At 56.0% G+C, this 55,101-nt stretch carries 58 protein-coding genes and 1 other RNA gene (1 of these 59 only partly in view); 38 read left to right on the top strand and 21 right to left on the bottom strand.

The features are described 5' to 3' along the window. The first annotated feature begins 170 nt into the window (after positions 1-170). Positions 171-827, top strand: a complete 657-nt coding sequence (locus AC13CN_RS08850) for a LysE family translocator (protein WP_044629929.1) — start codon at positions 171-173, stop codon at positions 825-827. A gap of 29 nt (positions 828-856) precedes the next feature. Here AC13CN_RS08850 and AC13CN_RS08855 read toward each other — a convergent pair whose 3' ends face one another. After that, positions 857-2,806: a transglycosylase SLT domain-containing protein gene (locus AC13CN_RS08855; RefSeq protein WP_137093097.1), complete on the bottom strand. Its 1,950-nt coding sequence runs from the start codon at positions 2,804-2,806 to the stop codon at positions 857-859. A gap of 117 nt (positions 2,807-2,923) precedes the next feature. On the opposite strand from AC13CN_RS08855, the gene AC13CN_RS08860 reads away from it, so the two are divergent. The 4 genes from AC13CN_RS08860 (at position 2,924) to sixA (ending at position 6,965) form a co-directional block, all read left to right on the top strand. Beyond that, on the top strand, positions 2,924-3,271 hold the full coding sequence (locus tag AC13CN_RS08860; protein ID WP_044629931.1) for a YkvA family protein: 348 nt from the start codon (positions 2,924-2,926) through the stop codon (positions 3,269-3,271). 98 nt (positions 3,272-3,369) lie between these two features. After that, on the top strand, positions 3,370-5,274 hold the full coding sequence (gene htpG, locus AC13CN_RS08865) for a molecular chaperone HtpG (RefSeq protein ID WP_483053120.1): 1,905 nt from the start codon (positions 3,370-3,372) through the stop codon (positions 5,272-5,274). Positions 5,275-5,398: 124 nt separating this feature from the next. Next, on the top strand, positions 5,399-6,490 hold the full coding sequence (locus AC13CN_RS08870) for an NAD(P)H-dependent glycerol-3-phosphate dehydrogenase (RefSeq protein ID WP_074211603.1): 1,092 nt from the start codon (positions 5,399-5,401) through the stop codon (positions 6,488-6,490). Beyond that, entirely contained in the window at positions 6,483-6,965 is a 483-nt protein-coding gene (gene sixA, locus AC13CN_RS08875) for a phosphohistidine phosphatase SixA (protein ID WP_483053121.1), read from the top strand. Before AC13CN_RS08870 ends, sixA begins: the two co-directional genes overlap by 8 nt. Before the next feature lie 88 nt (positions 6,966-7,053). Here the strand turns inward: sixA and gatB are convergent, their stop codons facing one another. Genes gatB through gatC form a run of 3 tightly spaced genes read right to left on the bottom strand, consistent with a single transcriptional unit; the run spans position 7,054 to position 10,315 of the window. Further along, the gene (gene gatB, locus AC13CN_RS08880) at positions 7,054-8,508 is read right to left on the bottom strand and encodes an Asp-tRNA(Asn)/Glu-tRNA(Gln) amidotransferase subunit GatB (RefSeq protein WP_058577869.1); all 1,455 of its coding nucleotides are present in this window, start codon (positions 8,506-8,508) and stop codon (positions 7,054-7,056) included. Then, complete coding sequence (gatA, locus tag AC13CN_RS08885; RefSeq protein ID WP_062360018.1) at positions 8,508-9,968, bottom strand: Asp-tRNA(Asn)/Glu-tRNA(Gln) amidotransferase subunit GatA; 1,461 nt, start codon at positions 9,966-9,968, stop codon at positions 8,508-8,510. The genes gatB and gatA overlap by 1 nt, the downstream gene beginning before the upstream one ends. 59 nt (positions 9,969-10,027) lie before the next feature. Then, positions 10,028-10,315 (bottom strand): Asp-tRNA(Asn)/Glu-tRNA(Gln) amidotransferase subunit GatC, encoded by a 288-nt coding sequence (gatC, locus tag AC13CN_RS08890; RefSeq protein WP_054641298.1) that lies wholly within the window; start codon positions 10,313-10,315, stop codon positions 10,028-10,030. A gap of 229 nt (positions 10,316-10,544) precedes the next feature. On the opposite strand from gatC, the gene AC13CN_RS08895 reads away from it, so the two are divergent. Genes AC13CN_RS08895 through tldD form a run of 7 tightly spaced genes read left to right on the top strand, consistent with a single transcriptional unit; the run spans position 10,545 to position 20,458 of the window. Further along, positions 10,545-11,582, top strand: coding sequence for a rod shape-determining protein (locus tag AC13CN_RS08895; protein ID WP_016913467.1), 1,038 nt, complete (start codon positions 10,545-10,547; stop codon positions 11,580-11,582). 23 nt (positions 11,583-11,605) lie between these two features. Continuing rightward, a complete protein-coding gene (gene mreC, locus AC13CN_RS08900; protein WP_044629935.1) occupies positions 11,606-12,547 on the top strand; it encodes a rod shape-determining protein MreC in 942 nt (313 codons plus the stop codon). Next, entirely contained in the window at positions 12,547-13,035 is a 489-nt protein-coding gene (mreD, locus tag AC13CN_RS08905) for a rod shape-determining protein MreD (protein ID WP_044629936.1), read from the top strand. The genes mreC and mreD overlap by 1 nt, the downstream gene beginning before the upstream one ends. Continuing rightward, the gene (locus tag AC13CN_RS08910; protein WP_044629937.1) at positions 13,028-13,630 is read left to right on the top strand and encodes a Maf family protein; all 603 of its coding nucleotides are present in this window, start codon (positions 13,028-13,030) and stop codon (positions 13,628-13,630) included. The genes mreD and AC13CN_RS08910 overlap by 8 nt, the downstream gene beginning before the upstream one ends. Positions 13,631-13,689: 59 nt before the next feature. Further along, entirely contained in the window at positions 13,690-15,153 is a 1,464-nt protein-coding gene (gene rng / locus AC13CN_RS08915; protein WP_044629938.1) for a ribonuclease G, read from the top strand. A gap of 2 nt (positions 15,154-15,155) precedes the next feature. Continuing rightward, complete coding sequence (locus AC13CN_RS08920; RefSeq protein WP_323133900.1) at positions 15,156-19,007, top strand: YhdP family phospholipid transporter; 3,852 nt, start codon at positions 15,156-15,158, stop codon at positions 19,005-19,007. Continuing rightward, a complete protein-coding gene (gene tldD / locus AC13CN_RS08925) occupies positions 19,004-20,458 on the top strand; it encodes a metalloprotease TldD (protein WP_062373372.1) in 1,455 nt (484 codons plus the stop codon). The genes AC13CN_RS08920 and tldD overlap by 4 nt, the downstream gene beginning before the upstream one ends. Before the next feature lie 9 nt (positions 20,459-20,467). On the opposite strand, the gene yjgA is transcribed toward tldD, so the two are convergent. Next, a complete protein-coding gene (gene yjgA, locus AC13CN_RS08930; RefSeq protein WP_044629941.1) occupies positions 20,468-20,989 on the bottom strand; it encodes a ribosome biogenesis factor YjgA in 522 nt (173 codons plus the stop codon). A 95-nt stretch (positions 20,990-21,084) separates the two neighbouring features. On the opposite strand from yjgA, the gene pmbA reads away from it, so the two are divergent. Beyond that, positions 21,085-22,425 carry a metalloprotease PmbA gene (gene pmbA, locus AC13CN_RS08935; RefSeq protein WP_058577873.1) on the top strand — a complete coding sequence of 447 codons (1,341 nt, stop codon included), beginning with the start codon at positions 21,085-21,087 and terminating at the stop codon, positions 22,423-22,425. A gap of 27 nt (positions 22,426-22,452) precedes the next feature. Here pmbA and AC13CN_RS08940 read toward each other — a convergent pair whose 3' ends face one another. The 10 genes from AC13CN_RS08940 to AC13CN_RS08985 all read right to left on the bottom strand — a co-directional run bounded on the left by AC13CN_RS08940 (position 22,453) and on the right by AC13CN_RS08985 (position 29,613). Beyond that, a complete protein-coding gene (locus tag AC13CN_RS08940; protein WP_054641294.1) occupies positions 22,453-22,722 on the bottom strand; it encodes an HPr family phosphocarrier protein in 270 nt (89 codons plus the stop codon). Positions 22,723-22,799: 77 nt separating this feature from the next. Then, entirely contained in the window at positions 22,800-23,723 is a 924-nt protein-coding gene (gene rapZ / locus AC13CN_RS08945; RefSeq protein ID WP_228219222.1) for an RNase adapter RapZ, read from the bottom strand. Between the two features lie 65 nt (positions 23,724-23,788). Next, on the bottom strand, positions 23,789-24,256 hold the full coding sequence (gene ptsN, locus AC13CN_RS08950) for a PTS IIA-like nitrogen regulatory protein PtsN (protein ID WP_044629945.1): 468 nt from the start codon (positions 24,254-24,256) through the stop codon (positions 23,789-23,791). Positions 24,257-24,260: 4 nt separating this feature from the next. Next, entirely contained in the window at positions 24,261-24,569 is a 309-nt protein-coding gene (gene hpf / locus AC13CN_RS08955; protein WP_027335376.1) for a ribosome hibernation-promoting factor, HPF/YfiA family, read from the bottom strand. A gap of 97 nt (positions 24,570-24,666) precedes the next feature. Continuing rightward, a complete protein-coding gene (locus AC13CN_RS08960; RefSeq protein ID WP_044629947.1) occupies positions 24,667-26,082 on the bottom strand; it encodes an RNA polymerase factor sigma-54 in 1,416 nt (471 codons plus the stop codon). A 105-nt stretch (positions 26,083-26,187) separates the two neighbouring features. Further along, positions 26,188-26,946: an LPS export ABC transporter ATP-binding protein gene (lptB, locus tag AC13CN_RS08965; RefSeq protein WP_058577875.1), complete on the bottom strand. Its 759-nt coding sequence runs from the start codon at positions 26,944-26,946 to the stop codon at positions 26,188-26,190. Between the two features lie 11 nt (positions 26,947-26,957). Further along, positions 26,958-27,461 carry a lipopolysaccharide transport periplasmic protein LptA gene (gene lptA / locus AC13CN_RS08970; RefSeq protein ID WP_044629949.1) on the bottom strand — a complete coding sequence of 168 codons (504 nt, stop codon included), beginning with the start codon at positions 27,459-27,461 and terminating at the stop codon, positions 26,958-26,960. An 8-nt stretch (positions 27,462-27,469) separates the two neighbouring features. Then, positions 27,470-28,042: an LPS export ABC transporter periplasmic protein LptC gene (lptC, locus tag AC13CN_RS08975; protein WP_044629950.1), complete on the bottom strand. Its 573-nt coding sequence runs from the start codon at positions 28,040-28,042 to the stop codon at positions 27,470-27,472. Next, positions 28,042-28,584, bottom strand: a complete 543-nt coding sequence (locus tag AC13CN_RS08980; protein ID WP_044629951.1) for a KdsC family phosphatase — start codon at positions 28,582-28,584, stop codon at positions 28,042-28,044. Before AC13CN_RS08980 ends, lptC begins: the two co-directional genes overlap by 1 nt. 42 nt (positions 28,585-28,626) lie before the next feature. Further along, positions 28,627-29,613 carry a KpsF/GutQ family sugar-phosphate isomerase gene (locus tag AC13CN_RS08985; protein ID WP_044629952.1) on the bottom strand — a complete coding sequence of 329 codons (987 nt, stop codon included), beginning with the start codon at positions 29,611-29,613 and terminating at the stop codon, positions 28,627-28,629. Between the two features lie 270 nt (positions 29,614-29,883). Here AC13CN_RS08985 and AC13CN_RS08990 point away from each other — a divergent pair, with 270 nt between their 5' ends. The 9 genes from AC13CN_RS08990 to hisD all read left to right on the top strand — a co-directional run bounded on the left by AC13CN_RS08990 (position 29,884) and on the right by hisD (position 36,677). Beyond that, positions 29,884-30,705: an ATP-binding cassette domain-containing protein gene (locus AC13CN_RS08990; RefSeq protein WP_044629973.1), complete on the top strand. Its 822-nt coding sequence runs from the start codon at positions 29,884-29,886 to the stop codon at positions 30,703-30,705. Further along, on the top strand, positions 30,706-31,506 hold the full coding sequence (gene mlaE, locus AC13CN_RS08995) for a lipid asymmetry maintenance ABC transporter permease subunit MlaE (protein ID WP_044629953.1): 801 nt from the start codon (positions 30,706-30,708) through the stop codon (positions 31,504-31,506). It abuts the gene before it with no gap. A gap of 15 nt (positions 31,507-31,521) precedes the next feature. Continuing rightward, positions 31,522-31,986, top strand: a complete 465-nt coding sequence (gene mlaD, locus AC13CN_RS09000; protein ID WP_062373384.1) for an outer membrane lipid asymmetry maintenance protein MlaD — start codon at positions 31,522-31,524, stop codon at positions 31,984-31,986. A 33-nt stretch (positions 31,987-32,019) separates the two neighbouring features. Next, positions 32,020-32,676, top strand: coding sequence for an MlaC/ttg2D family ABC transporter substrate-binding protein (locus tag AC13CN_RS09005; RefSeq protein WP_474787110.1), 657 nt, complete (start codon positions 32,020-32,022; stop codon positions 32,674-32,676). A 53-nt stretch (positions 32,677-32,729) separates the two neighbouring features. Continuing rightward, entirely contained in the window at positions 32,730-33,002 is a 273-nt protein-coding gene (locus AC13CN_RS09010) for an STAS domain-containing protein (RefSeq protein WP_266100077.1), read from the top strand. A gap of 138 nt (positions 33,003-33,140) precedes the next feature. Then, positions 33,141-33,392 carry a BolA family protein gene (locus AC13CN_RS09015; RefSeq protein WP_044629957.1) on the top strand — a complete coding sequence of 84 codons (252 nt, stop codon included), beginning with the start codon at positions 33,141-33,143 and terminating at the stop codon, positions 33,390-33,392. Positions 33,393-33,402: 10 nt separating this feature from the next. Then, a complete protein-coding gene (gene murA, locus AC13CN_RS09020) occupies positions 33,403-34,665 on the top strand; it encodes a UDP-N-acetylglucosamine 1-carboxyvinyltransferase (protein ID WP_289110598.1) in 1,263 nt (420 codons plus the stop codon). A gap of 28 nt (positions 34,666-34,693) precedes the next feature. Then, the gene (gene hisG / locus AC13CN_RS09025; protein WP_054641296.1) at positions 34,694-35,347 is read left to right on the top strand and encodes an ATP phosphoribosyltransferase; all 654 of its coding nucleotides are present in this window, start codon (positions 34,694-34,696) and stop codon (positions 35,345-35,347) included. A 13-nt stretch (positions 35,348-35,360) separates the two neighbouring features. After that, positions 35,361-36,677: a histidinol dehydrogenase gene (hisD, locus tag AC13CN_RS09030; RefSeq protein WP_172514592.1), complete on the top strand. Its 1,317-nt coding sequence runs from the start codon at positions 35,361-35,363 to the stop codon at positions 36,675-36,677. A gap of 31 nt (positions 36,678-36,708) precedes the next feature. Here the strand turns inward: hisD and AC13CN_RS09035 are convergent, their stop codons facing one another. Then, the gene (locus AC13CN_RS09035; protein WP_044629961.1) at positions 36,709-37,956 is read right to left on the bottom strand and encodes a Do family serine endopeptidase; all 1,248 of its coding nucleotides are present in this window, start codon (positions 37,954-37,956) and stop codon (positions 36,709-36,711) included. A 138-nt stretch (positions 37,957-38,094) separates the two neighbouring features. Here AC13CN_RS09035 and AC13CN_RS09040 point away from each other — a divergent pair, with 138 nt between their 5' ends. Then, on the top strand, positions 38,095-38,859 hold the full coding sequence (locus tag AC13CN_RS09040) for a Nif3-like dinuclear metal center hexameric protein (RefSeq protein WP_089675508.1): 765 nt from the start codon (positions 38,095-38,097) through the stop codon (positions 38,857-38,859). Between the two features lie 78 nt (positions 38,860-38,937). Here the strand turns inward: AC13CN_RS09040 and AC13CN_RS09045 are convergent, their stop codons facing one another. Further along, a complete protein-coding gene (locus AC13CN_RS09045; protein ID WP_054641297.1) occupies positions 38,938-39,381 on the bottom strand; it encodes a ZapG family protein in 444 nt (147 codons plus the stop codon). 215 nt (positions 39,382-39,596) lie between these two features. Between AC13CN_RS09045 and zapE the strand changes: the two genes are divergently transcribed. The 8 genes from zapE to AC13CN_RS09085 all read left to right on the top strand — a co-directional run bounded on the left by zapE (position 39,597) and on the right by AC13CN_RS09085 (position 45,952). After that, positions 39,597-40,778 carry a cell division protein ZapE gene (gene zapE, locus AC13CN_RS09050; protein WP_044629964.1) on the top strand — a complete coding sequence of 394 codons (1,182 nt, stop codon included), beginning with the start codon at positions 39,597-39,599 and terminating at the stop codon, positions 40,776-40,778. A gap of 176 nt (positions 40,779-40,954) precedes the next feature. Beyond that, positions 40,955-41,383, top strand: coding sequence for a 50S ribosomal protein L13 (gene rplM, locus AC13CN_RS09055; RefSeq protein WP_044629965.1), 429 nt, complete (start codon positions 40,955-40,957; stop codon positions 41,381-41,383). 13 nt (positions 41,384-41,396) lie between these two features. Continuing rightward, a complete protein-coding gene (gene rpsI / locus AC13CN_RS09060) occupies positions 41,397-41,786 on the top strand; it encodes a 30S ribosomal protein S9 (RefSeq protein WP_483053122.1) in 390 nt (129 codons plus the stop codon). A 208-nt stretch (positions 41,787-41,994) separates the two neighbouring features. Next, entirely contained in the window at positions 41,995-42,594 is a 600-nt protein-coding gene (gene petA, locus AC13CN_RS09065; protein ID WP_044629967.1) for a ubiquinol-cytochrome c reductase iron-sulfur subunit, read from the top strand. Continuing rightward, positions 42,594-43,853 (top strand): cytochrome b, encoded by a 1,260-nt coding sequence (locus AC13CN_RS09070; RefSeq protein ID WP_044629968.1) that lies wholly within the window; start codon positions 42,594-42,596, stop codon positions 43,851-43,853. Before petA ends, AC13CN_RS09070 begins: the two co-directional genes overlap by 1 nt. After that, the gene (locus tag AC13CN_RS09075) at positions 43,853-44,620 is read left to right on the top strand and encodes a cytochrome c1 (RefSeq protein WP_044629969.1); all 768 of its coding nucleotides are present in this window, start codon (positions 43,853-43,855) and stop codon (positions 44,618-44,620) included. The genes AC13CN_RS09070 and AC13CN_RS09075 overlap by 1 nt, the downstream gene beginning before the upstream one ends. Positions 44,621-44,766: 146 nt before the next feature. Continuing rightward, entirely contained in the window at positions 44,767-45,393 is a 627-nt protein-coding gene (gene sspA, locus AC13CN_RS09080; RefSeq protein ID WP_044629174.1) for a stringent starvation protein SspA, read from the top strand. A gap of 61 nt (positions 45,394-45,454) precedes the next feature. Then, on the top strand, positions 45,455-45,952 hold the full coding sequence (locus AC13CN_RS09085) for a ClpXP protease specificity-enhancing factor (protein WP_044629175.1): 498 nt from the start codon (positions 45,455-45,457) through the stop codon (positions 45,950-45,952). Between the two features lie 82 nt (positions 45,953-46,034). On the opposite strand, the gene AC13CN_RS09090 is transcribed toward AC13CN_RS09085, so the two are convergent. The 4 genes from AC13CN_RS09090 to AC13CN_RS09105 are packed head-to-tail and all read right to left on the bottom strand — an operon-like array spanning position 46,035 to position 49,137. After that, positions 46,035-46,607, bottom strand: coding sequence for a BON domain-containing protein (locus AC13CN_RS09090; RefSeq protein ID WP_044629176.1), 573 nt, complete (start codon positions 46,605-46,607; stop codon positions 46,035-46,037). 44 nt (positions 46,608-46,651) lie between these two features. Next, positions 46,652-47,245, bottom strand: a complete 594-nt coding sequence (locus tag AC13CN_RS09095; RefSeq protein ID WP_054641051.1) for a phosphoheptose isomerase — start codon at positions 47,243-47,245, stop codon at positions 46,652-46,654. Positions 47,246-47,267: 22 nt separating this feature from the next. Then, positions 47,268-47,639 (bottom strand): YraN family protein, encoded by a 372-nt coding sequence (locus AC13CN_RS09100; protein WP_044629178.1) that lies wholly within the window; start codon positions 47,637-47,639, stop codon positions 47,268-47,270. Then, positions 47,629-49,137, bottom strand: a complete 1,509-nt coding sequence (locus AC13CN_RS09105; protein WP_483053123.1) for a penicillin-binding protein activator — start codon at positions 49,135-49,137, stop codon at positions 47,629-47,631. Before AC13CN_RS09105 ends, AC13CN_RS09100 begins: the two co-directional genes overlap by 11 nt. 112 nt (positions 49,138-49,249) lie before the next feature. Here AC13CN_RS09105 and rsmI point away from each other — a divergent pair, with 112 nt between their 5' ends. From rsmI to AC13CN_RS09140, 7 genes are all read left to right on the top strand, one after another. After that, positions 49,250-50,107 (top strand): 16S rRNA (cytidine(1402)-2'-O)-methyltransferase, encoded by an 858-nt coding sequence (gene rsmI, locus AC13CN_RS09110; RefSeq protein ID WP_044629180.1) that lies wholly within the window; start codon positions 49,250-49,252, stop codon positions 50,105-50,107. Positions 50,108-50,139: 32 nt separating this feature from the next. After that, an RNA gene (gene rnpB, locus AC13CN_RS09115) (RNase P RNA component class A) lies at positions 50,140-50,511 on the top strand. Positions 50,512-50,563: 52 nt separating this feature from the next. After that, entirely contained in the window at positions 50,564-51,517 is a 954-nt protein-coding gene (gene rsmH, locus AC13CN_RS09120) for a 16S rRNA (cytosine(1402)-N(4))-methyltransferase RsmH (protein WP_044629181.1), read from the top strand. A 2-nt stretch (positions 51,518-51,519) separates the two neighbouring features. Then, a complete protein-coding gene (gene ftsL, locus AC13CN_RS09125) occupies positions 51,520-51,855 on the top strand; it encodes a cell division protein FtsL (protein ID WP_044629182.1) in 336 nt (111 codons plus the stop codon). Next, complete coding sequence (locus AC13CN_RS09130) at positions 51,852-53,558, top strand: peptidoglycan D,D-transpeptidase FtsI family protein (protein ID WP_044629183.1); 1,707 nt, start codon at positions 51,852-51,854, stop codon at positions 53,556-53,558. The genes ftsL and AC13CN_RS09130 overlap by 4 nt, the downstream gene beginning before the upstream one ends. 16 nt (positions 53,559-53,574) lie before the next feature. Continuing rightward, positions 53,575-55,065 (top strand): UDP-N-acetylmuramoyl-L-alanyl-D-glutamate--2,6-diaminopimelate ligase, encoded by a 1,491-nt coding sequence (locus AC13CN_RS09135; protein WP_044629184.1) that lies wholly within the window; start codon positions 53,575-53,577, stop codon positions 55,063-55,065. Then, positions 55,065-55,101: the 5' portion of a UDP-N-acetylmuramoyl-tripeptide--D-alanyl-D-alanine ligase gene (locus AC13CN_RS09140; protein WP_273681945.1), read on the top strand. Its footprint extends 1,319 nt past the window's final position; the window shows 37 of its 1,356 coding nt (coding positions 1-37); its start codon is at positions 55,065-55,067; its stop codon lies off the right edge, out of view. Before AC13CN_RS09135 ends, AC13CN_RS09140 begins: the two co-directional genes overlap by 1 nt.

Consider the following 55,101-nt stretch of genomic DNA (forward strand, 5'->3'; position numbering starts at 1 on the left):
GAGGCGTGTGGGGTTCTTGCTGGAATTAGCGAAGGAAACATGCACCAGCAGTAGGTGAAGCATCAACCAGATAATCCGATGAGATGCCGGTCTGTCTCACTCTCATGCAAAGGTAAGATCAACCATTTAATCCGCTTACCCGATTTTTTATCACTCAGCGAGCCTGGCCCATGATGGAACTCAATCTTATTGATGCGCAGTTTATCCCTTTCGTTGTGGCAATTACGCTGCTATCGATAAGCCCAGGGGTAGACACGCTCTTGGTGATCCGTAATACAGCGCGAGGCGGGATTCGGGACGGGGTGGCCACTAGCGTAGCGATTTGCTGCGGCTTGTTTGTGCATGCCACCGTTTCTGCGTTAGGGATTTCATTCATTCTGCTGCAGTCGGCTTGGGCGTTTAATATGCTGAAGCTGGCAGGGGCGGCATATCTGATTTGGCTGGGTATCACTAGTCTGCTGGCAGCTCGCCAGGGAACACCGCTGCCGGTGAAAGGTGTTATGAAGGAGTCCATGCCAGTGCCGCTTTGGCAGCCGATCAAAGAGGGGCTTCTTTCGAATGTGCTGAATCCTAAAACCGTGATTTTCTATATGGCGTTTTTGCCGCAATTTATCGCACCCACCGACCCTGCGCTGCTGAAATCACTCTGGCTGGCAGGCGTACATTTTGTCATTGCTAATATCTGGCAGATCAGCGTGGTGCTGATGGTGGGAGGCGCCAGCAAATGGCTGGCCAGCGCGCGCTTTGCACAAACCCTGAATGCGGCCACGGGGGCGGTGCTGGTCATGTTCGGGCTGCGGCTGGCGCTGGAGCAGCGCCCGGTGTGACCGGGCGCGGGAGGGGAGCGGAGACAGGCTTAGCGTTGAACCAGCGCGCGGTCGTAGCGAACGCTCTGCTCGCTGTCGTTCAATAGCGAAACGCCTTCACTGCTACCGCCGTTGGCCAGGCTCTCGAAGATGACCCGATAGCTCAGTACGGCCTGCACGTAATCGCGGGTTTCGCGGAAGGGGATGCTCTCCACGAACAGGTCGAACGACTCCATGCTGTTGCTGCCCAGCCACTGGTCTACGCGACCAGGGCCAGCGTTATAAGCGGCAGTCGCCGCTAAGCGGTTGCCCTGATAGCGTTCTAACTTGTCGCGAAGGTAAGTGCTACCCAGGCGAATATTCAGCTCAGGCTCCAGTACGCCATAAGGCCCGGGGTCGTTAAGCCCCAACTGGCGGCTCACCTGCGCGGCAGTGCCCGGCATTAACTGCATTAAGCCACGTGCACCTGCAGGAGAGAGGGCAACCGGGTTATAGGCGCTTTCTCGGCGAGTGATTGCCATCAGCAGATAAGGGTCAACGCCGGTTTGATGACCCCAAGCCAAAAAGTCATCGCGGTAAGCGGGTGGAAAGCGCCACTCCAACGCATCCCACATCTCGCCAGCAATAGTGGTTTGTACTAGCCGGGCGTGCCACTGCTGATGGGCAGCGTAGTCGGCGAGGGCACGAGCCTGGTAAGGCGACGCTTCGCGCACGGCATGCAGCCACTCGCTGTTGGCCAGGCCCTCTTCGCCAATACGCAGCAGCGCTTGCGTGCGCTGTACGGCGGGCAGTCGCGCGATATCCTCGCGGGTGGCTTCGTCGAAGTGGTGGCGCTCGTGGTTGAGTCGGTACGGCTGGCCGATTTTCTCAGCGGCGGCAAAGCCATAGAAACTACGGTCCTGGGCAGCCTGCTGGTAGCGCGCCTGAGCAGCTTCCTGATTACCCAGCTGTTCGTTGGCACGCCCCAGCCAGTACTGCCAGCGGCTGCTCTCTTGCTGGCTGGAAGGCATTTCAGCAATCCAGTGCATCACCTCTGTCCACTGGCGGTCTGCCAAGGCGCGACGTACGCGCAGCTCCAGCACGCGTTCGCTCTCTAGAGAGGGCAGCACACTATCGACCCAGCCCAGAGTGCCAGGTACATTGCGTACAAGGGCATAGAACGCCAGTTCCTCATCGATCACTTGGCGCTCTAGCGACGTTAAGTTCAAGCGCGGCGAGAGCTGCTGCCAAGCGGCGAAAGCGGTAGGCGTGTCGTCTCGGGTCAGGCGCTGCATGGCGGCTTGGTAGAAAGCCGCCGTGGCTCTGCACTCCGGGCCTAGGCAGGTGGGGGCGCTGGTGATAGCCCTGGTGTTGTTGCTGACCGCGTCCACTGTGTCGAGGGCCGTTTGCCACTCGCTGCTCAGTAGTCCGCCTAGGTAGTTACTCAGGCGCGATTCGCCCGCTTGCCAAGCTAGCATCTTGCGTTCCCAGATGGCGGTCGCATCGATAGTGCCATCGGCCCGTAGGCGGTTGAAAAGGGGGTCACAGGCATCGGGCTGTGAGCTGCCTACTCGCCAAAGCGCCAAGCCCGCGCGGCGCGACTCTTCTGGGGCACGGTCGATGAGCGCCATGTAGTAGTAACACTGACGTGCCGTTCCAGCAGGCTCGCCATCGGCGACGGTGAGTAGATCGCCGTAACGTCCTGCATGACCATATTTGGCAATGGCTTGGCCGCGCATCCATTCCGATAGCGGAGAGTCGGCATGTTGTTCGATGAACTGCAGCACTTGACTGGCGGCCACGTTGGGCAACTGGTTGCGTAAGCGGTGATAGGTGACATAACCGCTGAGTATGTGTCCTTCGATGGCGCGCTCATCGATGTGTTGCCACTGCTGCTGGCGTGCGGCGTTGAGCGCATCACGCATAGCGTCATCAGTGGCTGCCCAACTCCCCGTCGGTAGGCCGATGATGGCTGCTGCGCATAGAGTGCGAAGGGTAGAACGTAATGGCGTAGCCGGCATGGCACTCCCTCTTGCTCGCTGGTAGGGTCAAAGGCGCAATAGTGAACTATACGGACAAGTGAACTATACGCACAGATAAGGTTCTGACAATCGTGACACTAAGAGGATTCGATAACGATGGCACGATTATCCGTTTGGGGATTGTTTCGTCGATTGAAAACACGCGTATGGGCCGTTAAACGTATCGCCCGTGCGCTCAAGCTATTTTTACCCATGACCCGCGATGTGCTGAAAGGAGATTTCAGGCCGATTCCCTGGTCTGCGTTTGGCACCATGGCGCTGGCGTTGGCCTACCTGGTCATGCCATTCGACCTGATCCCCGACTTTTTGGTGCTGCTAGGAGTGGTCGATGACGTATTGATCGTAGGCTGGTTACTAAACCGCGTCGATACGCAGTTGGCCGACTATCGCGCTTGGAAATCGGCTACTGAGGCAGCCACCGCTTCTTCACGCACACCTTCTTGAAATCCCTTCACTTATCCCCATATTGAGTTCACTACCTTTTCCGCCTCTGCCTGTGGGCAGAGGCGTCAAGCAACACGTGATCAATGAGGGCTAAGCGCATGACGACTGCGACCCATGAAGAAACTCTTGGCTTTCAGACGGAAGTCAAACAGCTCCTGAATCTAATGATCCACTCCCTGTACTCGAATCGGGAGATTTTTCTACGCGAGCTGATTTCCAACGCCGCTGATGCCTGTGACAAGTTACGCTATGCCGCACTCGATAACGACGCTCTATACGAAGGCGATAGCGAGCTGCGTATCGAGATCGAGCACGACTGCGACGCCAACACCATCACGCTGCGCGATAATGGTATCGGCATGAACCGCGAAGATGTGATTGCCAACTTGGGCACCATCGCGCGTTCCGGTACGGCAGAGTTTTTGAAGCAGCTCTCCGGCGAGCAGCAAAAAGACGCCAAGCTGATCGGTCAGTTCGGGGTTGGTTTCTATTCGGCCTTCATCGTGGCCGACGAAGTGGTCGTACGTACTCGTAAAGCGGGCACCGCCGCATCTGAAGGCGTCGAGTGGCGCTCCAAAGGCGAAGGCGAGTTTACTGTTGCCGACATCGAGCGTGACGCTCACGGCACGGAAATCACCCTGCATTTAAAAGACGATGCAAAAGAGTTCGCCGACGACTACCGCCTGCAAAGCTTGGTGCGCAAGTACTCTGACCACATCGAAGTGCCGGTGCGTATGCCCAAGGTCGAAACCGCCAAGGATGACGACGGTAACGAGATCGAAGGTAGCGAAGTGACGACGTGGGAAACTGTCAACGAAGCTACCGCGCTGTGGGCGCGCCCGAAGAGCGAGATCAGCGACGACGAGTATAAGGCGTTCTACAAGCACGTTGCCCACGACTTCAGTGATCCGCTTACCTGGAGTCACAACAAAGTCGAGGGTAAGCTCGAGTACACCAGCCTGCTCTACGTGCCGGGCCGCGCACCGTTCGACATGTTCGACCGTGACGGCTCGCGCGGTGTGAAGCTTTACGTGCAACGTGTCTTCATCATGGATGATGCCGAGCAGTTCCTGCCCCTCTACCTGCGTTTCATCAAGGGTGTGTTGGATACGCGCGATTTGTCGCTGAACGTCTCTCGTGAGCTGCTGCAGCAGGACCCCAAGGTCGACAAGATCAAGGGTGCCTTGACCAAGCGTGCCCTGGACATGCTCAAGAAACTGTCCAAAGATAGCGAGCAGTATCAAACGTTCTGGAACACCTTTGGCAGTGTGCTGAAAGAGGGCCCAGGTGAAGACTTCGCTAACCGCGAAAAAATCGCCGGTCTGCTGCGCTTTGCTTCCACGCATACCGACACGTCCGCCCAGGAGCACTCTCTGGCCGAATACGTCGAGCGCATGAAGGAAGGTCAGAAGAAGATCTACTACGTGGTGGCGGATAGCTTCAATGCCGCGAAGAACAGCCCGCACCTGGAGATTTTCCGCAAGAAAGGCATCGAAGTGCTGCTCCTCTCCGATCGTATCGATGAGTGGCTGATGAGCCACCTGACCGAGTTCGATGGCAAGTCTTTCGCCGACGTGGCCAAAGGCGAGCTGGACCTGGGCGATGTCGAAGACGAAGCCGAGAAAAAAGCCCAGGAAGAGACGGCCAAGGCGAAGGAAGATCTCGTAAAGCGCGTCAAAGAAGCGCTGAGCGATGGCGTTCAAGAGGTGAAAATCACCCACCGCCTGACCGATTCACCCGCCTGTGTGGTACTGCCCGAGCACGAGATGGGCTACCAAATGCGCCGCATTATGGAAGCCGCAGGCCAGAAGCTGCCGGAGGTGAAGCCCATTCTGGAGCTCAACCCCAACCATGCCCTAGTGGCCCGTTTGGAAAATGCAGAGGGTGATCTATTTGGCCAGTTAGCCCACATCCTTCTGGATCAGGCGATCATTGCCGAGGGCGGCCATCTGGACGACCCGGCTGCCTACGTGAAGCGCCTCAATAGTGTGTTGACGGCTTAATGCCCTAAGCTCGCTAGTCGCGGCCCGCTTGGTTGACCAAGCGGTCCGCTTGTTTTGTTAAGATAGTGCTTATCAAAATGGGGGTTGAGGCCCACCGTTACGTAAAAGAACTCAGGACATGGCTATGGCAGAGCAGCAAAGTAACGTCGCGGTGCTGGGGGGCGGGAGTTTTGGTACCGCGCTGGCCAGTATCGCCGCCGACAATGGCGCTAACGTGCGTCAATGGTTGCGCGACGAGGCGCTGGTCGCGCAGATCAACCGAGAGCACCGCAACGGCCGCTATCTTCCCGACTATGCGATCAACCCTGCCGTCACCGCATTGACCGACTTGAAATCGGTGCTGACGGGTGCCGAACTGGTGCTGATTGCCATCCCGTCGAAAGCGTTTCGCAGCGTGGTGCAAGCGGCCAAGCCCTGGCTCTCGCCCGAACAAATCCTGGTCAGCACCACCAAAGGGATTGAGCAAGATGGCTTTTTACTGATGAGCCAAGTGCTGGAGCAGGAGACCGGCTTCCCCCATATTGGCGTCATTGCAGGGCCTAATTTGGCCTCCGAGATTGCTGACAAGCAGTTGACCGCCACGGTGATCGCCAGTGCGGATGCGCTAACGCGCACTCGAGTACAGCAAGTGCTGGGCTGTCGCTATTTCCGCGTATACGCCAGTAATGATCGTCACGGCGTGGAGCTGGGGGGCGCATTAAAGAATATTTACGCCATTGCAGCGGGCATGGCCGCGGCGCTGGGGATGGGGGAGAACACCCGCAGCATGCTGATGACCCGAGCGCTGGCCGAGATGAGCCGTTTCGCCGTTGCCCAGGGGGCCAACCCCATGACGTTTCTTGGTTTGGCAGGCGTGGGCGACCTGATCGTCACTTGCTCGTCTAACTTGTCGCGCAATTACCGCGTGGGCCATGCACTGGGTACGGGGCTGTCGTTAGAGGAAGCGGTGGCTGCGCTTGGTCAAGTGGCGGAAGGCGTCAATACCGTCAAGCTGGTCTGCGCAAAAGCGCGCGAGATGGGGGTTTATATGCCGTTGGCCGAAGGGTTGAATCGTGTGCTCTTCGATGGGGTGCCCGCACAAGAAATGGCGAGTACGCTCATGATGGGAGAGCAGAGCAGTGATGTGGAATTTATCCTGCCCCGGGAAGCGGTTCAGCAGGCGCATCGCGAGCAGGCCCACCAGGGCCAACACAACAGCGGAGGTTGCGATGAATAGCGTATTGATTATGCGCCATGGCGAAGCCGCCCCAGGCTTTCCTGACCACGCCCGACTGCTGACGCCCAGAGGGGAGCGCGAGGCCGAGACCATGGCTCGCTGGCTGGCATCGCGCGTTGAGCAGGGCGAGCTGACGCTGCCAATGCTCTACGCAAGCCCCTATGTGCGCGCTCAGCAAACCGCCCAGCGGATTAGCGATGCCTTGGGCGCGCCGCTTAACACGCTGTCGTTTATTACCCCGGAAGACCCGCCGAGCGATGTGAGCGAGTGGTTGCTCACTCATCGTGATGACGCGCCGATTATGCTGGTCAGCCACATGCCCTTGGTGGGCGACTTGGCTGGGTTATTGGTCGAAGGCGCGCCAAGCCAGGGCGTTGGCTTCCCCACGGCGGCCATTGCCGAGCTAGAGGCTGACGTCTGGGCGGCGGGCTGCGCGCAGCTTAAGCGCTTTACCCAGCCTAGCCAGCTGTCCTAATCCTAAAACTGAGTCATAAAAATCAGCCATAAAAAAGCGGCTGCCGAAGCAGCCGCTTGTGGTCTATCACCGCACCTATGCGCGTTTTCTATAGCAGCGCATCCAGCTTCTCTTTCAGCAAGCCGTTGACCTGTTGCGGGTTAGCCGTGCCGCGTGATGCCTTCATCACCTGACCCACAAAGTAGCCAATCATCTTGCCACGCTTCTCGGGCTCGGAATCACGGTACTGCGCCACCTGGGCCGGACTTTCGGCAATGACTTGATCGATCATCGCTTCAATCGCGCCGGTGTCGGTCACCTGCTTTAAGCCTTTGGCTTCGATGACGGCATCCGCGCTCTCGCCCTGGCCATTCCATAGCGCTTGGAACACTTGCTTAGCGGCTTTACCGTTAATGGTGTCATCCAGCACACGTCTGATGAGTTCGCCAAGCTGTTGGGCTGACACTGGGCTATTTTGGATGCTCAGATTCTCGCGGTTCAGCGCGCCGGAAAGTTCGCCCTGTACCCAGTTGGCCGCCTGCTTGGCGTCGCCACATACCCGGTGTACTTCCTCGAAAAACTCCGCCATTTCACGACTGGCTGATAGCACGTTAGCGTCGTAAGCGGACAGGCCTAGCTCATTCTGGAAGCGGGCACGCTTATCGGCGGGCAGCTCCGGTAGTTGGCTGCGCAGGTGATCCAGGTAGGCTTGATCCAGCACCACCGGCAGCAGGTCGGGGCAGGGGAAGTAGCGGTAGTCGTTCGCCTCTTCCTTGGTGCGCATGCTGCGGGTTTCGTCGCGCTCTGGATCAAACAGGCGGGTCTCTTGCACTACTTTGCCGCCGTCTTCAATCAGTTCAATCTGACGTTCGACTTCAAACGCAATGGCGCGCTCCACAAAGCGGAACGAGTTAACGTTTTTAATTTCTGCGCGAGTGCCAAATGCCTCTTGTCCTTTAGGGCGCACCGACACGTTAACGTCGCAACGCATCGAGCCTTCGGCCATATTGCCGTCGGAAATGCCCAGATAGGTGACGATGGAGTGAATCGCTTTGAGATAGGCGGCGGCTTCTTTGGCGCTGCGCATGTCCGGCTCGGAGACGATCTCTAAAAGCGGCGTGCCCGCCCGGTTCAGGTCGATCCCGGTCATGCCGTGGAAGTCTTCGTGCAGCGATTTGCCGGCGTCCTCTTCCAGGTGGGCGTGGTGAATACGAATCCGTTTGGTGGTGTCGTCATCCAGCGTGATCTCGACTTCACCCGCGCCCACGATGGGGTGGTACATCTGACTGGTTTGGTAGCCCTTCGGCAAATCTGGATAGAAGTAATTCTTACGGTCGAACACCGAGACTTCAGGGATCTCGGCGTGGACGGCGAGGCCAAACTGCACGGCCATGGCGACGGCCTGCTCATTGAGCACCGGCAGCACGCCCGGCAGGCCCAAGTCGACGGCGCAGGCTTGGGTGTTCGGCTCGGCGCCAAACGCAGTGGAGGCGCCGGAAAAGATCTTAGAGCGCGTTGCGAGCTGAACGTGAACTTCCAGCCCAATCACGGTTTCCCATTGCATTAGGCGTTCTCCTCGGCAAAGGCAGGCAGTTGAAGGTGCCAGTCGGTCGCTTGCTGGAACTGGTGAGCAACGTTGAGCAGCTGCGCTTCGGCAAAGTGGGTGCCCAGAATCTGCAAGCCTACCGGGCGGCCACCGGCAAAGCCTGCGGGAACGCTAATACCTGGGATGCCTGCCAGGTTGACGGCGATGGTGTAGATATCTTGCAAATACATGGAAACCGGATCTTTCTTGGCGCCCAGGTCGAAGGCAGGCGTCGGTGAGGCGGGGCCCATGAGCACGTCGACATCCTCGAAAGCATCGAGAAAATCTTGACGAATCAAGCGGCGAACTTTCTGCGCTTTTGTGTAATAAGCGTCGAAGAAGCCTTCCGATAGCGTATGCGTGCCAATGAGAATGCGGCGCTTCACCTCTTCACCGAACCCTTCTGCGCGCGAGCGGGTGTACAGGTCTTGCAAGTCGACGGGCGAGTCGCAGCGGTGGCCAAAGCGAACACCATCGTAGCGCGAAAGGTTAGACGACGCCTCGGCGGGAGCAATGACGTAGTAAGCGGGAATTGCGTAGTGCGTATGCGGGAGGCTGACTTCGCGCACTGTGGCACCCAGCGACTCATACACCTTCACCGCCTCACGCACAGCCTTTTCTACTTCTGGGTCTAAACCGTCGCCAAAGTACTCTTTCGGCAGGCCGATCTTAAGCCCAGAGAGCGGGGCGTTGAGCGTCTCGGTGTAGTCCGGCACGCCACGGGCGACGCTGGTGGAGTCGCGTACATCGTGACCGGCAATCACGTTCATCAGGTGCGCACAATCTTCGGCAGTGCGTGCCATGGGGCCTGCCTGGTCGAGACTGGAGGCGTAGGCGATCATGCCGTAACGGGAAACCCGCCCGTAGGTGGGCTTCAGGCCGGTAATGCCGCAGAACGCCGCTGGCTGGCGAATAGAGCCACCGGTATCGGTACCCATGGCTGCAGGCACAAGCCCTGCTGCCACTGCCGCTGCGCTGCCGCCGGAGCTGCCGCCGGGAACGGCAGCGAGGTCCCACGGGTTTTTGACCGCGCCGTAGTGGCTGTTTTCGTTGGAGGAGCCCATGGCGAACTCGTCCATATTGGTTTTACCCAGGCTAATGGTGCCCGCAGCGCTGAGTTTCTCTACCACGGTGGCGTCGTAAGGCGCGAGAAAGTTATCGAGCATTTTGGAGCCGCAGCTGGTTTTGACGCCTTGCGTACAAAAAATATCTTTTAGCGCTAGCGGAATGCCAGTGAGTTTGCCTGCTTTGCCGTCAGCACGCGCTTTATCGGCGGCTTCGGCCTGGCTTAGCGCCTGTTCGGCGGTCACGGTAATAAAGCTATTGAGCTGACCGTCGGCTTTCTCAATGCGCTGCAAAAAGTGGGAAGTCAGCTCTCGGCTGGAGAGTTCGCCGCTGGCTAGGGCGGCGGCGAGCTGCGTTACGGTTTTATCATGCATGACCCGGAAGCTCCGTTCAGGGGCGAATAGAATAAGCGGAAACGAGCGGTGGGCGTGGGTTACTCGACCACACGCGGCACCAGATAAAGACCGTTTTCCACTGCCGGGGCACAGCGCTGGAACGTGTCGCGCTGGTTGGTTTCCGTGACTTCATCGGCGCGCAGGCGCTGGGTAGCGTCTAGCGGATGCGACAGCGGCGCGACGCCTTCGGTATCCAGGCTCTGGAGCTGGTCGACCATGTCCAGAATGCGGCTGAGATCGTCGACAAAGCCACTGGCTTGGTCATCGCTAACGGCGAGTCGGGCCAAGTGTGCGGCCCGGCGCACATGAGATTCTTCAAGCGCCATGATCGAGGTTTCCTCGCAATCGTGATGGAACATATTTCGCTTTAAGCGGTATACATACGGTCATCTTAAATTCGTCTGACGGAGCAGACGTGGAAAATAGCCGCAAAAGGTACCACATAATGGCCCTGACGGGCAGTGTTCGGCACGACTCGTGCTTGCTGCCAAGGGGTTGCGGTGATACCGTTTGCATCCGCACAGGGTTCCCGGTCTGCACTAGGTAACAACATCCATGTTCAAACGTTTGAGGGGGCTGTTTTCCAGCGATCTATCGATCGACTTGGGTACGGCCAACACACTGATTTATGTACGCGGTCGTGGCATCGTGCTCGATGAACCGTCCGTAGTCGCCATCCGCCAGTCTGGCAATATGCGCAGCGTAGCCTCGGTAGGTGCTGACGCTAAACGCATGCTCGGCCGCACGCCTGGCAACATTACGGCTATTCGCCCGATGAAAGACGGCGTTATCGCCGATTTCACCGTTACCGAGCAGATGCTTCAGCACTTTATTCGTAAAGTGCACCAGAGCACTTTCCTCACGCCAAGCCCTAGGGTTCTGGTGTGCGTACCCTGTATGTCGACTCAGGTCGAGCGTCGGGCAATTCGCGAGTCAGCAGAAGGCGCGGGTGCCCGAGAAGTATTCCTGATCGAAGAGCCGATGGCAGCCGCGATTGGTGCTGGGCTACCGGTAGAAGAAGCGCAGGGCTCGATGGTCGTGGATATCGGTGGTGGTACTACTGAAATTGCGATTATTTCGCTGAATGGCGTAGTGTACTCAGAATCGATTCGCGTAGGCGGTGACCGTTTTGATGAGGCGATCACCGCGTACGTGCGCCGCCATTACGGTAGCCTGATCGGCGAAGCCACGGCCGAGCGCATCAAGGAAGAGATCGGGTGTGCCTACCCGGGTGGCGAGCTGCGCGAGATCGACGTGCGCGGCCGTAACCTGGCGGAGGGCATCCCGCGAAGCTTCACGCTCAACTCTCACGAGATTCTCGAGGCGCTCCAGGAAACGCTGGGCTCTATCGTATCTGCCGTCAAGAGCGCGCTGGAGCAGTCGCCCCCCGAGCTTGCGTCCGACATCGCCGAACGCGGCCTGGTGCTGACCGGCGGTGGCGCGCTGCTGCGTGACCTCGACAAGCTGATCGCCGAAGAAACTGGCCTGCCGGTCATCGTGGCCGAAGATCCGCTGACCTGCGTGGCGCGTGGCGGTGGCAAGGCGCTGGAGATGATTGACCAGCATACCTTTGAGTTGCTGTCGAGCGACTGATCGCAGCGGTTTAACGCGGGGGATTGCCTATTAAACCGCTGTTCTCACACGGGCCGCTACCCGGTTACCGGCTATTCTTCTGTGTGCTGGCGGCAAGCGCGTTGATGTTTGTCGACCATCGTTTTACTCGCATGGAAGATGTGCGCGCCCAAATGACCACGATTGTCGCTCCCATCCAGTGGGTAGTCAGTGTGCCTAGTGATCTGCTGAATTGGGGCGCGCTAGCACTCGCCGACCAGCAGGCGCTGGTGGATGAAAACCGCCACTTGCGTGAGCAAATCTTGACGCTCTCTCACCGCGGGCAGCGCTTGGCTAACCTGACGGCTGAGAACGCCGAGCTACGCAACTTGCTTGGCGCTGCCGAGCGGCGCGATATTCCCTATATCACGGCGGAGCTACTCTCGCTGGATAATGACCCGTTTAGCCATCAAATGGTGGTGGATCGTGGGCACCGCAACGGTGCCTATGTCGGTCAGCCGGTGATTGATGCATCGGGTTTGGTTGGTCAGGTGGCTGCTGTTTCAGCCTACTCTAGCCGTGTGTTGCTGTTAGCCGATGCAAGCCATGCTCTACCAGTGCAGGTTAACCGCAATGGGCTGCGTTTTATTGTTCAGGGTACTGGCCGTTACGGCAGTGTGAACGTTCTCCATGTGCCGGATACGGCGGATATTCGCGAAGGTGACTTACTGACCACCTCTGGTTTGGCAGGGCGTTTTCCGCCGGGCTACCCCGTTGCGCGAGTGACCGAGGTGTATCACGACCCTGGCCAGCCATTTGCCCGGGTTGTTGCTGAACCTTCGGCTCAGCTTCAGCGTTCACGCCACTTCCTGCTGCTCTTTCCACCACCCCGCGAAGAGTTGGATGCTTCTATTTGGGATGAGTCCATGGATATTTCAGCCGATGCGCTCCATGCCGCCCAGCGGCTTGGGCAGCCAGCTTCCCCGGCCATGCAGGAGGAACGCTAATGGCGCGTGCGCCGGTAGTGCCACTGGTGGTGGTCTGGCTGAGCCTTATTTTTGCGCTCTGCTTACAGGTAATGCCCCTGGCCGATGGTTGGCAGGTTTTTCGCCCGGAGTGGATTGGGCTAATGTTGATTTATTGGTGTATGCAAGCGCCGGATCGAGTTGGGGTTTTTCACGGCTTTGTATTTGGCCTCTTGATGGATCTTATTGAGGGGACAGCGCTTGGACAGCATGCACTGATTTTTTCGATTCTTACGTTTTTAGCCGCGCTAGTGTATCCCCGTTTTCGTGCTTATTCGCTGGTACAACAGTCGGTATTGGTGCTGGTGCTGTTAGGGTTGGCTCAGCTGATAGAGCAGTGGCTAAGAACGCTGACGGGTGTTTTTTCCATACATCTCTCTTTCTTGATCCCATCGCTGGTCAGCGCATTCCTCTGGCCGTGGCTCTCCACAATGTTTAAAGCGATTGAGCGGCGAATGGCCAATGCGTGACGATAACCACACCCCCGTGCTCTGTTTGGCCTCGGCATCACCACGCCGCCAGGCACTGTTGGCCTCTATCGGTGTGCCGGTCAGTGTCTTGCCAAGCGATATTGATGAAACGCCGCTTGAGGCAGAGTCTCCCACGGCCTATGTAGAACGGCTGGCGGTGGCAAAAGCGCAGGCGGCGGTGGGCAAAACCGCGCTGCCCGTGCTGGGGTCGGATACCGCGGTGGTTATTGATAGCACCATTTTAGGTAAGCCTAATAATCAACAGCACGCGGCTGAGATGTTGAGAATGCTCTCTGGGCGCACGCATCAGGTACTCACGGCAGTAGCGGTAAGCGGGCCGCTAGGTATACTCTCCTGTTGTGTGGCCACGGACGTCACCATGCGCGAGTTAACAGCAAAAGAGATCGCCTGCTACTGGCTGACGGGCGAACCCGCCGATAAAGCGGGTGGGTATGCTATTCAAGGCTTAGCCGCCATTTTTATTGAACAAATTCAGGGCAGTCACTCTGCTGTGGTGGGGCTGCCACTATTTGAAACAACGCGCTTGCTACGCCAGCAAGGGGTTCCCGTTTGGGCGGGCCGTTATCCCTCGTAACCACCGACTCATCGCCCGCTGCGCTGGCAAGGAATAGGACATCCAATAAGGAATTTTGCATGAGCGGTGAAGTCCTCATAAATTTAACGCCAATGGAGACCCGCGTTGCGCTGGTGGAAAACGGCGTATTGCAAGAGGCGCTAATAGAGCGCTCTCGCAGGCGCGGTATCGTAGGCAATATCTACAAAGGCAAAGTGGTGCGCGTACTGCCTGGCATGCAGGCTGCCTTTGTTGATATTGGCTTAGAGCGCGCAGCTTTTATTCATGCCCATGAGGTCATGCCACCCGGTACGCCCAATGACGAGCAGCAGACCATCGGGCAGCTTCTACACGAAGGTCAGGCGCTGGTGGTGCAAGTCACCAAAGATCCTATCGGTACCAAAGGGGCGCGGCTGACTACCCATCTTTCGATTCCCTCTCGCTATCTGGTCTATATGCCTGACTCGCCTCATCACGGGGTATCGCAGCGCATTGAAGATGAGCGCGAGCGGGAGCGCTTGAAAGCGCTGCTGGATAAAAGTATCGAAGAGCAAACCATTGAGGTCACGGGTGGCTTTATCGTGCGTACGGCGGCCGAAGGCGTAGGCGATGAAGAGCTGGCCAGCGACATGTACTTCTTGCTACGTATTTGGCGCAAGGTCAGCGAGCGCAAAATCACCGCCGCCCCTCCCAACGTCATCTACGATGACTTGCCGCTGTTTATGCGCACCCTGCGGGATGTGATGCGGGATGATATCGAGAAAGTACGCATTGATTCCCGGGAGAACTTCGTCAAGCTGGTCGAGTTTGCTGAAGAGTTTATGCCCGATGCTGTTGATCGCATCGAGTACTACCCCGGCGAACGCCCCATCTTCGACCTTTATAGTGTCGAAGACGAGATTCAAAAAGCGCTAGGTCGCAAGGTGCAGCTCAAGTCCGGAGGATACTTGGTAATTGACCCCACCGAGGCCATGACTACCATCGATGTGAATACCGGTGGGTATGTGGGGCATCGTAACCTTGAAGAGACTATTTTCAAGACGAATCTGGAAGCCGCCACTGCCATTGCCCGCCAGCTTAGGCTGCGTAATTTAGGTGGCATCATCATTATCGACTTTATCGATATGGTGGATGTAGAGCACCAGCGGCAAGTGCTGCGCGTGCTGGAAAAAGCGCTTGAGCGGGACCATGCTAAAACCAAATGTACCGGGGTCACCGAACTTGGTTTAGTGCAGCTTACCCGTAAACGCACGCGGGAAAGCCTTGAACAAACACTATGCGAAGCGTGTCCCACCTGTGGTGGTCGCGGCACGTTGAAAACCCCTGAAACGGTCTGCTACGAAATCTTCCGTGAGATCCTGCGTGAAGAGCGGGCTTATAGTGCGGAAACGTATATGGTGCTGGCATCCCAGCCAGTAGTGGACAGGCTGCTTGATGAGGAGTCTGCCGCGGTCGCTGACCTGGAAACGTTTATTAATAAAACGATCCGTTTTCAGGTTGAGCAGCACTACTCCCAAGAGCAGTACGACATCGTACTGATGTAATGATGGCACCACGCTCTTTTTTTCGTGGCTGTCTAGTAGGGGTGGCCGTTGTGCTGGGTACGCTGGCGGTACTGCTGTTAGCGCTGCGTCTCTTTGCTAGCCAAGTTGATGCATTGTCCCCCCGCTTGGAGGCGCTTTTAGAGGCACGTATTGGCGTGCCGGTGAGCATCGACCATCTAGCGCTCTCTCTGGAGCGCAACGTCCTGCACCTGGAGCTTGAAGACCTTCATGCGCAAACGCCGGATGGTCAGGCCCTGATAGGGCTTGATCGCTTGTCGCTGCGTTTGGATGCCTGGGCCACGTTGCGCCACTTAGCGCCTATCTTCAGCGATGCGCGTATGTCTGGGCTCGAATTCCATCTCTACCAGCAGCCTGACATCGCCTGGGGCTGGCCTTCACCGGCCAAGCTGCCGCTGGGGGTAGCACCACAACCAGAGGTGGACCTTGAATCCTTGGATGCCTGGGCTGGACTGCTGCTGCGCCAGCGCCTTTGGGTGGATAACAGCCGCATCATGCTGCATGGCCAGCAGCAGACTGTGATGCTTCATGCACCTTCGCTGCTTCTGAATGGCGATCATCGCCGCACACGATTAGAGGGCTCCCTGAATATTGTCGAGGCGCCTGATGTGCTGGCATCAGAGCTGCCCGCCATTACCATGCGTGCCGAAATGCAGCCCGGTCAGCAAGGCTTTAGGGACTTTTCTGCTGCGCTTCAGCTCGATATGCAGTTGGATCATCTGGTGGTGCTGGCGGCACTGTTTCGGCCAGATCGCATGCCTTTTCTCGAACAGGTGGGCGGTCATGTGCAGCTATGGGGGCGTTGGCAAGAAGGCGCGCTAGCTGATGCGCGGCTTGCACTAGATGTGCCCGAGCTGACGCTACGTAAAGATGTGGAGTACGCTGTGCTGCGAAACATTCAGGCCAGTGGGCAGTGGCTGCGCGACAGCGAAGGCGGTGAGGCGTGGCTAAGTGGCAATGCAGAAACCGTAGAGTGGGCCCAGCCTGAAGGCGTTGGTGATGGCCCCGCGCTGCCACACCACTGGTATCTGTCACACCAGCCGGGGCAGTGGGAGTTGCGAACCAGTGCGTTTGAGCTCGCCTCGCTAGCGGCTTGGCGGGAGTATGCGCTGTTGCCTGAGTCACTCACCCGGGTATTGCAAACGCTCTCGCCCCGAGGGCAGGTGCAGGGGCTGAGCCTGGGGCAGCGTGAGGGGCGATGGGGCGTGGATGCTGCACTTACTAATGTGGCTGTACTCCCCTGGCAGCAAGCGCCAGGAGGCGGTCCGCTGGACGCTTGGGTGCAGGCTCGCGACCTGCGTGGCCGCGTGACCTTTAACAGCGCAGGCGATAGTACGCTCTATTTTCCAGAACTCTTCGATGTACCTATGCAGCTAAGTCACGCCGAAGGGGTGGTGGAGTGGGTGTATGATGGTCCTAACACCATGATTAGCGGCCGTGACCTCAATGTGGACTGGGATGGCGCCCAGGTAAGTGGTGGGTTCGGCTTGATCGCGGGGCAGCAAAGCGGTCAATTTGGGTTGGATATTGCATTTGCCGATGTAGATGCGATCTCCCGCCCGCTCTCCCAGTGGCTGCCCATGAAAGCATTTGAGCCGAAGCTGAGGGAGTGGTTGGAGAACGATATTGGTGGCTTAGTGCCGCAAGGTTCGCTGAAGCTTAGTCAGCCCCTGGGACCTGCGGCTTCATCAGATCAACTCTCGGCAACGCTCGCGCTGGAGGTCACTCAAGGCCACTTGCCGATTGCGCCGGAGTGGCCGCGTTTGGAAGATGTCGAGGGGCGCTTGCTGTGGCAAGGAGGAGTGCTTCAAGCCCAGGTAGAGCACGCCCAAAGCCACGGCGTTGAAGTATCCCAAGGCACGATACGTATGGAGAAAGAGCAGCCGCTTCAGCTATCAGGCAGTCTTCAGAGTGATGGTGCATCCTTGCTGAACTTTGTTCAGGCCATGCCGGATATGGACACGCTACCACGTAGCGATATTACCGTTGATGGTATCATCGAAGGGGATATCGCCCTTGTACTGCCGCTGGATAACGAGGAGGCGCTCCAGCTAGAGATTAATGCACGGCCAGCGCTATCGGCTGTGCGCTACGCGTCACTACCAATAACCCTGCGTGATCTGGATGGTGGGCTCAGCTGGCAGCAGGTGGGTGAGGCGCATGCGCTGTTAGGAGAGCTAAGCAGCCAGTGGCAGGGCGGTGATATTCGCGCAGAGCTGATGGCTGATCAGCGTGTTGCCTTGCAGGGCAGCGTGGAGTCGTCTGCGCTGTGGTCGTTGGCAGGGCTGCCTGCCGAGCAGGCTCGCCAAATGATGAGTGGCCGCACCCAGTGGCAGGGTGAGGTCTCTCTTGCGGCTCGTCCAGTGTTAACCTTAGAGAGCCGCCTGCTTGGCATCACCAGCGCGCTACCCGAGCCGTTTGCCAAGACTAGCGATCAACCGTGGCCATGGCAGCTACGCGCGGAGTTTGAAAGCGGGCGAGTATCGACGCAATTGGCCGATAAGGCAGCTGCGAGATTCCAAACGTTGAATAGTGGTGCACTAGCGGCCGAAGTGGTGCTCGGCAATGCAGTGCAGCGACCGAATTGGCCCAGCCAGCCTGGCTGGCGCCTTGAAGCAGGGCTCGATACGTTAGACCCCATGGCATGGCACGCTGTTCTGTCGCCGATATTGTCGGGAGGCGCCTTGGCATCTGCTTCTAGTGGCGAGAGCACGCCGCTTGAAGTACTGCTACGTGCTGGCTGTTTACGCTTTCGTGACAAGTGCTTTGGCGCTTTTAACGCCTCAGGGACACTCACCGGCCAGCGCGCAGCACTTCAGCTTAGCGGCGATATGTTGTCTGGGCGCCTAGATTACCAACCCGCCAGCGAGCGGCCGCTTGATGTTGCAATTAGCATGCTAGTCCTAGATCGTTTACTGGACCTGCCCGCCAAAGAGCATGATGCCACTGTCGCAGCCCCCGACTCTTGGGTTGATGCAATTGAAACACAGCATGTAGCCCCCGTTGCTATTCCCGACTGGCTAGCTGAACTGCCCAACGGCAGGCTACGGCTAGCGGATATTAGCGTTGGTGGCACTCGCTTTGGCCCATTAACCGCCTACTGGCAAACCGATGATCGTCGTTTTTCGCTCTCACCAGTTGGTTTAACCCTCGGACAGCTTTCTGCACGCGGCGAGTTGGTTTGGGAAGGCAATGCGGTGAATAGCCGTACACGAGCGGATATCTCCATACAGGGTGGCGATGTGGGGACGGCGCTGGAGCAGCTTAACCAACCGGTAGCCATGCGTAGCCGCACCACCGACCTTGCTGCTGAGCTTACTTGGTCGGGAGCCCCCTGGCAGCTTGATTTAAGCCGGGCTGGTGGTGAAATGAGTGCTGATATACGCGACGGCCGTTTTGTGACGCTTGAATCGACGCCTGCCCGCTTAGTGGGGTTGCTCAACTTTGATAACATTCTGCGCCGTCTACGGTTCGATTTTTCTGACCTAACCGGTCAGGGAACGGCCTTTGACCGTGTGCATGGCACTGCCGATGTAGCTGAAGGGCAGCTGTTGCTTCGTGGCCCCCTGCAAATTGATGCACCCGCCACCACGCTGACGCTAACAGGAAGTGTTAACCTCTTACAGCGTGAACTTGACCAGCGCCTAGGCGTCACACTGCCGGTTAGCCAAAGTTTACCCATCGCCGCCATTGCTGTCGGAGCGCCCATTGTGGGCGGTGCACTGTTTCTTGCCGACCAAATTTTTGGCGATGCGCTGGATCAAGCAACCACTATTTATTATCGCGTGCGAGGCCCTTGGACCTCGCCGCAAGTGACTTTAGAAGGCCCCCAATGACCGCACATAAAAGCGATATAGAGTCCGCTGTTTCCATTTTGCTAACGCCAGGTGGCCTCGATTTGAACGCTCTGGATGCTGGCCTTGGCTACGCCATGGGAGCGGGGATTGATTACGCCGACCTCTATTTTCAGCGCACCTGGCAAGAGGGTTGGGTGCTGGAAGATGGCGAAGTTAAAGAGGCCAGCTATAACATTGATGGCGGCGTTGGCGTGCGCTCGTTGGCAGGTGAGAAAACCGGGTTTGCGTACTCCAACCAAATTACCGCTGATGCACTAATGGATACAGGCCGTACCGCCTCTGGCATTGTCCGCAGCGGCAAGCAGTTGCCAGGGCAGAAAGTAATGCCAGTCAGCGCGGCGTCGTACTATGCAGGTATCGACCCACTGGCGGGCCTTTCGGCAGAAGACAAAGTGGCCATGCTGAAAGAGGCAGACCGCGTGGCCAGAGCGGCCGACCCGAGCATTAGCCAGGTCAGTGCGTCGCTGTCGGGCACCTATGAGGTGGTTTTAGTACGCGCCAGTGACGGCACCCTAGCGGCGGATATTCGCCCACTGGTGCGTTTTAACGTCAGTGTTATTGCGGCGAAAGATGGCCGCCGTGAGCGCGGCAGCGCTGGCGGCGGTGGTCGTTACTCCATGTCGCGTCTGCGGGATGAGGGCGTTGCCGAACGCTATGCCAAAGAGGCGGTGCGCCAAGCGCTGGTCAATCTTGAAGCCATTGATGCGCCAGCGGGGCAGATGCCAGTGGTGTTAGGTGCCGGTTGGCCGGGCATTCTGCTGCACGAAGCGGTAGGCCATGGCTTGGAAGGTGACTTTAACCGTAAAGGCAGTTCTGCCTTTGCAGGGCGAATGGGGCAGCGGGTTGCCGCCAAGGGAGTCACAGTGGTTGACGATGCCACTGTTGCTGATAGTCGCGGCGCGTTGAGCGTGGATGACGAAGGCACACCCGGCCAATATACGCCGCTGATTGAAGATGGCATTTTAACTGGCTATATGCAGGATAAGTTAAACGCGCGATTGATGAAGATGGCGCCTACCGGCAACGCCCGCCGCGAGTCGTTCGCTCATCTGCCGATGCCTCGTATGACCAATACGGTGATGTTGGCTGGTCAAGATGACCCTGCCGATATCATTAAAAGCGTTAAGCGGGGAATCTACGCCGTGAGTTTTGGCGGAGGGCAGGTGGATATTACCTCGGGAAAATTCGTGTTTTCGGCGAGCGAAGCCTACATGATTGAAGACGGTAAAATTACCGCGCCGGTGAAAGGTGCAACGCTGATTGGTAACGGGCCTGAGGCCATGGGCCGGGTATCGATGATTGGCCACGACATGGCGATGGATACCGGGATTGGCGTTTGCGGTAAAGAGGGCCAGGGTGTGCCGGTGGGGGTTGGCCAACCCACCCTGAAACTGGATGAGCTGACCGTGGGCGGCACGCAGTCTTCTTGAGACTCTGGTTTACAGCGCTAGCGTATCGCGCAGGTGTTTGAAAAGCTTGCGTGAGCTGGTGGGGGGCTTGCCCTGTTCGCGCTCTTTGCGGGCGTTGCGCACTAGCTGGCGCAGCGCCTGACGATCGGCGTTAGGGTAGTCTGCCATAAACAGGTCAACGGCGTCGTCGCCCTCATCCACTAGCCGGTCACGCCATTTTTCCAGGCGATGAAACGCATGATCGCGCTGCTCTTTCTCTTGTTCGATGGCATCGAAAACGCCCTGAATGGCCGTTAGATCCTCTTTGCGGATAAGTTTGCCAACGTATTGCATATGGCGACGGCGGCCTTCATGAGAGCGAATGCGAGAAGTCTCTTCAATCGCTCTCAGCATATCGTCTGATAAAGGAAAGCGCGCCCGCTCGGCAGGCTTCATGGCAATTAATGTTTCGCCAAGCGCTTGCAGAGCATGCATTTCACGCTTTAGCTGAGATTTACTCGGGCGCTCTTCTTGTTCATCGATATCGATAGGCTCGGGGCGTTGCTTCGGCATATAAGAACTCACAGATTAGATTCGTTTGCAGCATTATATCAGGCTGCGACCACAACATTGATTCGCCAATGCGATTCAGGTGAAAAGGAGGCCATATGGCACAGGCATTTGATGCAACGGCGCAGCAGGCGCAGTTGACGGAGCGCGCCACAGAGGCGCTTGCCCTGGCAAAACAGCTAGGGGCGGATGCCGCCGAAGTCGGCGCGAGCGTTGACCAAGGGTTGGGCGTTAGTGTGCGACTTGGTGAAGTGGAGACCGTTGAGCTATCTCGTGATCAGGGTATTGCGGTCACGCTCTATGTGGGAAAACGTAAAGGTAGCGCTTCCTCAACGGATGCAAGTAGTGCCTCCATTCGTGCCACGGTTGAAAAGGCGCTGGCTATTGCACGTTATACCGGGGAGGATCCCGCTGCAGGCCTCGCTGAAGCAGAGCTGATGGCGACCTATTTGCCAGACTTGAAGGTGCACTATCCGTGGGCGCTCTCAACCGATGAAGCGATTGACCTTGCCCTGCGCTGCGAACAGGCTGGCCGCGAGGTGGCAGGTATTCACCAGTCAGAAGGTGCCTCGCTCTCAAGCGGTGAGGGCGTGCGAGTATACGCCAATAGCCACGGCTTTTTGGGGACTCAAAAGGGTAGCAGTCACTCACTCTCCTGCATGCTGATTGCCCAAGATGAGCAAGGCATGCAGCGGGATTATGACTATACGTCGGCGCGTAACCCGCAGCAGCTTCGCCACCCAGAGGAGGTGGGGCGTGAGGCAGCAGCGCGAACGTTGCGGCGTCTAGGAGCACGACGCCCCCCGACGGGAACGTTTCCTGTGCTGTTCGATCCCTCCCTTGCTAGCGGCCTTATCGGCCACCTTATGGGTGCTCTGGCGGGCGGCGCGCTTTATCGAGAAGCCTCGTTTTTATGTGATCGCTTGGGTAGCCCGCTATTCCCCGATTGGTTTGGGTTAGAAGAGCGCCCGATGGAAGTGGGAGCAACGGCTAGTTCACCGTTTGATGCGGAGGGTGTACAAACCCGTAGCAACCGGTTTATTGATCAGGGGAGGGTGGCGAGTTACATGCTCTCTGCCTACAGTGCGCGTCGTTTAGGGATGCAGTCCACGGGCAATGCAGGCGGCGCGCGCAACATGCGCTTGTTAGCGCCGTTAACGCCGCGGGAAGAGCTGTTAACACAGATGGGGCGTGGTATTTGGGTGACCGAGCTCATGGGGCAGGGCGTTAACGGCGTCACTGGCGACTATTCCCGGGGAGCAGCGGGTTTCTGGATTGAGAATGGCGAAGTACAGTACCCCATTGAGGAGTTCACTATTGCTAGTAACCTCAACAAGATGTTCGCGGGGCTAAGCGGTGTGGGAAGTGATACGGATACCCGTGGCAGTATTCACACGGGTAGCTGGCTGATTGATGCGATGACAGTGGCAGGAAGCTAGTCGACAAGTGCTGACTTGGTAAACTAGCTACTGGTCTTCGTCAAACCGTGCGTCGAACAGAGCTTCAATGGCATCTAGCGCCTGTTCGGCGTCGTTTCCTTCAGCGGCGACAGTGAGCTCGGTGCCGCAGGGGGCGGCCAGCATTAGCAGCGACATAATATTGGCGGCATCGGCTTTCTGCTGCTGCTTATAAACCACGATATTCGCGGAAAACTGCTGGCCACATTTCACCAGTTTGGTGGCCGCGCGGGCATGAAGACCACGCTGGTTGGTAAGTGTTAAGGTTCTTTTGGGCACTCTGGTTCCTTTTTGCCGAGTGGGTCTTGAAACTTAGGTCTTGAGAAGCTTAGGCCTTAAAAATTAGGTTCTGAAGCTCAGGGCGTGCTGGCAGCGGCGGGTGTGGTAACGCATGGCACCGCAGGCTCTTCGCTCAGCGTGTATTGTAACCCCAGCTCACGGTGTCTCAACTGTACTTCTCCGGTCTGTTTAACCAGCTTTTTAGCAAGCTGTTCGACCATATAAACAGAGCGGTGTTGCCCGCCGGTGCAGCCAATAGCCACGGTTATATAACTTCGCTGGCTATTTTGGTAAGCCGGAAGCCACTTTTCCAACCAAGCCTGAATATCATTGGTCATTGCCTCGACCATTGGGTAGCTACTTAAAAACGCCACTATATTAGCATCACGCCCTGTAAATTGGCGCAGGGTAGGGTCCCAATAAGGGTTGGGCAGGCAGCGAACATCGAAGACTAAGTCGGCATCCATGGGTACGCCGCGTTTGTAGCCAAACGACTCAAACGTCAGTGTTAGCTGATCTTTTCGCTGGTGGGCGACTTGATCAGTAATGCGGCGTCTCAGGTCATGCACGGATAAGCGCGACGTATCGATCAACAAGTCAGCGAGATCGCGAATTTCAAGCAGCGTCTCTTCTTCTTTATTGATGGCCTCTTCCAACGTCATTTCGCTATCCCGGGTAAGCGGGTGGCGACGGCGGGTGGCTGAGTAACGCTCCAAAAGAATGCGCGCATCCGTGGTCAGATAGATGACCTGAAAACGAATTTCTCGCTGGCGTAGTTCTTCCAGTAAAGCTGGGAGGCGTTCAAGCGCCGTAGGAAGGTTGCGCGCGTCAATGCTCACTGCTAAGTGAGTGCGCTCGCCTTGCTCACGTAGTTCATCAACTAATGAGCCCAGCAGCATGGCGGGTAAATTGTCGATAGCGTAGTAGCCAAGATCCTCTAGCGCTTGTAAGGCGATAGATTTACCGGACCCTGAACGGCCGCTAATGATCACCAGTTGCATAGCGTCTCTCTTGGCTTGCATGGGAGGAAATTATCGCTGCGTGCAGTGGCCACCGCCCATAAAGCCTAGGCGGCTTGTTCGCGAATCTTGGCGGTAATAAGTGCTAAGAGTTCGCGCTGACTATCGGCTTTACGTAACTGCTGACGCGTATGGGCGTCGTTCATAATAGTAGCCACTTGGCCAAGCAGTGCTAGGTGGGTGTCATCTGCCTCTTCTGGTACCAGCAGCACAAACACAAGATCCACCGGGTCGCCATCAATGGCGTCGAAGTCTACTGGCTCAGCAAGCTTTAAAAAGCCAGCAATGGGTGCGCTACAGTGAGGACTGCGAGCGTGGGGGATGGCAACCCCGTTGCCTATCCCCGTACTGCCTAGTCGCTCGCGGCCAATGAGTCGGCTAAACACCTCTTGGCTATCTAGGCTGGGTGTATTTTGGGCGATAAAGGTGCTGAAAAACTCCAGCACCCGTTTTTTGCTGCCCCCGGGAACGTCATAAAGCACGCGCTCCGGGGGGAGGATGGTTTCCAACGTCATTGAGTTAACGCACACCAGCGCCCTGGGCGCGAGCTTGTGCTTTTTCCTTATGTTTAACGAGTTGACGATCGATTTTGTCTGCTAGCGCATCAATAGCGGCATACATGTCGTTATCAAGCGCTTCGGCGTGAAGGTCTGCACCGGCAGCGTGCAGTGTGCAGGCTGCTTGCTGGCGCTCCTTCTCAACAGATAAGGTCACTTGCACCGTGGTAATGTTGTCGTAGTGGCGTTCAACGCGCTCTAGCTTTTCGTTAACGTAGTCGCGCAAGGCGTCAGTCAGTTCAACGTGATGACCAGTGATGTTTACTTGCATTGACGTGCTCCTTATCCATCGGACTGTACTTCGATTGTAACCCTTTTTACGCTATTGCAAAGCCCTTGCGTTGAGTTTGTTCATACGTACCGCTTAACTAGCGTAAACGGCGGCGCTCACTTGACGAGGGAATGCCCATTGACTCCCGATATTTTGCGACAGTACGCCGTGCAACGCTAATGCCCCCCTCTTCAAGCAGAGTCACCAAGCGGCTATCGGAGAGCGGTTTTCCTGAGGGCTCATCCTGAATCAGCTTTTTGATGCGGGCGCGAATGGCTGTGCTGGAGTGGCTGTCGCCGCCGTCTTGGCCGCTTACCTGGCTTGAGAAGAAGTACTTAAGCTCGAAAACGCCCCGTGGCGTGTGAATAAATTTCTGCGTGGTCACACGAGATATGGTGGATTCGTGCATCTCTACCGCTTCAGCAATATCCGCTAAAATCAGCGGTTTCATTGCTTCTTCGCCATGCTCCAGAAAGCCAATTTGGCGTGCAATAATTTCACGCCCAACTCGTAGCAGCGTGTCATTGCGACTCGATAAGCTTTTGATCAGCCAGCGGGCTTCTTGGAGGTGCTCTTTGAGGAACTGGTTGTCTTGGCTTTTGTCTGCGCGTTTGATCAAGCTGGCGTAGTCGGGCTGTATACGCAAGCGTGGTAGTGCTTCTGGATTGAGCTCTAAATGCCAACCTTCATTGTCGTGCCGAACGACTAGGTCGGGGGTGATGTAGCTGTCGTCGGTAACGCCATAGGTGCTCCCAGGGCGTGGGTCAAGGCTGCGAATTAAACGGATGACATCGTCAAGCTGCTCGTCATCAAGGCTTAAACGGCGCTTGAGAAGCCGCATATCGTCTTTGCCTAATGCTTCCAAAAACTGGCGAACCAGCCGTTTGGCGGGCATTAGCAGAGGGGTGTCCTCAGGTAGTGAGGCGAGTTGCAGCATCAGGCATTCACGCAGGTCTCGGGCAAAGACGCCGGTGGGCTCAAATTGCTGCAAGCGCAGCAGGGTATTTTCCACTTCCCGCTGGCTTAAGCTGTCATGGCCTTGGGCTTTTAATCCTTCCCGAATGTCATTAAGCGGCTGGGTGAGATAGCCGTTGGCATCCAGCGCATCAATCAGGCTTTCCGCGATGGCGTATTCTCGCGGGCTAAAGTCTGTCATGGCCAGTTGCCATAGCAGGTGGCCATGTAGGCTTTGTCCAGCGGCTTGGCGCTCGAAGTCGGGGCCTTCACTGCTGCCACCCAGGCTGCCTATGTCTTGATAGGTATCTGACCAGTCACTGTCGACGGAGAGTTCGTTGGGGATGCTCTCGGACCACTCAGCCTCTTGAGGCTCACTGACAGCCTGCTCGCCAAACTCATCTTCTTGCTCAAGCATGGGATTGGCATCTAGCGCTTGCTGAATTTCTTGACGAAGGTCCAGCGTCGATAGCTGAAGCAGGGCGATAGCCTGCTGCAGCTGAGGTGTCATGGTCAGCTGTGTGCCGATACGCAATTGGAGAGAAGCTTTCATGACCATCTGAGAACCACTCGTTAATCAGAAAGCTCCACCCTAGAGCGAGTTATGGCTTGGTGCAAGTGCAATAAGCATGCCACTAAAAGAAATGCTTCTGCAGGTCACTGTTTAAAGGCGGAAATCAGCGCCTAAATAGACATCTCGAACCTTCTGGTTGTTGAGGATTTCCTGGGCGTTTCCACTGGCAATGATGTGACCGTCGCCAACAATGTAGGCAATATCACAAATATCCAGCGTTTCACGAACGTTATGGTCGGTGATCAATACGCCAATGTGGCGTTTCTTTAACGCTCGAATGATAGCTTTAATTTCCCCAACGGAAATCGGGTCAACCCCGGCAAAAGGTTCATCCAGCAGGATAAAGGCCGGTTCGGTGGCCAATGAGCGGGCGATTTCAACACGGCGGCGTTCGCCCCCAGAAAGACTCATGCCTAAGTTGTCGCGTATATGAGTGATGTGAAAATCTTCAAGTAGTAACTCAAGTTGTGCTTCCCGGGCGCTTCGATCAAGCTCTTTGCGTGTCTCTAAAATGGCCATAATGTTGTCAGCCACGGAGAGCTTGCGGAAGATGGAAGCTTCCTGGGGTAGATAACCAATCCCTGCCATGGCGCGTTCATGCATAGGAGCATGAGTGAGGTCAAGGTCGTCAATGCCTACTTTGCCCGCATCCAATTTGACCAACCCCACAATCATATAAAACGAGGTGGTTTTACCTGCACCATTAGGGCCAAGTAGCCCAACCACGCTACCTTGAGTGATTTCCAGATTAATATCTTTAACCACACGGCGGCGCTTATAGCTCTTCGCTAAATGATGGGCGTAGAGCGTTTTTACTGGTGTGGGGGCTGGGGATGTTGATGCTGCCACGTGGCCACTTCCTATTGTTCGGGCTGAAGGGTCATACGAATACGCTGATTTTCACTGCCGCTAACGTCAGAGCGTGCTTGTACTACTTCTTGATCGATAAAGTACTCTAAACGTCCACCTTGGAAGTGATCTCCTTGCTGGGTCAGCTCAGCTTGGTCAATCAGCTCAACCCGGCGTTCGGAAACGTGATAAATAATCCGACGCGCCCAGCCTTCTATAGGGGTTTCTTGGTCTTCAATTTGGTTACGCAAGTAAGCACGCTCGCCCGTAGCGATGGCGCGAGACAACTCGCCAGCATTGTTACGCTGAATTTCGACACGCTCTCCGCGTAGCTGCATATTGCCTTGGCGAATGTCAACGTTACCGGTGTACACGGCTGTCCCTGCTCGTTGGTCAAGGTCTAACCGGTCGGCCTCCACATGAATAGGCGCTTGGTTTTGTGCCGCTACAGGCAGTGCAATTGTGACAAGCGGCACGGCTAGGGCAAGAAGTGCAGTGCGGATTAGAGCATTCATCGCGACTCCTAAGGGGAACGGGTGGCCGGCGGATGAACGCCGCGCACGTTGTTGGTTAAACGGACTTGGCTGTCATCCAGCCATACATCCATTCGGGAGGCTTCCATACGCTGAGGGGGCTGCTGCAACACTACGTGGGTGTCGCTCCAGGCATGCCGGGTGGTCCCGTCGTAGTTTAATAGTTCGCTATCAAGCTGCCACCCCTCTTCAGGCGCTAGTAGCCGCGCGGAGCCTGCCAATGTTAATGCTTGGGTTTCAGTATTGAGGGTGCCAGTGTTCGCCGTGGCGAGCCACTCACGTTGTTCGCTATCAAACAGCGTGGCACGGGGTGACAACACGTCAGTCATTGCCGTTTGCGGAGTATGCACCAGCCGTGGGGTTACCAGAGATTGCTGAATAGTGCCTGTTTCGCCAAATAGGGTAATTTCGGCATTCTCTAATACGTGCCCAGGTTCCTGGGCACGAGCTTCAGAGTCAATCTCAGTCTCCTGGGGGCCGCGAGGGTCTAGCCAAACCAGCACGCCGCCTAGGGCGATGACCATTGCCGTGATCCAGACCCGTTTTCTTACCCTAAAGCGCATTATGGCTGTCCGTGCAGATACGTATCGAGTACGGCATCCCAGTGCCCTTGGGACGTTAGGAGCGTATCGCAAATTTCACGCACAGCCCCGTGTCCGCCAAGGCGTTCAGTGATCCAGTCGGCATGGGGGTGCATGTAGTCCGGAGCATTGGGGACCGTAATACCGACACCGGAGCGCTTGATCGGAGCAAGATCAGGTAGGTCATCTCCACAGTAGGCGACCTGTTCTAAGGTGATATCAAGCCGCTGACAAAGCGCTCTCAGGGTAGTGAGTTTGTCTTCACAGCCCTGGTATACGTGAGTGATTCCTAAGGCAGCAGCGCGCTGGCTCACCATAGGTGAATCACGGCCGGTAATCAGCGCCACATGGATGCCGACACGCTTGAGTAACTTCAGGCCATGACCGTCCTGGGTGTGAAACGCTTTGATTTCGATACCGTCAGCCTGAAAATAGAGACGGCCGTCAGTAAGTACACCGTCTACATCAATCGCAAGCAGTTTTACGCGGCGAAGTCGGTCGAGTAGTGCATCAGGTAGGGCCATAAAGCCTCCATCATCCATTGCCAAAAAAGCAGTATAAAGTCGTTAAATAACGCCGCTGGCAAGCAGGTCATGCATATGCAGCGCGCCGATGGGGCGCTGCTGTTCATCAACAACAGCCAGTGCAGTGATACGGTTATCTTCCATAATGCGCACCGCTTCGGCAGCTAGTATGTCTGGACCAATGCGCTTGCCGGGGCGCGTCATTACGTCATCTACCTGAACATCGCGCAGGTCGTGGTGTTGGTCTAGCGTGCGACGCAAGTCGCCGTCGGTATAGACCCCGGCAAGACGGCCTTCGCTATCCACCACGCAGGTAAAGCCCAGCCCTTGGCGTGTTATCTCAAGTAGTGCATCGCGCAGCGGGCTGCCCAGCGCTACTTGAGGGAGCCGTGAGCCATCGTGCATTAAGTCGCTAACACGCAGTAGTAAGCGCTTACCGAGGCTGCCGCCAGGGTGAGAGAGGGCAAAGTCTTCAGCGGTAAAGCCCCGTGCTTCCAATAGGGCAACAGCAAGGGCGTCGCCTAGGGCAAGGGCGGCGGTGGTGGAGCTGGTGGGTGCTAGGTCAAGCGGGCAGGCTTCTCGTTCTACACCGCTATCCAGGTGGGCGTCTGAGTGCTGTGCAAGAGTGGAGCCTGGGCGGCCAGTCATACTGACCAGCGGTGTGCCAAGACGCTTGAGTAGCGGAAGTAGGGCCGTTACTTCAGCGGTTTCACCGGAGTTAGAGAGTGCCAAAACCACATCGGCGCGGGTAATCATGCCCAAGTCGCCATGGCTGGCTTCACCTGGGTGAACAAAAAAGGCTGGAGTGCCTGTGCTGGCTAGGGTGGCTGCGATTTTGCCGGCGATATGACCTGACTTTCCCATGCCGGTGACTACCACGCGTCCCTGACAGGCAAGCATAAGCTGACAGGCGTGGTCAAAGCTTTCATCTAGCTTGGCTTGCAAGCCGCCAATAGCCGCTTGCTCGATTTGCAAGGTGCGCAGTGCACTTTCACGCAGTTGGCTGGGTGTGGATAGTGGCTGACGCATGGCGTGTCTCGTTTCATCGATGTGAATAGGTGACTAGTAAGAATAACATCTTGAAGCAGTGTTTAGCTAAAGCATGCAGCAAGTACCCGCGGTATTAGTGAGTTCTATTGACGAATGGTTTGTACGGCAATGATTTGCGCGACTGTTACTAAGAGTAGCGTTAGGATACGATGTTCGATAATATTTCGAAAACACTGTTTTCTAAACTGCCCCGCGCCCAGTCGGTTTATACTGACGCGTTCTGGCAACACGATGAAGGTCAATCAGCTTATGACGGATGTTCCCTTCATACAGGTTGAAGATGTTTACTTTTCCCGTGGAGATAACGATATCTTCCGTGGCGTTAATATGACCATTCCGCGTGGCAAAGTCACCGCTATTATGGGGCCAAGCGGCACGGGTAAAACAACGCTATTGAAGCTCATTGGTGGCCAATTAACGCCAGACCGTGGGCGGATTTTAATTGATGGGCAGGATGTTCACCGCCTGTCACGCAAGGCGTTGTTTACGCTACGTAAGCGCATGGGAATGCTGTTTCAGAGCGGCGCGCTGTTTTCGGACTTAGATGTTTTCGAGAATGTGGCCTTCCCGCTGCGGGTGCATACTGACTTGCCCGACACCATGATTCGCGACTTAGTGTTGCTAAAGTTGCAGGCAGTAGGGTTGCGGGGGGCAAGGCATTTAACTCCCGCTGAGCTATCAGGGGGTATGGCGCGGCGGGTGGCATTAGCGCGGGCAGTCGCACTTGACCCTGAGTTAATCCTTTATGATGAGCCATTTGTAGGCCAGGACCCTATCTCTATGGGTGTGCTGGTGCAATTGATTAAGCGGCTCAATCAGGCGCTGTCGCTGACCTCGGTAGTGGTCTCCCATGATATCAAGGAAACGTTGAGTATTGCCGACTACCTCTACCTGATTGCGGATGGGCAGGTGGCGGCGCACGGCACTCCGAGCTCGCTAGAGGTGAATCAAGACCCTCGTGTGAGCCAATTTATGCACGGCGAGCCAGATGGTCCGGTGCCGTTTCACTATCCCGCAGAGACGCTCTACCGGGATATTCTCGGTCACGATTTAGCACTTAAGGCAGGGTAGATGCAGTCTAAATTTTCTCACTACACGGCGCGGGTTACCCGTCTGGGTCGGAAAGGGTGTGATGTGGTCGAGGCCCTGGGGCGCGCCACGGTGTTTCTCGCCCAATCGGCAGTGGGCGTGCCTTCTCGAGAAGGGTGGTCGCTTTGGTTGCGTCAAATGCACTTTGTTGGTGTGCTGTCGTTGGCCATTGTGCTGGTGTCAGGGCTGTTTATTGGCATGGTGCTGGCGCTTCAGGGATATACCATTTTGGTGGATTTCGGCGCCGAGCAGGCGCTGGGCCAAATGGTGGCGCTTTCGCTACTACGTGAGCTGGCTCCTGTAGTGGCAGCACTGCTGTTTGCCGGGCGGGCAGGGTCTGCATTAACGGCTGAAATTGGCCTGATGAAGGCCACCGAGCAGCTCACCAGTATGGAAATGATTGGGGTAGACCCACTGCGACGCGTGGTAGCTCCAAGGCTGTGGGCAGGCTTTGTGGCGCTGCCTATTCTTACTGTGGGCTTTAGCGTGGTAGGCATCTGGGGCGGCTACTTGGTGGGCGTAGAGTGGCTGGGCGTATTTGAAGGCTCTTATTGGAGCAATATGCAGGCCAGCGTGTCGTTCATCGATGATATCGGCAATGGCATGATCAAGAGCGTGGTGTTCGCGCTGGTGGTGACCTGGATTGCTGTGTTTCAGGGTTATGACCTAGTACCAACCTCTGAGGGGATTTCTCGAGCTACCACCCGTACGGTGGTCTACTCCTCGTTAGCGGTGCTAGGGCTGGATTTCGTTTTAACCGCCGTTATGTTCGGCGGCCTTTAAGGGTGGAGTAATGTCATGAAGCGCAGCAAAACCATGGAGTTTGGCGTTGGCCTGTTTATGTTGGCTGGCATCATAGGGCTGGTATTCCTCGGCCTGAGAGTCAGCGGTTTAACGCTCTCAGCACCTTCAGATACGTTCCGCTTGGAGGCCAACTTCGCCAATATCGGTGGGTTGAAGCCGCGTGCCCGCGTCACTATGGCAGGGGTTACCGTGGGCCGGGTGGAGTCAATCGAGCTGGATACGGAGTGGTACGACGCTCGTGTCACTTTAAGCTTGGATAGTGAGCTTGAAGGCCAGCTTTCCCAGGATACCACCGCAGCCATATTAACGGCTGGCCTATTGGGCGAGCAGTACATTGGGCTAAGTGTTGGTGGGGCACCAGATGTGCTTGAGGAGGGTGACGTGATTCGTGATACGCAGTCCGCTCTGGTGCTTGAAGAACTTATTCAGCAATTTGTATCCAATATGGTCAGCAACTAGCTGCCTTTAGCTATCTTCATTTGAGAGGTTGATATGATGCATAAGGTTTTTCCTGTTTTCGTTCAGCGGCTCGCGTTGGCTGCCATGCTGTTGCTGGCACCGCTGCTGGCCCAAGCACAAACACAGTCTCCAGAAGAGATGATTCGAGACAATATCGAATCCTTTATGAGCCAAATTAATGGCAAAGAGGACTACTACGCCAATAATCTAGATGAGTTGAAGGCGCTGGTGAATGAAAGCCTCAACGAAGTAGCAGATTTTCGCTATATCGGTGCCAGTGTGATGGGCAGCTATTTCCGTAATGCCACGCCAGAGCAGCGCAGCCGTTTTGCGGATGTCTTCCGCCAGACGCTGATCGATACCTACACGCGTGGTCTGGTGACCTTCGACTACGACGAGCTGCGTGTGTTGGGCCAACAGCGTGCCCAGCGTCACGAAGATCAAGCCAGCGTCGATATGGAAGTCGTGGCGAGCAATGGTCAAGTCTACCCGGTGAGCTATAGCCTGCGTCTTTCTGACGGCCAATGGCGTGTCGTGAACGTAATTGTCAACGGCATTAACCTGGGCTTGACCTTCCGTAATCAGTTCGACCAAGCCATGCGTGACAATAACCGCGATTATGATGCGGTCATCCGTGGTTGGGCGCCAGAAATAGGTGTGGACGAGCTAGAGCAGGGAGGCGACGCGTGACATCGCTGTTGTCTCGTTCAGAGGTGTCCCTAACGATTCAGGGTGATGCGCTCATGGTTGCTGGCGACCTGACAATGAATGTAGCGACTGAGGTGGCCGCTGCAGGTGTGAAATGGTTACGCAGTGCCAAGTGTTTAGAGGTCTGCTTTGACTTTGAGCAAGTCAGTAAGGCCAGCAGCGTTGCTATTAGTGTCTTATTTGAATGGCTGCGTGCTTGCCAAGCGCTGCAGATCACGGTTCGTTCGATTGTCTTGTCGGCCCCGCTCAAGCGGCTGGCCTCTTTGGCGGAGTTGGATGCGCTTACTTCCTCATCCGTTTCGGCTTGAACTGAGCGATCTTTAGAGCAGTCCACGGGCTGCTCTATTTATTGGTGGCTTGCACGGCATCGCCAAGCGTGTCGCTTTTCTTTATCATGTTCGCCTATTGGTTACTATTTCAACGACCCCAAAGGAGTTTCCTGTCTCATGCAACCCAACGAGGTAAAAGCACTGCTTGAATCCCGCATCGATGGGTGTGAGTTTCACATCCAGGGTGAAGGCTGCAATTTTCAGGTGATTGCAGTTGGTGAAGCCTTTGAAGGTCTTTCTCCAGTGAAGCGTCAACAGCTTGTATACGCAGCGCTTAGCGAGGAAATCGCTTCGGGTGCACTGCACGCTATCAGCATTAAAACGTTTACTCCGACGCAGTGGCAAACTGCGGCGGAAAACGCTCAGTAACGGCCGCTCCATGGATAAACTCATTATTGCGGGCAATGGCTCGGTGGATGGCGAAGTATGGGCAAGCGGTGCGAAAAATGCCGCGCTGCCTATTCTATGCGCGAGCCTATTGGCAGATGGCCCAGTGGTTATCGGTAACCTGCCGCATTTGCAGGATATTACCACCACGCTTGAGCTGTTGGGACGAATGGGCGTTGAGCCTGTGATGGGCGAAAAACTGAGCATTCAACTGGATGGCTCTCAGGTCACTCAATGCCATGCGCCTTACGAGCTGGTGAAAAAGATGCGCGCCTCTATTCTGGTGCTGGGGCCGCTGCTGGCGCACTTTGGTAAGGCGGATGTCTCACTGCCTGGTGGTTGCGCCATTGGCTCACGCCCGGTGGATTTGCACCTGCGTGGTCTGGAAGCCATGGGGGCGGAGATCCACGTTGAAGCGGGCTATATTCGTGCCCGTGTCGACGGTCGTTTAAAAGGTGCAACGATCTATTTTGATACCGTGACGGTGACAGGCACAGAAAATCTGCTCATGGCGGCTACGCTCGCCGACGGCAGAACGGTTCTTGAAAACGCCGCTCGTGAGCCTGAGGTGGTGGATCTGGCCGAGTGCTTGATCAAAATGGGCGCGAAGATTCATGGTCACGGCACGGACACCATCATCATTGATGGCGTTGCCTCGCTGCACGGCTGCGAGCACGATGTCATGCCCGACCGTATCGAGACGGGCACCTTCCTGGTCGCGGCGGCAATGACCGGCGGGCGGGTAAAAGTGAAGCGTACCCGGGCCGATATTCTTGAAGCGGTACTCGCTAAGTTGGAAGAGGCGGGTGCGGAGGTCGACAGCGGTGAAGATTGGATTTCGCTGGATATGCATGGCAAGCGCCCGAAGGCGGTTAATATCCGAACGGCGCCTTATCCCGCATTCCCCACCGATATGCAGGCTCAGTTCGTCGCTATGAATGCCGTTGCAGACGGGCATTCACGGGTAGTAGAGACAATCTTCGAAAACCGCTTTATGCACGTTCAAGAGCTTAACCGGATGGGCGCGAATATCGTACTGGAGGGTAACGCCGCGTTAATTAAGGGCGTTGATAAGCTTTCTGGAGCCCCGGTGATGGCAACGGACCTTCGTGCTTCGGCATCTCTGGTTATTGCGGCCATGATGGCCGAAGGAGAGACCCTGGTCGATCGCATCTACCATATTGATCGTGGCTACGAGTGTATCGAGGAAAAATTACAGCTGCTGGGGGCGAAAATTCGCCGTATCCCCGGCTAAGCCACGCGGACAACACTGGCCTTAGACCATGAGTAAGCAACTGATTTTAGCCCTTTCAAAAGGGCGTATTTTGGATGAAACGCTGCCTCTGCTGGCAGATGCGGGCATTACGCCCGCTGAAGACTTAAGTAAAAGCCGCAAGCTGCTTTTTGATACTAACTTGCCGGACGTCAAGCTGGTGATCATCCGCGCCACCGATGTGCCCACCTACGTACAATTAGGTGCCGCCGATGTGGGCATTGCAGGTAAAGACGTGCTGCTTGAGCATGGCGCGGAAGGCCTTTATGAGCCGCTAGATCTAGAGATTGCTCGCTGCAAGCTGATGACTGCGGGTGTTACCGGGCAGCCCCCTGCCAAAGCACGCCGCCGCGTGGCGACCAAGTTCGTCAACGTAGCGCGTCGCTACTACGCCGAGCAGGGGATCCAGGCAGAGGTCATCAAGCTCTACGGGGCGATGGAGCTGGCTCCGCTCATGAACTTGGCCGATGAGATCGTCGATATCGTCGACACTGGCAATACGCTTCGCGCTAACGGTATGGAACCCCGTGAGCTCATTGCCCATATCAGCACGCGTTTGGTGGTCAACAAAGCGGCCATGACCATGAAGCACGACCGTATTAAGCCGCTGCTAGCGCGCCTGGAAAGTGCCGTAAAAAAGCGTCAGACGCAGCCTATCGAATGACACGAGGTTCATCATGAGCGATACAACCACAGCCACTATTGCCCGCCTCTCGACCAGTGAAGCGGCTTTCCATCAGCGCCTCAATGCGCTGCTGGATTGGGAGGGCGTGTCTGATAAAGCGGTCCAGGCTCGTGTTGAGGAAATCTTGGCAGACGTTAAGCAACGCGGTGATCAGGCGGTCATTGAGGCAACCAACCGCTTTGACCGTCTATCGGTCGAATCGATGGCGCAATTGCGCCTAATGCCAGAGCAATTAAAGAAGGCGTATGATGGTTTGCCTGCCGAGCAGCGTGATGCCCTGGCAATGGCTGCCGAGCGTATTAAGCGCTACCACGAGCGGCAAAAACCGACCTCTTGGCAGTATGAAGAAGCCGATGGCACGGTGTTAGGCCAAAAAGTGACACCGCTTGATCGTGCAGGCATCTATGTTCCAGGCGGTAAGGCGGCTTATCCGTCGTCCGTACTGATGAATGCCATTCCTGCCCGCGTGGCAGGTGTGCGTGAAATCGTCATGGTGGTACCTACCCCTGATGGTGTGTTGAATGATCTGGTATTGGCGGCGGCGCACCTAGCGGGCGTGGACTACGTCTTCACTATTGGTGGCGCCCAGGCCGTTGCCGCGCTTGCCTACGGTACGCAAAGCGTTTCTCGGGTCGATAAAATTGTGGGACCCGGCAACATCTACGTGGCCACTGCCAAGCGGGCCGTGTTCGGCCAGGTCGGCATCGATATGATTGCCGGGCCCTCCGAGATTATGGTGGTGTCGGATGGGCAAACCGACCCGGATTGGATCGCCATGGACCTCTTCTCTCAGGCGGAGCATGACGAAGATGCCCAGGCGATTTTGGTGAGCTGGGATGCCGCGCATTTGGACGCCGTGGCGGCTTCCATCGAGCGGTTGCTGCCAACGCTAGAGCGCGAAAAGATTGCCCGCGCATCCCTGAACCGTCGCGGCGCACTGATTCTGTGTACAGATCAGGCCGAAGCGGTTGAGATGATTAACCGTATCGCTCCTGAGCATCTTGAATTGTCGGTTGCTGAGCCTGAGGCATGGCTAGACGATATCCGCCATGCGGGCGCTATCTTTATGGGGCGCCACACGTCGGAAGCGCTGGGGGATTACTGCGCGGGGCCGAACCATGTGCTGCCGACATCCGGCACGGCGCGATTCTCATCACCGCTCGGGGTGTACGACTTCCAGAAACGCTCTTCCATTATCCACTGTTCCCCTGAAGGGGCGTCTGAGCTGGGTAAAGTCGCTTCGGTGTTGGCCCGTGGGGAGTACCTCACTGCCCATGCTCGCTCTGCCGAGTACCGGGTTCGCGATTAACGGGCAGTGTGTTTAGTGTAGCAGGGCGGCTTTAAGAGCCGCTCTGCCTGTCGGCTGATGTTGCGTTGGTCGGCACCGGGCGCTCGCCTACCTCCAGCGTCATCTCCATGCGCTCGCCGCCGCGGACAATCGTCAGAGGCAGTGACGTGCCGGGAGGAATAGATGCAATGTCACTCATAGTAGCGCGTGCATCTAAAATGACCTGGCCATCAATAGAGAGCAGTACATCCCCCGGTTGTAAGCCTGCCTGTGCGGCAGGTCCGCCGCTTACCACGCCTGCTACGATCACGCCTTGTGGGGTGCGTAGCCCAAACGAGGCTGCGAGCTCTCGCGAAAGCGCCTGAGCCTCAATGCCCAGCCAGCCGCGAATTACGCGACCGCGAGTCACCAGCTCATTGAGTATGCTGTGGGCAAGGTTGGCGGGAATTGCGAAGCCGATACCTTGAGAGCCGCCTGAACGTGAGAAAATTGCCGTATTAATTCCCACTAGAGCGCCATCAGGATTAACGAGTGCGCCGCCTGAGTTGCCGGGGTTAATGGCCGCATCGGTCTGAATAAAATCCTCATATGCATTAAGCCCTAAATGGCTGCGCCCTGTGGCGCTAATAATGCCCATAGTGACGGTTTGGCCAACGCCGAAGGGGTTGCCAATTGCCAGTGCCACATCGCCGACGGCGACCTGTTCTGAGTCGGCAAGCTCAATCACCGGTAGATTTTCAAGATCAATGCGCAGCACTGCTAAGTCGCTTTCTGGGTCTGTACCAATCACTTCGGCCAGCGTTTCACGCCCATCGCGCAGGGCAACCTGGATTTGATCCGCGCCATTAATCACATGATGGTTAGTCAGTACATAGCCATCCTTGCTGACAATGACGCCAGATCCCAAGCTGGAGAGCATCCGTTGATGGGTTGTGGCATCGTCGCCGCTGAAGAACTGCCGGAAGAAGGGGTCTGACATCAGTGGGTGCTGGTCGCGCTCTACAATCCGGGATGAATAGATGTTCACCACCGCAGGCGCTGCTTGGTTAACTGCATCGGAGTAGCTAGCCGGGCCCTGGTTGCGGGCAAGAGGTTCTGCTTGGCGAATGTCGGGCGCAGGTCGGTTAGTGCTCTGCTCGTTGCTGGTAGTGGGTACCAGTGCCGGGGGTGTTTCCACCGCTGCGGGCGGAGTCTGTCGAAACGGGTTTGGCAACTGCTCTGGGAACGCGAGCAGTAGCACGGCAGCTAGCAAGAGCCCCGTGGTAATGGGCCATAAATAGGGCAGCACAGAACGGTGCATGCGAGGATTCCTCAGCGGGTGGCAGTCTAAATAGTCGCGAGGTTCGCGATAATGCGGAGCGAGTTTTACAATGGCGTTATGGTAACACTGAATGCCGCTGTGCCTCACGGTGGCTGTTTAAACTGTTAAGGAGTGAGTGTGAATCATCGCGATCAACTTGTCGCCGCTTGTGACCATCAGCTGCGAGCCGAGCAATTTAAGGACTTTACGGTTAATGGGTTGCAAGTTGAAGGGCGTGATACCGTCAAGCGAGTGATGTCAGGAGTGACGGCGTGCCAGGCGCTGTTAGATGAGGCGGTAGCATGGCAGGCTGACATGGTGTTGGTGCATCACGGTTATTTTTGGAAAAACGAGCCAGTGCCTATTACAGGAATGAAACAGCGCCGCATTAAAACGTTGCTCGCCAATGATATAAGCCTTCTTGCCTATCATTTGCCATTAGATGCCCATGCGGAGATAGGCAACAATGCTCAGTTAGCTAAGCGGCTCGGTTGGAAAGTAGAAGGCTGTTTGGATGGGGAGCTGGGGGAAGGGTTGCTCTGGTCGGGGCGTTTGGTTGCGCCCCAAAGTATTGGTGAGCTTGCTGGGCAAATAAGCACCACGCTTCAGCGGTCTCCTCTTGTTGTGGAAGCGCCGTTTGCTGAGCAGTCTATAGAGCGAATCGCATGGTGTACGGGCGGAGCGCAGGATATGATCACCACTGCCTACGAAGCAGGGGCGCAGGTGTTTGTGTCTGGAGAAATATCTGAGCGTACCACGCATTTGGCGCGTGAAATGGGGATTCACTATATTGCGGCGGGCCACCACGCCACTGAGCGTTATGGGGTCCAAGCGCTTGGTGAGTGGCTAGGCAGTGAGTTCGGTGTGGAGCATCGTTTTGTGGATATTGATAATCCTGCCTAACTCAAGGGCGCAGGGCACCTGTCGCTCATTGATCGGGTGCCCTGCTGGCGATACGCGGCAGTAATGGCGGCGTTTGCCTTAGTAGCGGGGAGGTTGTGCTGCTGTACCTTCAGTAGGTTGGTGGCTCTCTTTTAAGCCAAAATCTTCTGACAGCGTACCGTTTTTGCCCGCTGCGTAGTCTCTAGGCATTGCCACGTTGCTGTCGTTTTCAGTGTCGCTTGTGGTGGTGCTGGATGACGGCTTAACGCTGGATAGTTTCCACTGAGTTGCTTCGTTCTCTACCTGTTGCTCAAGCTGATCAGCTTCGTGGCGAATGTTTTCTAAGCGCTGCTGAATGCTCGTTAAGTGGCTGCTCATGCCCTTCTTTAGTTCAGCGATTTGGTGTTCACGTTCAAGCAGTGTCTGCTTGAGTGAAGCGGCATCCCGCGCACCTTTGCTGAAAAGTCGATAGCACACTAAGCCGATGATAAAGCCGACGATTAATCCAATGATTGCAAAAGTGAATGGCGAGCTTGCTTCCACAGTCTTCTCCCTAAGTAATGCGCGCCACTGAACACAGGGCGTGGCTTTTAAAAACAGCCCCATTATAGGCGCGTCTAAGTCGGTTGGGTCAATCCGCTCATGCGCTTAGCGTTTAAGCGGCGTATAATTAGCCCCATTTTATTGAGCAAGCTTTATCTGGCGGGCGGTGGCGCGTCGAGGATACGGCTTGGACAATGCGTTGCGGGAGCACATTAATGGCATCAGTATCTGCACGTCAGGCGTCTGATCAAACGCGCCGGCCAACGCCGCTTGAGCGTTATCAAGAAGACCTCAAGCGTAGCGATTTCCAATATGACTCTGCCCAAGAACAAGCAGTGAAGCATCTGCAGCGCCTCTATGATGAGTTGGTGTCAGCGCCGACCACGGTGCCCAAAGCGATAGTCGCCAGTAAAGGCATCAAGGCCAAAATGGCAGGCTTGCTGGGTAAGAAAAATGAACCGGCCAAACCCCCAGTGCCGCAGGTGAAAGGGCTCTATTTTTGGGGTGGCGTGGGGCGTGGAAAAACTTACTTAGTCGATACCTTTTATGAAGCACTGCCGTTTCCCGAGAAGATGCGCACGCATTTCCACCGCTTTATGCAGCGGGTGCACAACGAGCTGACTCGCTATAAGGGCGAGAAAAATCCTCTTACGCTCATCGCCGGTAAATTTGCGGCAGAGGCGAGGGTAATCTGCTTTGATGAGTTTTTTGTTAAAGACATTACCGACGCGATGATTCTGGCCAATTTGCTGGAAGCACTGTTTGAGCGTGGTGTTGTGCTGGTGGCGACGTCGAATATTGTACCCAATGACCTCTATAAAGACGGCTTGCAGCGTGCACGATTTGTGCCTGCTATTGAGTTGCTGAACCGTCACTGTGAGGTGGTCAACGTTGATTCAGGGGTCGACTACCGCTTGCGTGCTCTTGAGCGTGCAGAAATTTTCCATGCGCCTTTAGATGATGCTGCCGAGCAGGAATTGGCACGCAGCTTCAGAGAAATTGCCGGACAGCCGGGTGAGGAGGGGGCGCCGCTGGAGGTGAATCACCGAGTGCTGAAAACTCGCCGCTTGCATGATGATGTGGTGTGGTTTGAGTTTGCCGAGCTGTGCGATGGCCCTCGTAGCCAAAATGACTATATCGAGCTTGCTCGGGAGTTTCACACAGTGTTGGTAGCCAACGTCCCGCGAATGGATGGTAAAACGGATGATCAGGCGCGGCGCTTTATCAACATGGTGGATGAGTTTTATGACCGTGGCGTAAAGCTGTTGATGTCCGCTGAAGTGCCGGTGGAGTCGCTGTATAACGACGGTAAGCTCACATTTGAGTTTCAGCGTACTCTGTCGCGGCTCCAGGAGATGCAGTCTCGCGAGTACTTGGCGCTGGCTCATAAACCCTAGTGCCTGCGCATGCATCAAAAAAATAGCTACGGCACTTAACTTGGGCACATGCTTACTGTAGAATGCCGCCTCGCTACACGTTGCTGGCTAAAATCAGCAACCAAAAAAAATAGGGATGGTGCTTCACCGCTTGGCGGTGTGAGTCACCCAACACACTTAATCTGGTGATTTCATCCATGAAGACGTTCAGTGCTAAGCCGCAGTCCGTCCAGCGCGACTGGTACATTGTCGACGCTACGGACAAAACGCTCGGTCGTCTGGCAACCGAGATTGCTCGCCGCCTGCGTGGTAAGCATAAGCCCGAATTTACCCCTCACGTTGATACCGGCGACTACATCGTCGTGATCAATGCAGAGAAAGTCCAAGTAACCGGTAACAAGGCGAAGGCTAAAACCTACTACCGCCACACAGGTTACCCGGGCGGTCTGCGCTCCATGACATTCGACAAAATGCTCGACCACGCTCCCGAGCGTATCATCGAGTCTGCCGTTAAAGGCATGCTGCCGAAAGGTCCGTTGGGTCGCGCCATGTACTCCAAGTTAAAAGTGTACGCCGGTGCCGAGCATCCGCATGCTGCCCAGCAGCCGCTTGAACTGAACATCTGAGGAAATCTTCGCCATGACACAGCAGTATTACGGTACCGGGCGCCGCAAGACTTCCACCGCTCGTGTGTTCCTGAAGCCGGGTTCCGGCAAAATTACCGTCAACAACCGTGAGCTTGACCAGTACTTCGGTCGTGTTACCGGTCGCATGGTTGTTCGTCAGCCGTTAGAGTTGACTGAAACCCTAAACCAGTTCGACGTCTACGTTACCGTTGAAGGCGGCGGCGGCTCTTCACAGGCTGGCGCTATTCGTCACGGCATCACGCGTGCCCTGTTGAATTACAACGAAGACCTGCGTCCTACGCTGCGTGCCGCTGGTTACGTTACCCGCGATGCTCGTCAGGTTGAGCGTAAGAAAGTCGGTCTGCGTAAAGCACGTCGTCGTCCGCAGTTCTCCAAGCGTTAATTTTACGCTATGTGGCAAAAACGCCCAGGTCAAAGACCTGGGCGTTTTTTATTGGAATATCAAAAAATTATAACGCTCGTACCACCATGGTCCGGGGCGGTTGTTCTTGTGCAGAGCGCTTTGTTTTTTTAACATAGACTGTATTTGATATTCGTCGTCGCAAGACGCCTTTGCGACGGAACGGGTAAGCTGATGGGAGAAACCAGAAATGGCAGATAACGGCGTAAACAAAGGCCGGCGCCGTTTCCTCGTAGGCGCCACCTCCGTTGTGGGGGCGGTGGGCGCTGTCGGGGTTGCGGTCCCCTTTGTGGCATCTTGGCAGCCTAGTGCCAAGGCAAGAGCGGCAGGCGCGCCGGTTCAAGCGGATATTTCCAAGCTTGAGCCAGGTCAGCGTATGACCGTCGAGTGGCGTGGTCGCCCGATTTGGATCATTAATCGTACGCCTGAGATGATCGAACGGACCGAAGCGCTAGGGGCTGACAGCTTGGCGGATCCAGAGTCCGAAGTGCCACAGCAGCCTGCCTATATCCAGGGTGGTCTGCGCTCGATCAAGCCTGAGATTGGTGTCTTGATCGGCATCTGTACCCATTTGGGCTGTTCTCCCTTGTATCGGCCCGAGCCGGATGCGGAAGGGGTGGGTGTCGATAACTGGCCGGGTGGTTTCTTCTGCCCATGCCACGGCTCTCGTTTTGACTTGGCCGGTCGCGTCTTTAGCAACGTTCCTGCGCCGACGAACCTTGAAGTGCCGCCCTACCGCTTTGAAAGCGATGACATCATCGTGGTCGGCGAAGATGAGGAGAGTGCCTAATGGCTAATCCAAATAAGGCGAAGGCCGAGAGTGGCATCATGCGTTGGGTGGATGATCGTTTCCCTGCCACTCAAATGATGCAGGACCACTTGACCAAGTACTACGCGCCGAAGAACTTTAACTTCTTCTACATTTTTGGTGTGCTGGCACTACTGGTGCTGGTCAACCAAATCCTGACCGGCGTTTGGTTGACCATGAGTTTCAATCCCTCTGCCGAAGGTGCGTTTGCCTCCGTCGAGTACATCATGCGTGATGTCGAGTGGGGCTGGTTGATTCGCTACATGCATACGACGGGGGCATCCGCCTTCTTCGTGGTCATCTATCTGCATATGTTCCGCGGGTTGCTTTATGGTTCCTACAAAGCGCCACGTGAGCTGGTGTGGATTTTTGGTATGGCCATCTATCTTCTGCTGATGGCCGAAGCCTTCATGGGCTATCTGCTTCCATGGGGTCAGATGTCTTACTGGGGGGCGCAGGTCATTATCTCGCTGTTCTCGGCCATCCCGGGTATTGGCCCTGATCTAGCGCAGTGGGTGCGCGGTGATTTCCTAATTTCAGGCATCACGTTGAACCGTTTCTTTGCGCTTCACGTCGTTGCGTTGCCCATCGTGATTTTGGCATTAGTCGTGCTTCACATCATTGCTCTGCATGAAGTGGGTTCTAACAACCCTGATGGTATCGAAATCAAGCAGAAGAAAGACGAGACCGGTAAGCCGCTCGACGGCATCGCTTTCCACCCGTACTACACCGTGAAGGACTTGGTGGGTATTGCGGTGTTCTTGTTTGTCTTCAGTGTCGTGGTGTTCTACTTCCCGGAAGGGGGGGGCTACTTCATCGAGCGGCCGAACTTTGAACCGGCTAACCCGCTGAAAACGCCTGACCACATTGCACCGGTTTGGTACTTCACGCCGTTCTACGCCATTCTGCGTGCGATTACCTTCTCGCTGTTTGGTCTTGACGCTAAGTTCCTGGGTGTTGTCTGCATGGGCGCGGCGATTGCTGTGCTGTTCGTGCTACCGTGGCTTGACCGTAGCCCTGTGCGCTCTATGCGTTACAAAGGCTGGATGTCCAAAGTTATGCTGCTGCTGTTCTGCATCAGCTTTGTAATTCTTGGTATTCTAGGTGTGCTGCCGTCCACAACAGGTCGCACCATCTTGGCGCAAGTGTGTACAGCCATTTACTTCGCCTTCTTCCTGCTGATGCCGCTCTACACCAAGCTGGAGAAGACTAAACCCGTTCCGGAAAGGGTGACTGGCTAATGAAAAAGCAACTATTAGCACTGCTCTTCGCAATCGTGCCGGTAACCGCGATGGCGGCTGGTGGCGCAAGTGTGCCTCACAGCATGGAGCCTGACCTACAGGATCAGGCGTCTCTGCAAAATGGCATGAAGCTCTATGTTAATTACTGCATGGGCTGTCACTCGCTTGAGCACCAGCGCTTTGCGCGCGCGGCTGATGATCTGGGTATCCCCCAGGATCTGGTAGAAGAGAACTTAATTTTCTCCTCAGACTTAGCGTTCAACGACCAGATGCACATTGCGATGGATCGTGGCGATGCAGAGTCTTGGTTTGGCGCTCCGCCGCCCGACCTGACGCTGGAAGCGCGCCTACGTGGCACTGACTGGATCTACTCCTACCTGTTGGGCTTTTACAAAGACCCGAGTCGTCCCACTGGTGTGAATAACACCGTGTTCGATTTGGTGGCGATGCCTAACGTGCTGGAGCCTCTCCAAGGCGTTCAGGAGTTGGTGTGTGCCGAAACCGATCAGCCGGTGGCGGGACAGTCTCCCGACCCGCTATCAGGTAAGTATCAGTCTTGTGATGTGCTGCAAGTGACTCAGCCAGGGGCGATGGAGCCAGCCGAGTTCGAGGAAGCGGTATATGACCTGACCAACTTCCTGGCCTACGTGGGTGAGCCTTCCAAGCTGCAGGCGCAAGCCCTGGCACCTAAAGTACTTATCTTTATCTTTATTTTTGGTGTGATTGCTTACCTACTCAAGCGTGAGTACTGGCGAGACGTCCACTAATCAGTAAAGTAGGATAGGCGGTTCAGGCGCACGGCGAAAGCCGTGCGCCTTTTGTTTGCGGCGTGATTATGTATCGTTGGCTACCTTCCCATAAGAGGGTGCTGGCATGTTATTATCGAGAATTGTTTTGATGCGAGGATGCTTTCATGGGTGTTGTGGCCAAGCGGTCGTCAATGATCTTTTACTCGGGTAGTGATGATCATTTCAGTCATCGAGTGCGCATTGTTCTGGCTGAAAAAGGAGTAGCGGTCGACATCGTCGATGTCGCTGAGGAGCAGCCGCCTGAAGAGTTAGCAGACCTCAATCCGTACAACAGCGTTCCGACGCTGCTGGATCGTGACTTGGTGCTTTATGAATCCAAGGTAATGATGGAATATCTGGATGAGCGTTTTCCTCATCCGCCCTTGCTGCCGGTCTATCCTGTAGCGCGTGCTCAAAGCCGTCTGTGGATGCATCGCATTGAGCGCGAATGGTGCCCGATGTTAGAGCAGATTCGCACCGGTGGTAAGAAAGAGGCCGATAAGGCACGTAAAGAGCTGCGTGAAAGTCTCATTGGCATTTCGCCCATCTTTGAAGATATGCCTTACTTCATGAGTGAAGAGTTTACGCTGGTAGATTGCTGTTTGGCACCGATCCTGTGGCGTTTACCTGAGCTGAATATTGAGTTGCCCGAGAAGCAAGTGAAGCCGCTGTTAGGTTACATGTCGCGGGTATTTGAGCGCGAAGCGTTTAAAGAATCTTTGAATGAGCGTGAAAAAGAGATGCGCGCTTGAGTTCATTCGGCCTCTTAGCTCTGTGGGCAAGAGGCCATATTTGTTAGGAGGAGGGAGTCTTATGAAATCGAGCCGTCCCTATCTCGCCCGAGCCCTCTATGAGTGGCTGTTAGACAATGAATTAACGCCCTACCTCGTGGTTGACGCCACGCAGCCTGGGGTGGAAGTACCAAGGCAATTTGTTCAGAATGGGCAAATTGTGCTCAATGTAGCGCCGACGGCGGTGCGTGACCTGTTTATGGAAAATCAGGCGATTGGTTTTAATGCTCGATTTGGTGGCCAGCCTATGCAGGTGATGATCCCAACGCCTGCGCTTATCGCTATCTACGCCCGTGAGAATGGTGCGGGTATGGTGTTCGGTCACGAGCCTGAGCTTGATGCTGCTGGGTTTGAAGAGCAGGATGATGAAGCTGGAGAAGCAGGCACTGACACAGAATCGGCAAAGCCTGAGCTGACGCTCACTGAGCCAGCCTCTGAGCAAGCGTCCAGCCAGTCGTCTGATAAGGCGTCTGGCGATGACAAGCCCAAGAAAAAACCGACGCTGCGCGTTGTGAAGTAATCAGTCAGATAGCAGTCTCGGTAGCCAAATACAAAACAGCCTCGCCAACTATTTGGCGAGGCTGTTTTCTAGCATCTAGGTGTTAGTCAAGGTAGTCAAAAACCTTAACAATGCGTTGCACGCCACCTACGGAGGAGGCTGCATTCACAATGCGGTCTGCCTCTTCCCGAGTCACCATGCCCATTAAATAGACACTGGCGTTTTCCGTGGTGACCTTCAGTTTGGAAGAGTCAATGCGGTCATTCGTTGCCAGGTAGCTTATGACATTGGTGGTCAGCCACGTATCTGTTAGCCGCTGGGTGGCGGGCAGGTTGGCGGCGACGGTAAGCTCATTATGAACTTTGTCCACGCCGCGTAAGTTCGATGCAACGTTACCCGCCATGTTTTTCAGCTCTTCGCTTGGTACCTGTCCAACTAGCAGCAGCGTTCCGTTATAGCTGTGGGCGCGAATGCGTGCATCGCCTAGGCGGGCATCGGCACGAGCTAGCGCGCGCTCTACTTCGCGTTCAATCGTGGCGTCGACAGCTTCTACGTCATTGCTACGCTGGCCGTAGTTAGAGGGGTTTGAGGCGCTATTGTTGGCGCAACCGCTTAGTGCTATCACGCCGCAGAGCGTGGCAGCCAATAGTGTTTTGGATGAAAAGTGCAGGGCCATGAGGATGACTCCTTGATCAGTAATTATTCGCAAGGCGTGCGCTATTACTCAGCGCCACCAAACAGCTGTTCGTCAATTAAATCACAAAGGCAGTGAATAACGAGTAAATGAACTTCTTGGATGCGTGCGGTAGAGGTGGCGGGAACACGGATCTCGCAGTCGTCTTGCCCCAGTAAAGAGGCCATATTACCGCCGTCACGCCCGGTTAGTGCTACTACGGTCATGTCGCGGTCGTGAGCCGCTTGGATCGCTTGTACAACGTTAGCGGAGTTGCCGCTAGTTGAAATAGCCAGCAGTACGTCGCCTGGCTGGCCCAGTGCGCGAATTTGCTTGGAGAACACCTCATTATAGCTATAGTCATTAGCAATAGATGTCAGGGTCGAGGTGTCGGTAGTTAGTGCTAAAGCAGGCAGGCTAGGGCGCTCACGCTCAAAACGGTTCAGTAACTCAGAAGAAAAATGCTGACTGTCACCGGCGCTGCCGCCGTTACCACACGCAAGAATTTTCCCTTCATTAACCAGACACTGCACCATCATTTGGCTGGCGACTTCAATAAAAGGAGGCAGTACTTCGCTGGCATAGGTTTTGGTATCAATGCTGGCATTGAAATGGCTGAGTATACGGGATTGAAAGTCCATCAGGGCTTCCTAGTTAAGAGTATTAATAAGCGTCAAAAGCCGCTTGCTCCCAATGAAACTCGAGAGTGGGCGGTGTGCCTGTAATGGCTAGGATATCAAAGCGGCAGGGGCAAGAGAGGTTATGTCGCGCAATATAGAGCGATGCCGCACGAATTAAACGACGCCGCTTCTGCGCGTTCACCATTTCCAAGGGGTGCCCATGGCGCGTTGTGGCGCGATGTTTGACCTCGACAAAGACCAAAATATCCTGGTCATACATCACAAGATCAAGCTCTCCGCCTTTTACATGGTGATTGTTGGTGACCAGGCGAAGGCCGTGCTGCTGCAGCCATTGAGCGGCTAACCGCTCAATGGCTGCACCTCGATAACGGGCAGTTTGGGGATTATTGCTCATTACCCAGTAGGCCAGGAATTAAAATGGGTGACGGTGTGCCATTTTGAAACTTGGCCCAGGGCAGTTCGCGGTGGATGCGGCCATCATTTGATAGCGATAACGTCCCAGTGCTGCCGTTTAAACCGTTTAGGCTGGACAGGTCCGACATCCGTTTAGCAAGTTCATAAGCATCAACACCCATAGCCATCAAGCGGAACATCGAGGCATCTGCCTCATCGCGCAACTGCTGGTAGGTAGGGTAAAAAGGTAGTACCTCTTCTCCGCCTACTGCAGCATCTGGAATTTGCCAGGGAATGTCCATGAACATCACATCGTTCAGATCCTGATCCAAGCGCGTTTGCAGCCGGCCTTCATGTAGGTGCGAGGTGGCGTAGATGGGCAGGTCAGGAGCGTAGTGATAATCCAGCGTGGGCGGCACCTGGCGTGCGTAATCGGGAAGCGCTAGTAGGAAGAGGGCGTCAATGTTGCCAAGGCGGGCGCGCTCGCCGCTAACATTCAGCGCGGTTTGCACAGCGTTGGAAACTGGGCTGCTCGGATTGTAGCGCACTGCATTCGTCACCTCGCCACCCAGGCGCTGAAACTCGTTCCAGAAGGCTTCACCAACTCGGCGGCCCCAGTCATTATCCGGCACCATCACCGACATTTGGCGCTGGCCATCCTGATAAGCACGGCGCGCTGCCTGCCGGGCTTCACCTTCTGCAGATAAGCCGTACTGCAGTAGACGTTGTGCTTGGTTGTTGGCACCGCTGCCATAGTTCAGCGCTAGTGTAGGCAGGGGTACGCTGTCACGCTGCTCAAGCTGAGACACCTGATCCTTATCGAGCGGGCCAATCATTAGCTGGGCATTCATTTGCTGAGCGCGGCTATACAGTTCGTCGAGCGAGTACTGGGCAGCATCGATAAAACTTAACTGAACGCCGTCAGCACTAATCTCGTTATGGCGGCGTATGGCGGTGGCAAGTGTATTGGCAACGCTGCTTAGCGGGCCAGATTCCGGTAGTGCAACCACAATACGGCGAATTTCGGTGCCCTCAAGTTCAGGTAAGGTGACTTGAACTTGCCCCGGCTGCTGATCAAGCGTTTGCTGTGCCCACTGTTGGCGCTCAGCAAGGGTTTGCTGCTGATTTGCCTGCATAGGTAGCTCATCGTCCAAGACTTGTGTTGCGCGCAACACGGCGCGTGGGTCGTTTAACCCGCGAGCAAGCTCTGAAAATAGCATGGCCCAGCGCACGCGATCGGCGTCGTTAAGCAGCGTTTCATCAATGCTGCTGGCGGTATCAAAGGCGTTTTCACGCTGGCCCTGGCGGGCCAAAATATTGGCGGCTTCCAGACGTGTGCGAGCGGCCTGCTCTGGGGCTTGCTGTTCGGCTTGACTGAGCAAGCGGCCGGCATCCTGGTCGGGTACTCGGTCAACCACGCTCGGCGGTTGCATGGCGCACCCGGTGATGAGAAGTGCCATGAAGGCAGTGGCCAACAGGCCACGAAGTGACTGTTTCATGTATCCTTCCTTAGTTTCCATTTGCGCTGTCGCGGTCTATCAGCAGGTTAGCGTGGTTTTCCATAAGCATAGCGCACCGTCAGGGCAAACCATTAACAAATCGGGAGTCACGATGACACACCAACATCCGGGTACATTGTACGTGGTTGCCACGCCAATTGGGAATTTGGACGACTTAACGCCGCGTGCTGCTCGGGTATTAGCCGATGTATCGCGTATTGCGGCGGAAGATACGCGACATAGCGCGCGGCTGCTTGCCCACTTAGGGGTGAATACGCCGATGATATCGCTGCATGAGCACAATGAAGCCCAGCGGGTCGATACGCTCGATGGTTATTTATCAGCTGGTGAAAGTATTGCACTGATCAGTGATGCCGGTACGCCGCTGATTTGCGATCCCGGTTTCGTGCTGGTGCGGGAACTACGCGCCAGAGGGCGCCACATTGTTCCGCTGCCTGGGCCGTGCGCGCTGGTCACCGCGCTTTCTGGAGCGGGGCTGCCCACCGACCGCTTTACGTTTGGGGGCTTTCTGCCTGCCAAGCCCAGCGCTCGCCGCCAAGCGTTGGAGAAGTGGCAGAGCCGTGAAGAAACGTTGGTATTTTACGAGTCGCCCCACCGCATTGTGCATACGCTTGAGGCGCTATGTGAGCAAATGACTGAGCGCACGGTGGTGCTGGCACGAGAGTTGACCAAAACCTTTGAAACATTTCTTCAGGGATCACCGGCAGCGCTTCGTGATCAGCTCGCTGAAGATCCTAACCAGAGCCGGGGTGAGTTTGTAATAATTATTTCTGGTGCCCCTCCGGCGGTGCAGGGGGATGAACAGTCGATAAATGCCAATGAGCTGTTAGCCGCCCTGCTGGCAGAGGGGGTGGGTGTCAAACAGGGGGCTTCGATTGCGGCCAGAATGCTGGGTGGCCGTAAGCAGGAGTGGTACGCCCGGTTGCAGGCAATGAAAGGTCAGCATTGAGGCGAACGCAGGGCGCTGGTATGCTTGCCGCCGGAGTTGGCCAGACAGTCGCCGCTAGTGTGCTCGCAAAGGCCGCTAGGGGAGGAAAGTCCGGGCTCCATAGGGCAGAGTGCCAGGTAACGCCTGGGCGGCGCAAGCCGACGGAAAGTGCAGCAGAGAGTAGACCGCCTAAGTCCCTGAAATAAACCTCAGGGGCCGGTAAGGGTGAAAGGGTGCGGTAAGAGCGCACCGCGCGCCTGGCAACAGTGCGTGGCATGGTAAACCCCACTCGGAGCAAGACCAAATAGGGACCCAACGGCGTGGCCCGCGCTGGGTTCGGGTAGGTTGCTTGAGCGCTGCGGTGACGCAGCGCCTAGAGGAATGACTGTCCACGACAGAACCCGGCTTATCGGCCGACTCCCCATTTCCATGAAAGGCGTGCCAAGCACGCCTTCCCAAATTATGTGTGAGAGTAACATGCCTTCTGTTGACGCTGATCAGGTCACCCGCTTTCGTCATACCAGCGTTTTATTGGAAGGTGCGGTAGATGCACTGGTGCATGACCCGGATGGAGCCTACCTAGACGGCACCTTCGGGCGTGGAGGTCACTCCCGGTTGATTCTTTCGCGCTTAAGCGAGCAAGGCCGTTTAATGGCCATGGACCGTGATCCGCAAGCCATTGCTGCTGCGGATGAGATAGAAGACGCCCGTTTCCAGATTACCCAGCGCGAATTTGCTCATTTAGCTGAGTTTGCCAAAGAGCAGGGGCTTTATGGCAAGCTATCCGGTGTGCTTCTGGATGTGGGTGTCTCTTCCCCGCAATTGGACGACCCTGAGCGCGGTTTTAGCTTTATGCGCAACGGCCCGCTAGATATGCGCATGGATCCCACCCAGGGTGAAAGCGCCGCTGAGTTTTTGGCGCGTGCCAGCGAAGCAGATATCGCCAGCGTCTTTAAAACCTATGGTGAAGAGCGTTATGCCAAACGGCTAGCCAATGCCGTGGTGAAACGTCGCGTCGAAAAGCCCTTTACCCATACGGTCGATTTGGCCGAGGTGTTGAAAACTGCCCACCCCGCCTGGGAAAAAGGCCGTCACCCCGCCACGAAAGCCTTCCAAGGCCTGCGTATTTATCTCAATGGGGAACTTGATCAACTAGATGCCGCCTTAGAAGCAGCGCTTGAAGCGCTGGCACCGGGTGGTCATCTTGTCGTGATTAGCTTCCACTCCCTGGAAGACCGTCGTGTGAAGCGGTTTATTCGACACCATGTGCGCGGTGACACGCACTTACCACGAGGCGTACCCATCCGCGATGATCAGTTGAATCGTCGTCTTGAAGCGCTTGGAAAAGGGAGTCGCCCTAGCGACGAGGAAGTGGATGTTAATCCGCGCGCGCGCAGTGCCGTCATGCGGGCGGCCCGTAAGCGAGGCTAACAATGAGCATTGAGCGGCTAGAGCATTGGGCTTCCACGCTGAGGGCGGAGTGGCCGTTTAAACTGCGCCTTCGCCTGTGGCCCATCACCATGATTGTGCTGTTTTTTGCCTGTTTATTGACTGGCTTAGCAGTAGTGACCACCACCCATATGACGCGGGTACAGTTTGCTGAGCTTCAGCGGTTAGAGCAGGAAGAAAACCAGCTCCAGACCGAGTGGGGCCAACTGCTGTTGGAAGAGGGGGCTTGGGCAACGCCAGCCCGCATTGAACAAATTGCCACGGAACGGCTAGAGATGCGTATTCCTGACGTAAATGATGTCGAGGTGATTCGGCCATGAAGCGTGAAGGTCGGGGAGGGAAGTCCCGCCAATATCCTATTGCGCCGCCGCTTGCTGGTGGGCGCTTTTTCTTTATTTTGTTAGCAGTTGGTCTCGCCTCTGCCATTTTGATTGGGCGAATTACACTGCTACAGGTGATTGATCGCCCATTTTTGCAGAGCCAGGGTGATGCCCGCACGCTGCGCCATGAAGCTATTCCTGCTCACCGCGGAATGATCACTGACCGTAACGGCGAGCCACTGGCAATATCCACGCCGGTCGTGACGCTTTGGGCGAACCCTCAAGAGTTGCCTACAGACGCCATCCAGCGTGTCATGCTGGCGCAGGCGCTGGGGATGTCACTGGATGACTTCGAGTCCCGGGTGGCGCGCTACAGTAACCGCGAATTCATGTATTTGCGCCGACAGATGACCCCAGACGCTGCGCAGCGCATCCTCGATCTGCGCACGCCGGGTGTCTATCCACAGCGTGAATACAAGCGCTACTACCCGGCTGGAGAGGTGGCGGCCCAAATACTCGGCGTCACCAACGTAGACGACGTCGGTCAGGAGGGCTTAGAGCTCGCTTATCAGCCCTACCTAGCGGGTCACCCGGGGCAGCGTCGTGTCATCAAAGACCGGCGTGGTCGGCTGGTGCGAGAGCTGGGCGTGATTCGTGAAGCGCAGCCAGGCGGAGAGCTGACCCTGGCGATTGATCAGCGTATCCAGTACATGGCATATCGCGAATTGCGCGCTGCAGTGGCTGAACATCAAGCAGATGGTGGTGTTTTGGTCATGATGGATGCCCGTACAGGTGAAGTCCTGGCAATGGCCAATCTGCCGTCTTACAACCCCAATAACCGAGCGGGCTTAGATCCTCGTGGTTTGCGTAATCAAGCGCTAGTGGATGTATTCGAGCCTGGTTCGGTCATGAAGCCGTTAGCCATGGCAGCGGTGCTTGAAAGCGGTATTGTTGGCCGTGATGCTGTGGTAGATACATCGCCTGGATGGATGAGGCTTGATCAATTTACGATCCGAGACTTCCGTAACTACGGTGAACTGGATCTCGCGGGTATTCTTGAAAAATCTTCTAACATTGGGATGTCTCGCTTGGCTCTGCAGCTAAGCGATACGGCTATTTGGGAGAAGTATAACCAGCTCGGCCTGGGGCAAAGCCCCGGAACAGGCTTCCCAGGGGAGTCTACGGGCAATCTGCCGGCTCGGATTCAGTGGTCTAGAAGTGAGCGAGCAGCTCTCTCTTATGGTTATGGTTTATCGGTAACGGCCGTTCAGCTAGCCAGTGCTTATACTGCGTTGGCTAATAATGGTGAACGCTTACCCCCTTCGCTGTTAAGGTTGTCAGAGCCGCCCCAAGGTATCCCGGCCATTGAGCCGAGTGTTGCCAACGACTTACTAGAAATCTTAGAAACCTCGGTTGGCGCCTATACAGGTGGGCGACGTGCCCGTGTAGAAGGGTATCGCGTTGGCGGAAAAACCGGCACCGTGCGTAAAACGGGCCAGCAAGGCTACGCCACCGATGCGTACCGCAGTGTCTTTGCGGGGATTGCGCCCATTTCGGACCCGCGTATCGTGACGGTGGTGATGATTGACCATCCCAAAGCAGGCGAATTTTATGGTGGAGCGGTGGCAGCGCCGGTGTTCTCTAGTGTCACCGGTAATGCGTTGCGGCTACTGGATGTGCCGCCTGACTACGAGGTCGAATAGTGTTTAAGGAGATGGCATGACCATATGCCCAGACCAGTTATGGAAAGCGTTGCACCACGTCTGGCCCAGCGCCAAGCTGCCAGCATTGCCTGACCTGCCTCAGCAGCTCAGTTTAAGAACGGATTCTCGCGCCCTGGCCGCTGGAGACGTGTTCGTGGCCGTGCCTGGTAGTCAGCGCGATGGACGCGAATATATCGAACAAGCGCTGGCCAAGGGTGCCTCGCTGGTGCTGGCTCACACCAAGGATAGCGACATAGGGCTAGAGGAACGGGTGTTATTTCTCCCCCATCTTTCGCTACGCCTAGGCGAATTAGGTCGAGCGCTATTTGATGTTCCTCGTGGTCTGGAGGTCATTGCTGTTACGGGAACGAACGGCAAAAGTTCGGTGACTCACTATGTGGCCGAGCTAAGTGAGCAGTTAGGCACCCAAGCGGGTGTGATTGGGACGCTGGGCGTGGGTCGGCCAGGTAAGCTGCTTGAGAGCGGTCTAACCACGCCAGGCCCGTTGGCACTGCAAGCAACACTAGGTGAGCTAGCGCGTCAGGGCGTTAAGCGCGTTGCGCTTGAAGCCTCTTCTCATGCGTTAGATCAGCAGCGTTTGGACGCAGTCGATGTCAACGTCGCGGTCTTCACCAATCTGACGCGAGATCATTTGGATTATCACGGCAGTATGGCGGCTTACGCGGCCGCTAAAGCCAAGCTGTTTAGACGCACCGAGCTATCTCTTGCGGTGGTCAATGGTGATGATCCTCTCGCTAAGTTGATGCTGGCGGGCTGCGATAGCGATGTACGCGTACTAGCGACAGGTACCGATGAGGCAGTGACGCTGCGCGTTTTAGATTGGCAGCCCCATGCCCTTGGGCAGCAGGCGCTGATAGCCACCCCAGAAGGCGAAAAAGTCCTGCGGCTAGGGCTCGTGGGGCGTTTCAACCTGGATAATGTACTACTTGCCATGGCCGTACTTTACGGATTAGGTGAGCCGCTGGATGCGATCTTTGAAGCAGCAGCAGTGCTTTCTCCTGTGCCGGGGCGCATGGCCTGCTACGGTGGTGATAACGCCCCTAGCGTGGTGGTAGATTATGCCCACACGCCAGATGCACTGCAGAGTGCGTTGGGTGCTTTGCGTGCCCATTTGGGCAGTCAAGGCAAGCTATGGTGCCTGTTTGGCTGCGGCGGTGAGCGGGATACAGGGAAGCGCGCTGAAATGGCGAAAGTAGCAGAGCAACTGGCTGATCACGTGGTCGTCACCGATGACAACCCACGCAGTGAGTCTGCCGAGCAGATTCGTCAGCAAATCCACGCAGGCTTTGCCGGTAGTGTGCCAGTAGATGATAGAGGTGACCGCCGACAAGCCATTCTTTACGCGGTTCATCAAGCCGCTCCTGACGATGTGATTCTCGTTGCAGGAAAAGGTCATGAAACCTATCAAGAGATAGACGGAGTTCGCCACCCTTATCAAGATGACGAGCAGGTGCTCCACGCCCTTGCCACACGGGGAACCCCCTGATGTGGGCGTTGGTAGAAGTAGCCGCCGCCCTTGGCT

The organism is Vreelandella sp. L-25, from assembly GCF_056857535.1.

Excerpts from the sequence above, each read along its gene's own strand:
- AC13CN_RS09085 (WP_044629175.1), top strand. The coding sequence starts at position 45,455 with ATGAAATCGAGCCGTCCCTATCTCGCCCGAGCCCTCTATGAGTGGCTG.
- mlaD (WP_062373384.1), top strand. The coding sequence starts at position 31,522 with ATGAAGCGCAGCAAAACCATGGAGTTTGGCGTTGGCCTGTTTATGTTG.
- zapE (WP_044629964.1), top strand. The coding sequence starts at position 39,597 with ATGGCATCAGTATCTGCACGTCAGGCGTCTGATCAAACGCGCCGGCCA.
- AC13CN_RS09075 (WP_044629969.1), top strand. The coding sequence starts at position 43,853 with ATGAAAAAGCAACTATTAGCACTGCTCTTCGCAATCGTGCCGGTAACC.
- AC13CN_RS09070 (WP_044629968.1), top strand. The coding sequence starts at position 42,594 with ATGGCTAATCCAAATAAGGCGAAGGCCGAGAGTGGCATCATGCGTTGG.
- hisG (WP_054641296.1), top strand. The coding sequence starts at position 34,694 with ATGAGTAAGCAACTGATTTTAGCCCTTTCAAAAGGGCGTATTTTGGAT.
- mreD (WP_044629936.1), top strand. The coding sequence starts at position 12,547 with ATGGCGCGTGCGCCGGTAGTGCCACTGGTGGTGGTCTGGCTGAGCCTT.
- gatC (WP_054641298.1), bottom strand. The coding sequence starts at position 10,315 with ATGGCGCTTGAAGAATCTCATGTGCGCCGGGCCGCACACTTGGCCCGA.
- AC13CN_RS09095 (WP_054641051.1), bottom strand. The coding sequence starts at position 47,245 with ATGGACTTTCAATCCCGTATACTCAGCCATTTCAATGCCAGCATTGAT.
- ptsN (WP_044629945.1), bottom strand. The coding sequence starts at position 24,256 with ATGACGTTGGAAACCATCCTCCCCCCGGAGCGCGTGCTTTATGACGTT.
- AC13CN_RS09100 (WP_044629178.1), bottom strand. The coding sequence starts at position 47,639 with ATGAGCAATAATCCCCAAACTGCCCGTTATCGAGGTGCAGCCATTGAG.
- AC13CN_RS09010 (WP_266100077.1), top strand. The coding sequence starts at position 32,730 with ATGGTTGCTGGCGACCTGACAATGAATGTAGCGACTGAGGTGGCCGCT.
- rsmH (WP_044629181.1), top strand. The coding sequence starts at position 50,564 with ATGCCTTCTGTTGACGCTGATCAGGTCACCCGCTTTCGTCATACCAGC.
- AC13CN_RS09105 (WP_483053123.1), bottom strand. The coding sequence starts at position 49,137 with ATGAAACAGTCACTTCGTGGCCTGTTGGCCACTGCCTTCATGGCACTT.
- hpf (WP_027335376.1), bottom strand. The coding sequence starts at position 24,569 with ATGCAAGTAAACATCACTGGTCATCACGTTGAACTGACTGACGCCTTG.
- hisD (WP_172514592.1), top strand. The coding sequence starts at position 35,361 with ATGAGCGATACAACCACAGCCACTATTGCCCGCCTCTCGACCAGTGAA.
- ftsL (WP_044629182.1), top strand. The coding sequence starts at position 51,520 with ATGAGCATTGAGCGGCTAGAGCATTGGGCTTCCACGCTGAGGGCGGAG.
- AC13CN_RS08860 (WP_044629931.1), top strand. The coding sequence starts at position 2,924 with ATGGCACGATTATCCGTTTGGGGATTGTTTCGTCGATTGAAAACACGC.
- AC13CN_RS08855 (WP_137093097.1), bottom strand. The coding sequence starts at position 2,806 with ATGCCGGCTACGCCATTACGTTCTACCCTTCGCACTCTATGCGCAGCA.
- AC13CN_RS09005 (WP_474787110.1), top strand. The coding sequence starts at position 32,020 with ATGATGCATAAGGTTTTTCCTGTTTTCGTTCAGCGGCTCGCGTTGGCT.
- AC13CN_RS08895 (WP_016913467.1), top strand. The coding sequence starts at position 10,545 with ATGTTCAAACGTTTGAGGGGGCTGTTTTCCAGCGATCTATCGATCGAC.
- rplM (WP_044629965.1), top strand. The coding sequence starts at position 40,955 with ATGAAGACGTTCAGTGCTAAGCCGCAGTCCGTCCAGCGCGACTGGTAC.
- petA (WP_044629967.1), top strand. The coding sequence starts at position 41,995 with ATGGCAGATAACGGCGTAAACAAAGGCCGGCGCCGTTTCCTCGTAGGC.
- tldD (WP_062373372.1), top strand. The coding sequence starts at position 19,004 with ATGACCGCACATAAAAGCGATATAGAGTCCGCTGTTTCCATTTTGCTA.
- sixA (WP_483053121.1), top strand. The coding sequence starts at position 6,483 with ATGAATAGCGTATTGATTATGCGCCATGGCGAAGCCGCCCCAGGCTTT.
- lptC (WP_044629950.1), bottom strand. The coding sequence starts at position 28,042 with ATGCGCTTTAGGGTAAGAAAACGGGTCTGGATCACGGCAATGGTCATC.
- AC13CN_RS09015 (WP_044629957.1), top strand. The coding sequence starts at position 33,141 with ATGCAACCCAACGAGGTAAAAGCACTGCTTGAATCCCGCATCGATGGG.
- AC13CN_RS08960 (WP_044629947.1), bottom strand. The coding sequence starts at position 26,082 with ATGGTCATGAAAGCTTCTCTCCAATTGCGTATCGGCACACAGCTGACC.
- gatB (WP_058577869.1), bottom strand. The coding sequence starts at position 8,508 with ATGCAATGGGAAACCGTGATTGGGCTGGAAGTTCACGTTCAGCTCGCA.
- pmbA (WP_058577873.1), top strand. The coding sequence starts at position 21,085 with ATGGCACAGGCATTTGATGCAACGGCGCAGCAGGCGCAGTTGACGGAG.
- mlaE (WP_044629953.1), top strand. The coding sequence starts at position 30,706 with ATGCAGTCTAAATTTTCTCACTACACGGCGCGGGTTACCCGTCTGGGT.
- rng (WP_044629938.1), top strand. The coding sequence starts at position 13,690 with ATGAGCGGTGAAGTCCTCATAAATTTAACGCCAATGGAGACCCGCGTT.
- sspA (WP_044629174.1), top strand. The coding sequence starts at position 44,767 with ATGGGTGTTGTGGCCAAGCGGTCGTCAATGATCTTTTACTCGGGTAGT.
- AC13CN_RS08920 (WP_323133900.1), top strand. The coding sequence starts at position 15,156 with ATGGCACCACGCTCTTTTTTTCGTGGCTGTCTAGTAGGGGTGGCCGTT.
- gatA (WP_062360018.1), bottom strand. The coding sequence starts at position 9,968 with ATGCATGATAAAACCGTAACGCAGCTCGCCGCCGCCCTAGCCAGCGGC.
- AC13CN_RS08985 (WP_044629952.1), bottom strand. The coding sequence starts at position 29,613 with ATGCGTCAGCCACTATCCACACCCAGCCAACTGCGTGAAAGTGCACTG.
- AC13CN_RS09035 (WP_044629961.1), bottom strand. The coding sequence starts at position 37,956 with ATGCACCGTTCTGTGCTGCCCTATTTATGGCCCATTACCACGGGGCTC.
- yjgA (WP_044629941.1), bottom strand. The coding sequence starts at position 20,989 with ATGCCGAAGCAACGCCCCGAGCCTATCGATATCGATGAACAAGAAGAG.
- rsmI (WP_044629180.1), top strand. The coding sequence starts at position 49,250 with ATGACACACCAACATCCGGGTACATTGTACGTGGTTGCCACGCCAATT.
- AC13CN_RS08990 (WP_044629973.1), top strand. The coding sequence starts at position 29,884 with ATGACGGATGTTCCCTTCATACAGGTTGAAGATGTTTACTTTTCCCGT.
- AC13CN_RS08910 (WP_044629937.1), top strand. The coding sequence starts at position 13,028 with ATGCGTGACGATAACCACACCCCCGTGCTCTGTTTGGCCTCGGCATCA.
- rapZ (WP_228219222.1), bottom strand. The coding sequence starts at position 23,723 with ATGCAACTGGTGATCATTAGCGGCCGTTCAGGGTCCGGTAAATCTATC.
- rpsI (WP_483053122.1), top strand. The coding sequence starts at position 41,397 with ATGACACAGCAGTATTACGGTACCGGGCGCCGCAAGACTTCCACCGCT.
- AC13CN_RS08980 (WP_044629951.1), bottom strand. The coding sequence starts at position 28,584 with ATGGCCCTACCTGATGCACTACTCGACCGACTTCGCCGCGTAAAACTG.
- AC13CN_RS09135 (WP_044629184.1), top strand. The coding sequence starts at position 53,575 with ATGACCATATGCCCAGACCAGTTATGGAAAGCGTTGCACCACGTCTGG.
- AC13CN_RS09090 (WP_044629176.1), bottom strand. The coding sequence starts at position 46,607 with ATGGCCCTGCACTTTTCATCCAAAACACTATTGGCTGCCACGCTCTGC.
- lptA (WP_044629949.1), bottom strand. The coding sequence starts at position 27,461 with ATGAATGCTCTAATCCGCACTGCACTTCTTGCCCTAGCCGTGCCGCTT.
- AC13CN_RS08870 (WP_074211603.1), top strand. The coding sequence starts at position 5,399 with ATGGCAGAGCAGCAAAGTAACGTCGCGGTGCTGGGGGGCGGGAGTTTT.
- htpG (WP_483053120.1), top strand. The coding sequence starts at position 3,370 with ATGACGACTGCGACCCATGAAGAAACTCTTGGCTTTCAGACGGAAGTC.
- murA (WP_289110598.1), top strand. The coding sequence starts at position 33,403 with ATGGATAAACTCATTATTGCGGGCAATGGCTCGGTGGATGGCGAAGTA.
- AC13CN_RS08850 (WP_044629929.1), top strand. The coding sequence starts at position 171 with ATGATGGAACTCAATCTTATTGATGCGCAGTTTATCCCTTTCGTTGTG.
- AC13CN_RS09130 (WP_044629183.1), top strand. The coding sequence starts at position 51,852 with ATGAAGCGTGAAGGTCGGGGAGGGAAGTCCCGCCAATATCCTATTGCG.